The organism is Aquabacter sediminis (genome assembly GCF_028863665.1).
GTDB lineage: Bacteria > Pseudomonadota > Alphaproteobacteria > Rhizobiales > Xanthobacteraceae > L1I39.
Map to the genome: position 1 here is coordinate 57672 of NZ_JARBFX010000011.1, position 57671 is coordinate 115342.

The window sequence follows — 57671 nt, forward strand, 5'->3', positions numbered from 1 at the left end:
GGATCAACACGTCGGCACCGCAGGAGGGGGCGGCATCCAGCACCTCCCCGTTGGCGCCTTCCAGGAACATCCAGGTGCGGCACAGGCGCGCCGGGCGCACGGAGGGAGAGGGCGAGAAGGGGAGCATAGGGCGTTTCCTCGGGTGCTTCCGGCTCTCAACGCTTCGGCCGGAGTGGCGCTTCAACCGCCTTTGTGCGGCGGGGCCAGATCCGGGCGCAACCTCCTTTTACGTTGCACATCCACCGTTTAGCTCAAGGCCTACGTATATTTCCTGAAAGCGGAGTCAGCCCCGCGCAACCTTGGCGCCATAGTTTCCCACCTACCAAGCGGCCGCGCCATTCGCGCGGACTTCCATCACCTGCGGGAACGATCCCCCTCCGGAGGGGCGGGGCCCGTCCCCTTCGCACATGGTCAGGACCCATCGATGCCGGCCGTCGCTCTGAAGCGCTCTGACGCCTCCTCGCTTCGCATGCCCCTCCTCGAGACGCTGCCGGTGGCGGTGATGCTGGCGGACCCCCGCAGCTTCCGCATCACCTATGTGAACGCCAAGTCCAAGGCGCTGCTGCAATCCATCCAATCGGTGCTGCCGGTGCCGGCCGAGGCCGTGGTGGGCCAGTCCATGGACATTTTCCACACCGACGGGGCCCGCGTGCGCAAGCACCTGTCCGACCTGCGCAACCTGCCCCACACCGCGCGCATCCATGCCGGCAGCGAGATCCTGGACCTGCATGTGGACGCGGTGCGCGACGCCCGCGGCAATTGCGAGCATCTCCAGCTCACCTGGAACGTGATGACCGCCACGGTGAAGGCCGAGGCCCGCAATGCCCGCCTGCTCCAGATGCTGGAAGAATTGCCGGTCAACGTCATGACCTGCGACCGCGAGACCTTGCGGATCGACTATGCGAACAAGACCTCCATCGACACCTTGCGCCGCATCGAGGCCCATCTGCCCATCAAGGCGGACGCGCTGATCGGCACGTGCATTGATGTGTTCCACAAGAATCCTCATCACCAGCGCAAGATGCTGGCCGATGCCAGCTACCTCCCCCATGAGGCGCGCATCCGCGTCGGGCCGGAAACGCTGCATCTGCGCGTGACCGCCATCACGGGTCCGGACGGCTCCTATGATGGGCCCATGGTCACCTGGTCGCTGATCACGGATAGCATCACTTTGGCGGACCGCGTCACCGGGGTCGTCGCTGAGATGCGCCGCACCTCCGAGGCCGGCGAGGGCGCCAGCGCGCAGCTCCTGTCGCTCACCGAGCGCAGCGAGGAGATGGCGAACACCGTCTCCTCCTCGGCGACGGAGATGTCCGCCACCTTCGACGAGATCACCCATCAGATCCGCCGCGCCTCCAATATGTCGCGGGAGGTGACGGAACGAGCGACCGCCTCCAACGCGCTGGTGGGCGGGCTCACCACCAGCGTCGAGCGCATCTCCAATGTCACGGCGCTGATCGAGAAGATCGCCGCCCAGACCAACCTGCTCGCCCTCAACGCCACCATCGAGGCGGCGCGGGTCGGCGAGGCCGGCAAAGGCTTCGCGGTTGTGGCGCAGGAGGTCAAGGCCCTGGCGCTCCAGACCGCCAATGCCACCCAGGACATCCGCCACCAGGTGGAAGCCGTGCAGCAAAGCGCCGCCTCGGCGGCCGGTGCGGTGGGCGAGATCACGCACAGCGTCGGCGAACTGAGCAATGTGTTCACGGGCCTGTCGGCGGCGGTGGACGAGCAGGCGGCCATCAACCGCTCGGTCAGCGAGAGCATCCTCGGCGTCTCGACGGCGTCCTCGCAGATCCGCAATGCCGCCACCGGCGTGCGCACGGTCGCGGCCGAGGTGTCCGGCTTTGCCGAACGCCTCACCTCCGAGGTGGAAACGCTGCTGAAGCACTGACGCCCGGCGCGGGGCGCCCGGTCAGGCGCCCTGCAAGGTCTCCAGGAAGCGCACGGCCGCACCACCCGAAGGGCCGGTCAGTTCCCCTTCCCACATGACCTTGCGGCCGCGCACGAAGGTGCCCACGGGCCAACCCGTGACCTCGACGCCTTCATAGGGCGACCACTGGGACTTGGAGGCGATCCAGTCCCGCGTGATGGTGGCGCGGCGCTTCAGGTCCACCACCGTGAAGTCGGCGTCATAGCCTTCCACGATGCGGCCCTTGCAGGCGATGTTGAACAGGCGCGCCGGACCGGCGCTGGTCAAATCCACGAAGCGCTCCAGCGACAGGCGACCCGCCGCCACATGGTCGAGCATCATGGGCACCAGGGTCTGCACCCCGGTCATGCCCGAGGGCGTGTCGGGATAGGCCTTGGCCTTCTCCTCCAGGGTGTGGGGCGCGTGGTCGGAGCCGAGCACGTCCACCACGCCGGAGGCGATGCCCGCCCACAGGCCATCCTTGTGCCGCGCCTCGCGCACCGGCGGGTTCATCTGGGCGAGCGTGCCGAGCCGCTGGTAGCACTCCGGCGCCGTCATGGTCAGGTGATGGGGCGTCACCTCCACCGAGGCCACGTCCTTGTGGTCGGCGAGATAGGCCATTTCCTCGGCCGTGGTCACATGCAGCACATGCACCCGCGCGCCCACCTCCCGCGCCAGCGTCACCAGACGCCGCGTGGCGGTCAGCGCCGCCACCTCGTCGCGCCACACCGGATGGGAGGTCGGATCGCCCGGCACGCGCAGGCTCTTGCGCTCATTGAGGCGCGGCTCGTCCTCGCAATGGAAGGCGGCGCGGCGGCGGATCACCTTCAGGATCGCCTTCACGCCCGGATCGTCCGCCACCAGCAGCGAACCCGTGGACGAGCCGATGAAGACCTTCACGCCGGCCGCTCCCGGCAGGCGCTCCAGCTCGGGCAGGTCAGCCACATTCTCGTGGGTGCCGCCCACATAGAAGGCGAAGTCGCAATGCATGCGGCCATTGGCGCGCTTCAGCTTGTCCTCAAGCGCTGCGGCACTGGTGGTCTGGGGATTGGTGTTCGGCATCTCGAACACGGCGGTGACGCCGCCCATCACCGCCGCGCGCGAGCCGCTCTCCAAATCTTCCTTATGGTCGAGGCCGGGCTCGCGGAAATGCACCTGGGTGTCGATGACGCCCGGCAGGATGGTGAGCCCCGTGCAGTCCACCACCTCGCCCGCCGAAGCCCCGGACAGAGACCCAATGGCGCGGATGCGGCCGGCGGTGACGCCGATGTCGGCGGCACCGATGCCGGCGGGGGTGACGAGCGTGCCGCCCTTGAGGATGAGGTCGAAGCTATCAGCCATAGCGCGCTCGCTCTTGAGAGGGACCGGGCGGGGCTTTAAGTCTGAATTGAGCATCTGACAAGGACAGGGCCATGCCCAACGCCATTTCCCCGGCTTTCCCCTTCGCCCGCCTGGATGACCGCGCCTTGGTGCGCATCAGCGGACCCGAGGCGCGCCACTTTCTGCACAATGTGGTGACCTGCAACGTGGAGAGCCTGGAACCGGGCGGCGCCCGCTTCGGAGCGCTCCTCACGCCGCAGGGCAAGATCATCTCCGACTTCCTGATCTATGCCCCGAAGGATGCGCCCGACACCTTCCTCCTGGACGCGCCGAAGGCGCTGGTGGGCGACCTCGTCAAGCGCCTCGCCATGTATCGCCTGCGCGCCAAGGTGGAGATCACGCCGGACGAGGCCCATGCGGTCGCCGCCCGCTGGGGCGCCATCCAGTTGCCCGAGGGCGCGCAGGTCTTCCCCGATCCGCGCCTTCCCGCCTTGGGCGAACGGGTCGTGTTTCCCGCAGCTGACGCGCCGGCCGGCGATCCGGCCGGCTATGACGCCCACCGCATCGGCCTCGGCATTCCCAAGGGCGGTGCCGACTTCGCCTATGGAGATGCCTTCCCCCATGAGACCGACATGGATCAATTGGGCGGCGTCGACTTCAAGAAGGGCTGCTATGTGGGCCAGGAGGTGGTGAGCCGCATGCAGCATCGCGGCACCGCACGCACGCGGGCGGTCATCGCTGTGTTCGACGCCGCGCCCGAAGAGGGCTCGGAAATCCAGGCGGGCGAGAAGAGCGTGGGGCGCATCGGCTCGTCGGCGCGTGGCCAGGGCATTGCCTTGGTGCGGCTCGACCGGGCGGCGGATGCGCTGGCCGCCGGCTTGCCGCTGGTGTCGGCGGGGGTCGAAGTGAAGCTGAAGAAGCCCGCCTGGGCCGGCTTCCAGATGGTGGGGGCCGACGGCGAAGGCTGAGCCTTCGAGAGAGCCGCCGGGCGTCTTTCCCGGCGGCGACCGGTCTCATCCCCGCACAAAGAAGTGCTGCGGCACGCTTTCGCCCTTCAGAAGGGCAATCACATTGCCGCAGGTGATCAGGGACACCTCGCCCCGCGCCTCTTCCGTGACCCCGCCAATGTGCGGGGAGACCACCACATTTTCCAGCTGCCACAAGGGATTGTCGGCGGCCGGCGGTTCCGGCGCGAAGGTGTCGAGGCCGGCGCCGGCGATGCGACCCGCGCGCAGCGCCTCCACCAGCGCGCCCTCGTCCACCACCTCGCCGCGCGCGGTGTTGATGAGGAAAGCGGTGGGCTTCATTAAGCCGAGCGTGCGGGCATTGATGAGGTCGCGCGTCTCCGGGGTGAGCGGGCAATGCAGGCTCACCACGTCGGCGGCGGCCAGCATCGCGTCGAGGTCGGTGGCGCGGGTGGCGCCCTCCGCGAAGGCCGCATCGGGGGCGAACGGGTCATAGGCCTCAACGCGCATGCCGATGGCCCCGGCCATGCGGGCCAGATGCCGGGCGATCAGGCCGAAGCCCACGAGGCCCAGCGTGCGGCCGCGCAGTTCGTGGCCCTGATAGGCCTTGGCCGCCCAGCCGCCGCCGCGCACAAAGGCGTCCTGCCGGCGCATGTCCTTGATGAGGGCGAACATCATGGCCAGCGCATGCTCGGCCACCGAAGGAGCATTGGCACCCACCGCGGCCAGCACGGGAATGCCGAGCGCCGTGGCCGCCGCCACGTCGATGTCATTGGTGCCGGCGCCGTGCTTGTGCACCAGCTTGAGGCGGGGCGAGGCCTTCAGAATGTCCGCATCGATCCGCTCCACGAGGCGGACGATGATCGCATCCGCCTGCCGGCTGGCGAGGAGGTCGATCACCTCGCTCTTGGGGGGATAGGGGCCGGTGGATAGGGAAGTGATCCCCGCCGCGCGGAGCATCTCCTCCCCGGCGGCGGTCACGGGGCCGCCGAGGCTGACGACGGTGAAGCTCATGGCGCGCCCTCACGCCACGGCTTCGGCATAGCGCGCGGAGAGCGCCGCGATCTCAGCATCCGCCTCAGCGGAGATGAGCACCGGCGCGCGGCTGGCGCCCACCTCCGGGATGGCATGGCGCAAGGCGCGCTTGACCAAAGCGGGCGGGAAGCCGTGGGCGTAGAGCTCCTTGCGCAGCGTGCTGAAGCGGGTCTGCGCGGCTTCGGCGGCGGCCAGGTCGCCCTTGTCGAAGGCCGAGCTGATGGCGTTCAGCGTGACGGGGGCCACGTTGCCGAGCCCGGAAATGTTGCCGGCGGCGCCATTCTTCAGGCCGTGCAGGATCAGCGAATCCGGGCCCACCAGCACGTCGAAATCGTCCCGCTCACGGGCGATGGCCAGGAAGCCGTCCAGGCTCTCCTGCGAGCCGGCGCTGTCCTTGATGCCGATGATGTTGGGATGATCGGCCAGGACGCGCGCGGTCTCGGGGGCGATGGTGTTCCCGGTGCGGGCGGGGATGTTGTAGAGATAGACCGGCAAGGACAGGGCGTCCGCCACCTTGCGATAATGGTCCACCAGTTCGGCCTGCGAGCAGGCGATGAAGGACGGCGTGATGGCCGACACCGCCTTCACGCCCAGCTTCTGGACTTCTTTGCCCAGCGCGATGGTCTGGTGGGTGGAGATTTCCCCGATATGGGCGAGCACCGGCTGGCGCCCCGCCGCCGCATCCACGCAGATGCGGGCCACCTCGATCTTTTCCTCAAACGACAAGGCGTAGAATTCGCCATTGGTGCCGGCGCAGAAGATGCCGTTGCCGGCCCCGATCTGCCGGTCCACCTGCCGGCGCAGCGCCGCGCCATCGACCGTCTCCGTCGCGTCGAAGGGCGTGACGATGGCAACGAAGGTGCCCTTGATCTTGGTCATGTCCTCAGCCTTTCCAATCTTGCTGTCGGGCCCGCTCAGTAGGCGGCCTCGTAAAGGGCGAGAATTTCCTCGCGGCTGATGTCGCGCGGATTGTTGTCGAGCAGCCGCCGAATGGCATGGGCCTCTGTGGCCATCACGGGCAGGTCCTCCCGCGGCACGCCATAGGCGGACAGGCGCATCTGGCAGCCCAGCGCGGCGCACCAGCCATAAGTGGCCTCCAGCACCTCGGCCGGATCGGCGGAAGGCTTCAGGCCCAGCGCTTCAAGCACGAGGGCGGTCTTCTCCGGCACGGCGGGGGCGTTGAAGGCCAGCACATGGGGGAAGATGAGCGCATTGGCCGCGCCATGGGCGATGTGGTGGCGCGTGCCCAGCGGATAGGCCACCGCATGGCCCGCCGTGGTGTTCACCGGGCCGAGGCAGAAGCCGCCATAGAGCGAGGCGAGCGCCAGGCCCGCGCGGGCCTCGGTATTCGACCCATCGCGGATGGCGGCCGCCAGGTGCTTACCCACCAGCCGCGCGCCTTCCAGCGCATAAAGGTCGATGGTGGGATGGGCCTTGCGGCTGGTGAAGGCCTCGACGCAATGGGCCAAGGCATCGACGCCGGTGGCCGCCGTGACCGCCGGGGGCACGGATAAAGTAAGGTCGGGGTCCACAACCGCGAGGTCCGCCTGCATGTGCAGGCTTTGCACCGCGAGCTTGTTCTGGGTGATGGGGTCGGTGACGAGGGCGCGCGTGCCCGCCTCGCTGCCGGTGCCGGCGGTCGTGGGCACCTGGATGAGGGCGGCACCCTTGGCATTCACCTTTTCCGGTCCCACCACCTCGGCCAGCGACTGCCCGGAGCCGGGCAGCACGGCGGCGAGCTTGGCCAGATCCATGGCGCTGCCGCCGCCAAACCCGATCACCACCTCCGCCTGCGCCGCGCCGGCGCGGGCGAGGAGCGCCTCCAGGTTCGGCACGTCCGGCTCGGGCTTCACCTCGCCGAAGACGGTGACCTCGCCCTGAAGGCCGAGGAGATCGATGCGGGCGGCATTGAAGGCGTCGGCCACCACCAGGATGCGGGAAAAGCCCTTTTCCGCGATCCAGCGCGGCACGGACGCCACTGTCCCGGAGCCGAACAGGATGCGGGGCGGGCGCGCCAGTTCGATGGGCGCGGAGAGACCTGCGGTCATGATGTCGCCCTTCCTTCAGTGCGTTCCGGAAGCGGCGAGCTTCTCGGCATAATCGATGGCCTCGATGAGGCTCAGTTCGTTGGCGATGCCCTTGCCGGCAATGTCGAAGGCCGTGCCGTGATCCACCGAGGTGCGGATGATGGGCAGGCCCAGCGTGATGTTGACGCCGGACAGGGCGTCCCAGGTGCCGGTCTCGGGATTGACGTTGAAGCCCAGCAGCTTGACCGGGATGTGCCCCTGGTCGTGATACATGGCCACCACGGCATCGAACTGGCCGGCGCGCAGCTTCACGAACACGGTGTCGCCGGGCACGGGGCCGACCACGTCGAGCCCGTCGGCCACGCACTTGGCGATGGTGGGGGTGCTCACCTCCATGTCCTCGCGCCCGAACAGGCCGCCCTCGCCCGCATGGGGATTGAGCGCGGCCACCGCGATGCGGCGGCGGGAGAGGCCGAGGCCCTTCAGCGTCTGGTCGGTGAGGTCGATCACATAGCGCAGCCGCTCGGGCGTGAGCTTGGCGGGCACGTCCTTCAGGGCGATGTGTGTGGTCAGGTGGCTGACCCGCATATTGCCGTGGGCGAGCATCATCACCGAACCACGGGCGCCGGTGAGATCCGCCAACATGTCGGTATGGCCAGCATAATGATAGCCGGCCTTGTTCAGCGCCTCCTTGTTGAGAGGTGCCGTCACCAGCCCCTGCACGCGGCCGGCCTGGGCGAGGCGCACGGCGCGCTCGATGGCGAGGAAGGCAAAGCGGCCGCCATCAAGGCTCAGCACGCCCGGCCGGATGGGCTCTCCCTCCGGCCCCGCCTGGAGGCAGGCGAGCGCCGGCCATTCCGCGTCCGCCTCGCTCACCTCGGGGATGGGGAGCGTGGAGCCAAGCAGCGCCTGCGCCTCCTGCAGCGCTGGATTGGAGCCGATGATGAGGAGCCGCAAATCGCCGGCGGCGAGCCGGTCCTTCAGCCGCTCGCAGGCCTTGACGATGATCTCCGGTCCGACCCCGGCCGGGTCGCCCATGGTGACGGCCAAATGCGGCGTCATGCGCGCGCTCCTTGCATTGGAAAGATCAGCCGCCGCAGCAGCAGGGAATCACCGAAGGCACCGGACTTCGACACCACATGCACCCCGTCGAACCGCCCGCCCCGCAGGATGGACACGGGGATGCCGGTCTCGAAGGCGCCCAGAAGGTCGAGCCGCTCCGCGCCCAAGGAAAGACTGAGGGACCGCAGGGTCTCGCCCCCGGACACCACCAGAGTGCCCGGCGCCCGCAGCGTCTGCAGAAGGCGGGCGAATTCATCGGCAATGCGCCGCGCCGCTTCTGCACGGGGCGTACCCTCGGGCAGCGCCAGCGAGACAAGCGCAACGCCTTCGGCCTCAAGGCGCGCGGCGACGCGGGCCGCCTCGTCCCGCCCGCCGCCGGAGATCTGGAAGGCGGCCCCGCCACAGGCCTCCACCTGCGCCCGCGTCACCGGATGATCGGTGCCGAAGAGACCGAGCAGGGGGCGCGGCAGGGCGCGGGGATCGACCAGGACGGGCTCCGCCTCCCCCGCCAGTGCGAGAGCCAGCCCGCCACTGCCGCACCACAGGATGCGTCCGCCAGCAGAACGTCCATCGCGCGCGAGGGTGGCGAGGTCCGCCTGCGTCTCCACATCCCACAGACTGAGGCCGAGGGGTACCGGCTCGCCCGGGCGGCACAGATGGACGGAAAAGCCGAGGGCCCTGAGCCCGGCCGCGAGGTCTTCACCCACCGGCCGCACGCCATCGGCGCCCAGCAACATCTGGATGCCGCCCCGCGTGACCCGGCCGTGATGGGGAAAGGCGGGCGCGATGATGCAGCGTTGGAACGCCATGGCGTCCAGCCAGCCGGCGATCTCCGCCGCGCCCCGCCCCCGCAACAGGCTGTCGAGCTTGCAGAAGAAAAGCGGGACGCCCGGGCCCGCCCCGTCCGGCAGGCCGGCAGCGAGGGACGCAACCGTTCCTCGCGCGGTTGCCGGGTCGCTCTCGCGGGTATCGCTGTCGATGGCGAGTGCGCCCGTGCCCGGCGCCTGCGGCGCCGCGAGGTGAACCGGCAGCGCTTGGCCAGGTCGCACGAAGGCCATGGCGGAATCCAGCGCGCCGGTCAGGTCATCGGCAATGAGGCGCAGAGGCAGGGCGAGCGCGGCTGCGTCGGGCGCGACTGCGCCCGCAGCGGGACGATCCGCGGCCGGCGCGACGATGGGCGCCGTCATGGATGCCGCCACCATGCGCCCGACACGCGCGGGATGCGCTTGGTGCGGACGAGAATGGGGCTCACCGGTCTCTCCCTGGCATGGACGGCCTGGAGGGCGCGCCCGTGATGGGGTGATACGCCGGCCCCAGCGCGTGTGTCAACATGTTGTAATGTTGAAAATTCGCTCCAGACGCTGCCGAAGTCAGATCGCCCCTTGCCAACGACCGACGCGCGGGCAATGTGTTATAAGACGAGCCGGCGGAATTGCCCAGGTCGAGACCGTCACGGTCGCCGTCCGCCTGCTCCGTTCTGTTCTGGAAAGTTGTCATGGCCGATCGCGACACCCCGGAGGATGCTTCCGTGCCCGCCCCCGCTTTTGAGACGGGGCCCGAGGGTTTGGACGGCAGCACCGACCGCGCGCACCGCACGCCCCTGGTCCAGCGCGTCTACCAGTTGCTGCTCACCAAGATCAGCCGCGGCGACTTCCAGCCCGACGAGAAGCTGCCTGGCGAGCACGAGCTGGCCGGTCAGTTCCTGGTGTCCCGCCCCATCATCCGCGAAGCGTTGCGGCGCCTCAGGGACGAGGGCCTGATCTATTCCCGCCAGGGGGCGGGAAGCTTCGTGAAGGTGCGCGTCGAGGAGAGCCGCGCCATCGGCTACTCCCCCGTGGAGACCATCGCCGACATCCAGCGCTGCTACGAATTCCGCCTCACCATCGAGCCGGACCACGCTTATTACGCCGCTTTGCGCTGGAACGAGCCGGCGCTTGCCGCCATTGCCGCGGCGCTCGATCTGATGCGGGATGCCACCCAGGCGCACCGGCACAGGGAAGATGCGGACTATGCCTTCCACTGCGCCATCGCCCAGGCCTCGAACAACCATTATTACATCTCCTCCATGCAGGCCCTGAAGGACCACATCGCGGTGGGCATGAAGTTCCACGGCGTTTCGCTCATGGGTCCCCATTCCGGGCTGGCGGGCGTGTTCAAGGAGCACCAGGGCGTCTTCGATGCCATCCGCAGACGCGATGCGCAGACCGCCCGCACCCTTATGCGCCAGCATCTGGAGGGCTCCCGCGACCGCATTTTCGAGGGCCGGACACTCGACCTTTCGCTCTGACCTCCACGTTCCGCCGAAGCCGCCCCCGCGCCCAAGAGCGCCTGTCATCGACCGCCACTTGCCGCGTCGGCGGCGCATGCCGTGCGGCAACCCGGACCGCGCCGCGCGCCCTTGAACGCTGTGGCCACCCCACCCCATCCGTGACATCTTGACAAATAGTGGACAAGTCCGCAGGTTGCCTCCGGATGGTCGCCCAGCGCCGTCCCAGGCGGAGCCGCCCGGCTCCCGGCCACTGGCCGCATTGCCCCATGGCCGCACACAGAAAACTCGGAGGAAGCTGTGAAGCTCAGATCCCTCGCCGCTGCTTGCCTGTCGCTCGTCCTCGCCAGCCCGGTGATGGCACAGCCCGCCTATCCCTCCCGCCCGGTGACCATCGTGGTGCCCTTCTCCTCCGGCGGCACGGCGGACATCATCGCCCGCATGGTGGCGGAGAATCTCCAGAAGAAGCTGGGCCAGCCCTTCATCGTCGAGAATATCGGCGGCGGCGGCGGCGTGACCGGCGTGGACAAGGTGGTGCGCTCCGCGCCCGACGGCAACACGCTGGTGCTCGCCTCCACCTCGAACCTCGCCGTTCACCCGACCCTTTATGGCGAGAAGTTTCCCTATCGCACCCTGCGCGACCTCAAGCCCATCGCCCAGGTCTCGGTGGTGCCCAACGTGCTGGTGATCAACCCCGAGAAGATCCCGGCCCGCACCGTGCCCGACCTCATCGCCTATCTGAAGGCGAACCCGGACAAGGTGTCCTTCGGCTCCGCCGGCATCGGCACCACCCAGCACCTGGCTGGCGAGATGTTCATGCAGAAGACCGGCACCCAGATGGTGCACGTGCCCTATAAGGGCTCGTCCGCCATGCTGCCGGACCTGCTCTCCGGCAATGTGGAGCTGGCCTTCGACAATGTGCCGCTGCTGCTGCCTTATGTGAAGAATGGCAAGCTGGTGGCGCTCGCCGTGGCGACCCCCGAGCGCGAGGCCTTCGACAAGAATCTGCCCACCGTGGCCGAGTTCGTCCCCGGCTTCGAGGCCACCGCCTGGCATGGTTTCCTCGCCCCCGCCGGCACGCCCGACGAGATCACCAACAAGCTGGCGGCCGAGATCGACGCCTTCATGAAGCAGCCCGACACCATCGCCAAGATGGAGGCCATGGGCGTGACCCCGGTGTCCAATTCCTCCCCCGCCAAGTTCACCGATCTCATCAAGTCGCAGACGGCGCAGTGGAAGGAAGTCATCGAGAAGGGCAACATCAAGCCCCAGTGATAAGATTCGCACGCGGCGGGCCTCGGCCCGCCGCGGCATAAAGAACAGAACGGGAGAGACGCCATGCGGCCGAGCTATGTGAAGCTGGTCGAGAACACCCCGCTGCCCCGCATGGCCCTGGTCCGCCAGAATTTCTTCGCCGCCCCGGCGGTGGAGCCGGAAGCGGCGGTGCATGATGCCCTGGCCTCCGCCGGCTTCGTGCGGGAGGCCATCCGGCCGGGCATGTCGGTGGCCCTCACCGTGGGCAGCCGGGGCCTTGCCAGCCTGCCGGAGCTGGTGCGCGCCATCGTCAGCGAACTGAAGGCGCTGGGCGCCCATCCCTTCATCGTGCCCTCCATGGGCAGCCATGGCGGCGCCACCGCCGAGGGCCAGGCCAAGGTGCTGGCTCAGCTCGGCGTGACCGAGGACAGCGCCGGCTGCCCCATCCGCTCCTCCATGGAGACCGTGGAAGTGGGCGTGCTGGACAATGGCATGTCGGTGCGCATCGACCGCCTCGCCTTCGAGGCGGACGGCATCGTCCTCTTCAACCGCATCAAGCCGCACAGCGCCTTCCGGGCCCAGAATGAGAGCGGCCTCGTCAAGATGCTGGCCATCGGCCTCGGCAAGCAGTCCGGCGCCGACAATTGCCACGCCTGGGGCTTCAACCATGTGGGCCGCTTCATCATCGAGATGGCGCGGGTGAAGCTGGCCACCTGCAAGGTGCTGTTCGGCATCGGCACGGTGGAAAACGCCTATGACCGCCTGTGCAAGGTGGTGGTGCTGCCGCCCGAAGGGCTGATCGAGGCGGAGCGCGCTTTCCTCGCCGAGGCCATGCGCAACATGCCCCGCCTGCCGCTAGGCCCCCTCGACCAGCCCTTGGCGTCCGGCCCCTTGGACGTGCTGCTGGTGGATTATGTGGGCAAGGAATTTTCCGGCAGCGGCATGGACCCCAACATCACCGGCCGCCCCTCCACCACCGCCATCAAGGGCGGCCCGAGCGTCTCGCGCATCATCGTGCTGGATGTGACCGACAAGAGCCAGGGCAATGCCAATGGCGTCGCCCGCGCCGACGTCATCACCGACCGCCTGTTCAACCGCTTCGACCGGGAGGCGGTCTATACCAATTCGCTGACCTCCGGCGTCCTCATCGCCGCTTCGCTGCCCATGGCCATGCCGGATGACAAGACGGCCATCCAGGCAGCGGTGAAGACCTGCGAATCCCAGACGCCGGATGCCATCACCATGATCCGCATCCCCAACACGCTGCACCTGGAATATCTCTACGCCTCCGAGGCGCTGCTGCCGCAGATCGCCCACCGGCCGGGCATCGAGATCCTGACCGAGCCGCGCGCCATGGGCTTCGACGCGGACGGGCGCCTCTTGGACCCGTGGCCGGACCTGCCCCATTGAGCACCGGCCCGGGAGATCCGGCCGTGGCGCTTCACATCCATCTCGACCCCGTGGGCGGCATCGCCGGCGACATGTTCGTCGCCGCGCTGCTCGCCGCCCGTCCGGATTTGAAGCCGCGCGTGCTGGCCGACGTGGCCGCCGTCCTGCCGCCGGGGGTGGGGGAAGCGCGGATCGCCGAGGTGGTGAATGGCGGCATCGCAGCGCTGCATTTCTCCCTGGCGGGTCCTGGCGAGGACCCAGCCCACGGGATGCACCATGCCTCCCACAGCTCCCATTCCCATGCTCAGGCCTCGGCGGGCGGTGACGGCATGGGTGAGAGCCACTCTCGCTCTTTCTCTCATTGCCATTCTCACGCCCATTCCCATTCTCACGCCTATGCCCATGCCGAGGCTCACCAGCACGCGCACCCGCACGCGTCTCCCCGGCCTCACGCCCCCGCCCCGTCCGGCACCTTCGCGGACATGCGCGCCCGCATCCGCGATGCCCGGCTCAATCCCGGCACGGCAGACGCCGCCATCGCCATCCTGACCGTGCTGGCAGAGGCCGAGGCGCGCATGCATCGCATGCCTGTGGAGGCGGTGCATTTCCATGAGATCGGCGATTGGGATTCTCTCATGGACGTGGTGGCCGCCGGAAGCATTGCCGCAGCCCTCCCCGGCGCCACCTGGAGCCTTTCCCCCCTGCCCCTGGGCGGCGGGATGGTGAAGACCGCCCATGGCCTGCTCCCCGTGCCCGCGCCGGCCACGCTGGAGATCCTCACCGGCTTCCCCTGGCGGGATGACGGGGTCGAGGGCGAGCGGGTGACGCCCACCGGCGCGGCCATCCTGCGCCATCTCATGGGGGACGCACCGGCCGCGCGGCCGGCCCTCGCCAGCCTCAAGGCGGTCGGCTATGGCGCCGGCACGCGCAGCTTGCCGGGCCTGCCCAACGTGTTGCGGGCGAGCCTGTTCGAGACCTCCAGAGAGGCGGCGCGGCCTGACCTGCTGGTGGACATCGCCTTCGACATTGACGACATGACCGGCGAGGAAATGGCACACGCCGCCGACCTCTTGCGCGCCACGACCGGGGTGCGCGACCTGCGCCTCGTGCCGGGCCTCGGCAAGAAGGGCAGGCCGCTCACCACCTTCGCACTGCTGTGCGAGGAAGGCCGGGTCGATGCCATCAGCGAGGCCGTCTTCCTGCAAACCTCCACTCTCGGCCTGCGCTTCCATCGGGTGGAGCGGCGCGTGCTTGCCCGCACGCACGGCCACGCGGCGGATGGCCGCCCGGTAAAGCATGCCACCCGTCCCGACGGGCAGGTCACCGCCAAGGTGGAGGCCGATGCGCTCTCCGGCCTCAGCACCCTCGCCGCGCGGCGGGCGGCCGGACGGAGCGAGCCATGACCGCGCCCGACGATCTGCCCCGCCTGCTCGCCCTCCTCGATACCCTGCCACCTTTGGCGGTGGCGGTGAGCGGGGGCGTGGACAGCATGACCCTCGCCACGCTGGTCCACCGCCATGCGGCAACGCCGCCGCTGATGGTCCACGCCGTCTCGCCCGCCGTGCCTGGCGAGGCGCGGAGGCTGATCGAAGCCCATGCGGCGGCCGAGGGCTGGGACCTGCGCCTCCTCAATGCCGGGGAGCAGGACGATCCGCGCTATCGCGCCAATCCGTTCGACCGCTGCTATTTCTGCAAGGCCAACCTCTACGGCGCCATCGCCGCTGTCACAGACCGCACCATTGCCTCGGGCACCAATCTCGACGACCTCGGCGAGCACCGTCCGGGCCTCAACGCGGCGCGGGAGCGGGGCGTCGTCCATCCCTTCGTCACCGCCGGCATTGGCAAGGACGACATCCGCGCATTGGCGCGGCACTTGGGGCTGACCGCCTTTGCCGAGCTTCCCGCCCAGCCGTGCCTCGCCAGCCGGGTGGAGACGGGCATCGCCATCGACCCGCGCGACCTTGCCTTCATCGATCGCACGGAGGGAGCGGTGCGCGATCTCCTGGGACGGCACCGGACCGTGCGCGTGCGCCTGCGTCGCGACGGGGTGCATCTGGAATTGCGGCCGGCCCCTTCGCCGGATGAAATGACTGGCCTCCTCGCGCTCGTTAGGGCCGCTTGCCAGGAGGAGGGCCGCACGTTCGCTGGCATCGACGCCTATCGCGTCGGCAGCGCCTTCGTGCGGAGTGCGGCGGAATGAGCGACAGCCTGAGGCCCGACGCCCGCATGGATTGGGACCGTGACGCCCGGACCGGCTTGCCGGAAGCAGTCTATGCGAAGGGCAAGACCGACGCGCAGCTCGCGCAGATCCTCGAACAAGCCCGCACACTGGGGCGGCCGGTGCTCCTGACGCGGCTTGCGCCCGAGCAGGTGGAGCGCTTGCCGGACGGCCTGCGCGGTCTTCTCGACTTCGATCCGATCTCCCGCACCGGCCTGTTCGGCCCCATCCCCGTCTGCAGCGGGGAGCCGGACATTGCCGTCGTGGCCGCCGGGCTGGCCGACATGCCCGTGGTGGGGGAAGCGGTGAGGACCCTCGCTTTCTGTGGCGTCGGCGCGCAAGTGATCGCGGACGTGGGGGTGGCTGGCCTGTGGCGGCTCATGGAGCGACTGGAGGAGATCCGGCGCGCCCGCATCGTCATCGCGGTGGCGGGCATGGAAGGCGCGCTGTTTTCGGTGCTGGCAGGACTGATCCGAGCGCCAATCATCGCCGTACCCACCTCCGTGGGACAAGGTGTGTCGGAAGGAGGCACCGTCGCTTTGCATTCGGCCCTGGCGAGCTGCGCGCCGGGCCTTTTGGTGGTGAATATCGACAACGGCTTCGGGGCGGCCCAGGCGGCCCTGCGGATGCGGGCCCTGGGATCGGGGGTGGCGCAGGCCACCTGACGCGCCTTTGCGTTCACGGGTGCAAGCCTGAGGCAAGGCATGAAACACATGCTCCGCCCGTTATTCCCCGTGCCGTGAGGCGACCCGATGTTTGGAAAGAATTCTGAGGCCGCTCTCGCGCTCAAGGCGCTCGACCGCGCCATGGCGGTCATCGAGTTCACGCCTGCAGGCGAGATCCTGGCAGCCAACGAGAATTTCCTGAAAGTGGTGGGCTACACGCTTCCCGAGGTGAAGGGCCGCCACCACCGCATCTTCGTCACCCCGGCCTATGCCGAAAGCGCTGACTACCGCTCCTTCTGGACCAACCTCGCCCAGGGCCATTTCCATGCCGGCGAGTTCAAGCGCATCGCCAAGGGCGGCGCGGAGGTGTGGCTGGAGGCCAGCTACAATCCGGTCATCGACAATTCGGGCCGCGTCCTCAAGGTGGTGAAGTTCGCCGCCGACATCACCGCCCGCAAGCTGCGCAGCCTGGAGGACGAGTGCCAGCTCGCCGCCATCGGGCGCTCGCAGGCGGTCATCCATTTCCAGCTCGACGGCACGATCCTGACCGCCAACGAGAACTTCCTGAAGACGCTCGGCTATCGCCTGGACGAGATCAAGGGCCGCCACCATTCCATGTTCATGGCCAATGAGGAGCGCGGGACGCCGGCCTATGCGGAATTCTGGAAGGGGCTCCAGCGGGGCGAGTTCCAGCAGGGCGAGTTCCGCCGCCTCGGCAAGGGCGGACGGGACGTGTGGATCCAGGCCACCTATACGCCCATCGTCGACGAGACCGGCAAGCCCTTCAAGGTGGTCAAGTTCGCCACTGACATCACGGACGCCGTCCAGCGTCGCATGATGCGGGCCAAGGCGCAGTCGGAGATCGCCAGCGACCTCACCTTGATTTCCGAGGATGTCAGCCGCACCAACATGCAGGCCGCCTCCGCCTCCGCCGCTACGGAGCAGACCGCCAGCAACGTGCAATCGGTGGCCGCCGGGGCCGAGGAACTGGCCTCCTCCGTGGAGGAGATCCGCCGCCAGGTGCACCAGTCGAGCGAGCTGGCCAAGATCGCAGAGGTGGAAGGGTCTCGCACCAATTCCATCGTCCTGGGGCTCACCGGCGCGGCGCAGAAGATCGGCGACGTGGTGGCCCTCATCAATTCCATCGCCGACCAGACCAATCTGCTCGCCCTCAACGCCACCATCGAGGCTGCCCGCGCGGGAGACGCCGGCAAGGGCTTTTCGGTGGTCGCCTCCGAAGTGAAGACCCTGGCGGGCCAGACCTCCAAGGCCACCAGCGAGATCGCGGCCCAGATCGATGCCGTGCAGAAGGCCAGCGAGGACGCCGCCAAGGCCCTCTCCTCCATCACCCAGACCATCGCCGACCTGAATGCCGTGGGCGCGGTGATCGCGGCGGCGGTGGAAGAACAAACGGCCGTGACGCGCGAAGTCTCCAGCAACATGCATGTGGCTGCCCAGGGGGTTGAGACCGTGCGCCTCAACATGAAGGAAATCGCCGGCGCCACCGGCCGCGTCGAAGAGGCCACCCGCAAGGTGCGCACCGCATCGGCGGCCATCGCCTGACCATATTGGTCAGCATCGGGAGGCGAAGACGGGCGGGCTTAAGCCGGCGCGCCCTCACCTCTTCCCTCCCATCTCATTCCGGGCATCCCATCCCGCTTTCCCTGCCTACCGGAAGGGATGCAAGCCCAAGGCAAGGCCGGCGCGTCACGCTGGGCCGGTTTCACCCCTCCCGCGAGGCGCCACATGTTTGGAAAAAGTTCAGAGGCCGAATTGGCCCTCAAGGCCCTCAACCGGGCCATGGCCGTGATCGAGTTCACGGCCGAGGGTGATATTCTTTCGGCCAACGAGAACTTTCTGAAGACCATGGGCTACAGCCTCGGCGAGATCCGGGGCCGGCATCACCGCATCTTCGTGCCCGCAGGCTTTGCCGAAAGCCCCGCCTATCGGACCTTCTGGGCGACCCTCGCCAAGGGCCAGTTCCAGGCCGGCGAATTCAAGCGCCTCGCCAAGGATGGCTCGGCCGTCTGGCTCGAAGCCAATTACTACCCGGTGATCGACAGTTCCGGCCGCGTTCTCAAGGTGGTGAAGTTCGCCGCCGACATCACGGAACGCAAGCTGCGCAGCCTGGAGGACAGGTGCCAGGTGGAGGCCATCAGCCGCTCCCAGGCGGTGATCCATTTCGCGCTCGACGGCACCATCCTCGATGCGAACGATGCTTTCCTGAAGACGGTGGGATACGGCCTCGACGAGATCAAGGGCCGCCATCATTCCATGTTCGTCGCCCCGGACGAGCGCGGCACGCCGGCCTATGCGGACTTCTGGGCCTCCCTCCGGCGGGGCACCTTCCAGCAGGCCGAGTTTCGCCGGATTGGGAAGGGTGGGCGGGAAGTATGGATCCAGGCCACCTATACGCCCATCGTGGACGACACCGGCACCCCCTTCAAGGTGGTCAAGTTCGCCACCGACATCACCGAGGCCGTGCAGGGCCGCATGAGGCGCGCCAAGGCCCAGGCCGAGATCGCCAGCGACCTCACGCTCATTTCCAGCGACGTGGCCAAGACCAACATGCAGGCCACCTCAGCTTCCGCCGCCACGGAACAGGCCGCCAGCAATGTGCAGTCTGTCGCCGCCGGCGCCGAGGAACTGGCCTCGTCGGTGGAGGAAATCCGCCGGCAGGTGCATCAGTCCAGCGCGCTGGCCAAGCAGGCGGAAGCAGAGGGCACGCGCACCAACGCCATTGTGTCCGGCCTCACCGGCGCGGCGCAGAAGATCGGCGACGTGGTCGCCCTCATCAATTCCATCGCCGACCAGACCAATCTGCTCGCCCTCAACGCCACCATCGAGGCCGCGCGGGCGGGCGATGCCGGAAAGGGCTTTTCGGTTGTGGCCTCCGAGGTGAAGACGCTGGCCGGCCAGACCTCCAAGGCCACCAGTGAGATCGCGGCCCAGGTGGAAGCGGTCCAGCGGGCAAGCGAGGATGCCGCGCAGGCCCTGTCCTCCATCACCCAAACCATCGGCGACCTGAATGCGGTGAGCGCCCAGATCGCGGTGGCAGTGGAGGAACAGACGTCCGTCACCCGCGAGGTCTCCGGCAACATGCATGTGGCCGCCCAGGGGGTGGAGACAGTGCGCCTCAACATGCAGGAAATCGCCGGGGCCACGGGCCGCATGGAGGACGCCACCCGCAAGGTGCGCGCCGCGACCGCTGCCATCGCCTGAGCTATCGCGAGGCAAGACATCCCCGCCATCCCTTTGGAATGGCTCCATTCTTTGCGCCCAGCCTCGACTTGCCCGCCTCGGCTGCTACCTTGCCGGGGGATCAGGCGCCAAGGATTTCGGGGAGGGATGGGCGTGAAGTTGCCAACCATTGCCGCGCTGGGGCTCATCAGCATGTCGCTCGCGGCCTGCGTGACGGCGACCCAGGACAAGGAAAACATGCTGGCCGCCGCAGGCTTCCGCATGCGCCTTGCCGATACGCCTGAGAAGGTCGCCTCGCTGAAGCGCATGCCGCCGCACAAATTCGTGGTGCAGAACCAGAATGGCCAGCCGGTCTATCTGTACGCCGACCCCTCGGTGTGCGGGTGCCTCTATTATGGCAGCCAGGACAATTTCCAGGCCTACCAGCAGATGGTGTTCCAGCAGCGGCTGGCGAACCAGCAGGAAATGGCGGCCATGATGAACCAGCAGGCCGCCTTTGCCTTTGATTACGGCCCGTGGGGCCCGCCCTTCCTCTATTGAGGCTCGCCCTCAGAGCCCTGCCTTGGCCGCAGCGCGGCCGATGCGCAGGCCCGCCGCCTCGCGGTCGAAGGTGTCGGACGTGACGCCGGCGGCGCGCAGTTCGTGCTTCTGGATCTTGCCGCTGGAGGTCTTGGGCAGCGCCTCCAGCGTGCGCACATAGCGCGGCACCATATAGTGGGGCACGCTCTCCGCCAGGAAGCGGATGAGCCCCGCAGGATCAAGGGTTTCCCCCTCCACCGGCGTCACCACCACCAGCACCTCGTCCTCGGAAAACTCGCTCGGCACCGCCACCGCGGCGCATTCCTTCACCGCCGGATGGGTGCGCACCTCCGCCTCCAGGGCGAAAGAGGAGATGTTCTCGCCGCGCCGGCGGATGACATCCTTCAGGCGGTCCACGAAGAAATAGGTGCCGTCCGCCTCCCGCCGGAAGCCGTCGCCGGTGTGAAACCAGCCGTTGCGCATGGCCTCGGCGGTGGCAGCGGGATTGTTGTAATAGCCCTTCATCAGCGCCCAGGGGCGGCGGGAATGGATGACCAGTTCCCCCGTCTGCCCGTCCGGCACCTCCAGATCGTGGGCATCGACGATCTTCAGCTCAATCCAGGGGCGCGGCGTGCCGGCAATGCCCTTGGCGGTGATGCCCGGCCCGGCATGGAGCGGGCTCGAAATCTCCGTCATGTTGTAGATGGTCCAGGCCTCCACGCCGAAGCGCTCGGCAAAGGCCGGGCCGTCCTCGCCGAACGGGGTGATGAAGGCGCGGCGCAGCGGATGGTCGCGGTCTCCCGGCGCGGGCGGCGCCTTCAGGAGGAAGCTCGCCATCACCCCCAGCAGCAGCACATAAGTGGACCCCGTCTCCCGCACCGCAGGCCAGAAATCGGAGGTGCGGAATTCCCGCATCATGCCGATGGAGAGGCCGCGCGCGAGCTGGGCATAGACATAGAGCGTCGAGCCGCAATGGAAGATGGGGCCGCAGATCAGGCAGCGGTCATCGGGCGCGACCTCGAAGGCATCCGGCCCCATGGAATAAAGCTGGGTGTAGGAGGACATCACCCCCTTCGGATTCCCGGTGGTGCCCGAGGTGTACATGATGGCCTGCGTGTCCCACGGCTCCACAGGCGGTTCGGGGGCGGGCGGAAGGGGCGCGGCGGGGTCGTCCTCCAGGAGCTGGACGTCAAGGCCCGGCAAGGGGGCGGCGGTGCCGTCCACGGTGAGGACCGTCTTCAGCTTGCCAGGGGAGAGGCCCTCCAGGCGCTCCACCAGGGCGGCCTCGGCCACCATGAGCGGGGCGTCCGCATCGTTGAGGATGTGCTCCAGCGGCTTGCCCCGCGCCGCCGTATTGAGCGGCACATAGACCGCGCCGAGATAATTGATGGCGAACCAGGTGGCGAGCAGGTCCGGCCCGTTGCCCATGAAACACAGCACGTGCTGGCCGCGCACGACGCCGTGGCGGGCCAGCGTCGCAGCGCGCCGGCGCACCTGCCGGAGCGTGTCAGCGTAGCTCCAGGTGGAGGTGTCGGCCGGGCCAGGCCAGAACTGCACGAAAGGCGCATCCGGGCGCTCCGCCGCGTGCCGCTCCAGAAGGTCGCGCAGGACCGCATGCTCTCGTGACAAGGCCGCTTCCCGCTGGCTCATGGCGCTCCTCCGTCCTGATCCTGCCGGCGCTTCAGCGCCTTGTGCCGGCCGTTGCCAAGGCCGCTTCGCCATGCAACATACTCAGTAGTATGTAAAACACAACAGGTGCGGAGGACGGTCATGGCCATGGTGGAGATCGAACGCGAGGGCACCCTTGCCGTGGTGCGCTATGACCGGGGCGCCAAGGCCAATGCCCTCAATGCGGAGGCCATCGCCGAGCTCACGCGCGCGGCGCAGGCCCTGGAGGGCGAGCGGGACCTCTCCGCCATTCTGCTGACCGGCACACCCACCCGCTTCAGCGCCGGCGTGGACCTCGGCGATGCCAGCCTGTGGGCGGCGGATGCCTCGCTGCCCATGCGCCATCACATCCTGGGCGCCGGCGGGCGCATGGTGGAGGCATGGCGTCGCCTGCCGCAGATCGTCATCGCGGCGGTGGAAGGACCGGCCATTGGCGGCGGCGCCATCTTGGCGCTGGCGGCGGATTTCCGGGTGATGGCGGAGGGCGCCATGCTGCGTTTTCCCGAGGTGCGGCTCGGCATGACGCTGGGCTGGGGCGGCCTGTCGCTCCTGTGCGCGCTGGTGGGTCCGGCCCGCGCCAAGCGCATCCTGTTCCGCGACGAGACCATCGACCCTGCCGCCGCCCTGGCGATGGGCCTGGCCGATCAGGTCGCCCCGCGCGGGGAGGCCCTCGCCGCCGCCCGCGCCTTCGCCGCTGAAATGGCCGGCAGCGCGCCCCTGGCAGTCGCCATGACCAAGCGCGCCATCGATGCGGAGCTCAACGCCAACTGGGCCGCGCCTTATGAGGCCGACCAGTTCCTGCTCGCCCGCCTTGTGAACGAGACCGGACGCTGATCTCTTCGCTCCGCACGAACCGCAGGGAGCCGTCATGACGACGATCACCGAACCGCCGGGCCTGATCGGCCTTGCCATCCACGCGGTGCGGGTGCCCGTGGCCTGGGTGGATTATAACGGCCATATGGGCGACTACGCCTATGGCATCGTCTTCTCCGATGCGGTGACCGCCTATATGGACCGCATCGGCGTCGATGCCGCCTACCGGGGGGCGAGCGCGGCGACGATCTACACGCTGGAAAGCCGCATCGGCTATCTCAGGGAATGCCACGAGGGCGCGGCGCTCACCGTCGACCTGCTGGTGCTGGCCGCGGACCGCAAGCGCATCCACACCTTCATGCGCCTCCTGAATGCCGAGGGCGCGGAGCTGGCCCTGTGCGAGCAGGTGCTGATGCACGTGTCCCGCGCGTCTGGCACGCCACGCGCCGCGCTGTTCCCGCCGGAAATCCAGGCGCGCGTGGATGGGGACATGGCCGCCCATGCCGCCCTCCCCCGCCCCGCCTGGCTGTCGCGCCCCATGGGGCTCGCCAGGGGCGCGTAAGGCGGGGGTGAGAGGCGCGCCAGTTCAGAAGCGATAGGTGGCGCCGATCACCGGCCCCTGGAGTTCCACGTCATAGAGGAACTTGCCGGACGTGTAGTCCACCGACAGAAAGCGGTAGCCAGCGCGCAGCGCGAGCTGCTTGCTCCACTGGTAGTTCACCGTGCCGATGGCCTGGTAGGTCAGGTGCGAGCCCACATCGAAGCCGCCAATGTCGCCCACCACAGTCAAGCTCCAGGCCCCGCCCAGCGGGGCGGTGACGCGGCCGACGAGGAGCGGGTCCACCCAGCCCTCGGTCTCGCTATAGCTGAAGCCGGGCAAGGGCGAGGCATTGTCGAAGCTCAGGCGGTTGCCGAGCAGCCAGTAGCGCAGGCCCGCGCCCACGTCGACGCTGGCCCCTTCCGCCTCATAAAGCCGGTAGAGCACATTGCCCTGGAGCGTCAGGCTGCGGGAGCGGAGCTCCAAATTGCCGGCATAGGGGCCGGGCAAAGTGGCGGAGGGCGACACCTGGAGAAACATCACGTCCGCCAGGAAGCCCCAGCGCCCCACACGCATCTCGCCGGCGCCCATGATGCCGCCGTCGAACTGCTTGAGAATGTCCCCGAAGCTCATGTCCACATTCACCGGCGGCAAGGGCGGCAGCGTGCCGACCTGTCCGCTCATGGCGCTCGCCCACAGATAGCCGGTGAACAGGAAAGTCGGCGTGTCGGCCGTTGCCACCGGCATGGGGGGCGGGGCCACCACGGCCTTGGCGGCAAGGTCCGCCGCCGTCGCAGACGTGGCAGCGGCAGGCATTGCGGCGGCGAGCGCCAGGACGGCGGCGGAGAGCCGCGCCTTATGGGAGGGGGACGCGGGGCGCATCAATCGTCCTTCAGGCCGAGATCATAGAGCGCGTCCGTCGGGGTGGACGGCGCGTCGGAAAGGGTGGCGGAGAGGGCCGCCTGATAGAAGAGGGGCGGCGCCATGGTGCGCGCGAGGGCCACCACATGGTCCTGGAGAGCCGCCACCTTGTCGGGATGCTGGGCCGACAGGTCGGTCTTTTCGCCGGGGTCCTGGTCCAGGTTGAACAGCTCCACCTTGGGCGGCAGGACCGCGTGCCAATAGAGCTTCCAGGCGCCCTCGCGCACGGCGCCCTGGGTGGGCTCCACATTGTAGACGACGCCCGGGCGCGGCGAACCCTTGCCGCTGGCGAGCGAGGTCCACACATCCATGCCGTCCAGCGGCTTGGAACGGGCAAGATCGGCGCCGGCCAGCTTGGCGAGGGTGGGCAGCATGTCCACCACATGCATCACCCCGTCCAGGGTGCCGGGCGCGATACGGCCGGGCCAATTGGCCACCGCCGCCACCCGCGTGCCGCCCTCATAGAGCGAGCCCTTGCCATCCCGCAGGGGGGCATTGCTGGCGGGCAGTTCTCCGGCCACCGCCCCCTCGCCGACGAACATCTTGTTGCGCGTGCCGCCATTGTCGGAGTGGAATACGATGAGCGTGTTCTCGCGCATGCCGCGCTTCTCCAGCGCCTCCACCACCTTTCCGATCTGGTCGTCCATGGCGGTGATCATGGCCGCATAGACCCGCCGGGAGGGATCCTGGATGTGGGCGTAGCGGTCGATATAGGCCTGCGGCGCCTGGAAGGGCGTGTGGGGGGCGGTGAAGGCCAGATAGAGGAAGAGCGGTGTCTTGGGGTCCTGCGCTCCGATGAGGCGCACCGCATCGGCGCCGAACAGCTCGGTGTCGTAGCCCTCTTCATGGACAACGGTGTTGTCGCGATACCAGTCCTCCACCCCATGGGCGTCGTGCTTGAAGTGGTCGATCTCGCCCACCAGCGCACCGTAGAAATAATCGAAGCCCCGCTGGCGCGGCCAATACTCCCGCTTCCCGTGGCCCAGATGCCACTTGCCCACCAGGGCCGTGGAATAGCCGACGCTTTTGAGTGCCTGGGGCAGCAGGAACTCGTCGGTGGCCAAGCCGTAGGTAGCCCCGGAGGGGATGACGCCGGTCTGGAGCCCATAGCGCATGGGATAGCGCCCGGTGAGCAGCGCCGCGCGGGTGGGGGTGCACATGGGCTGGGTATAGAACTGGCCGAGCTTGGCGCCCGTGGCGGCCAGCTTGTCGATGTTGGGCGTCTTGATGTCCGAACCCTGGAAGCCCACGTCGGCAAAGCCGAGGTCGTCAGCCAGGATATAGACGATATGCGGGCGCGGGGCGCCCCCTGCTCCGGTCTGCGCGCGGGCCGGGGCGGAGAGGGCGGAGAGGCCCGCGACGGCCGCCATGAAGCCGGCCGAGCCGGCGAGCACGTCGCGGCGGGTGGGGCCGGAGGGGCGGGTATCTGTCGCGGGATGCGCGGTGTCGGTCATGGTCAGTCCTGGGTGGTGACGCGCCGGACGCAGCGAAAGCCGATATGTCCGGTCGCAGAATCAATGGTCTGGCCCTGCCGGGCGGCGGGGCGGTAGCGGGAGCAATAGTTCGGCGCGCACAGATGCGAGCCGCCCTTGATGACCTTTCGCGGCATGGGAAGGCCGGCATCGGCCGGGTCGCGGCTGCCCGCCTCGGTGCCGCCGCGCGGATTGCGGGGCAGGCAGCAGGAGGGCACATGGTGGTCCCGGTACCAGTCGCCGGTCCATTCCCACACATTGCCGATCATGTCGTGGAGGCCGAAGCCATTGGGCGGAAAGGCATCCACCGGCGCGGTGCCGGTGAAGCCGTCCAGAGCGAGATTCTCCACCGGAAACCGCCCCTGCCAGGTATTGGCGCGGTGGATGCCGCCCGGCGCCAGCGTCTCGCCCCAGGCATAAGAGGCGCCGTCGAGCCCGCCGCGGGCGGCATATTCCCATTCCGCTTCGGTCGGCAGGTCCTTGCCGGCCCAGCGGGCATAGGCCAAAGCATCGGCATGGGCCACATGGACCACAGGATGGTTCTCCAGCCCGTCCAGGTTGCTGCCGGGACCGGCGGGATGGCGCCAGTTCGCCCCTTCCACAAAACGCCACCACTGCGTCCAGTCGGAGAGCGTGTGGCAGGTCTCGGGCGGGGTGAAGACCAGCGAGCCCGGCACGAGAAGCGCCGGGTCCGCGTCGGGATAATGTCGCGCGTCGGGGATCTGCTCGGCCAGCGTGACGCGCCCGGTTGCAGCGACGAAGCGGGCGAAATCCGCATTGGTCACGGGAAAGCGGTCGATCCAGAAGCCGTCGACGGCGACCTCATGGACCGGCGCCTCCTCCGGATAATGGTCGTTCGATCCCATGCGGAACGTGCCGCCCGCCAGCCAAACCATGGCAGGTCCAGTGACCAGATGGTCTTGGGAGAAAGGCTCCTGGGAAAGACGATCCTTCTCGGGACGTTCTGTCTGCGCGTGCGTCTTGTGGTCGTGCATGCCTGTCTCGTGACGCACGCCAGCCAGCCTCCCCCGGGTGCGACAAAGCGTTCCTGTAGCCAAGGACAAAGGGGGTCACAATTGCCATTTGGCGCCACCGCCGCCGTGACGCAGCGGTCCGGCGGGTCAGGCAAAGGCGAGGATGGCGTTCCGCCGATAGGCAAGGGGCGTCGCGCGCTCCCAGCGCCGGAAGGCGCGGATGAAGTGGGCGGGGTGGGAATAGCCCAGCACATGGGCGATGCTGGCCACCGGCAGGCCGGTTTGCGCCAGATAGCGCCGCGCCTCCCTCCTGCGCCATTCATCCACCAGATGCTCGAAGGTCAGGCCGAGCGCACCGAGGCGCCGCTGGAGGCTGCGGGGTGAAAACCCCAGGGTCCGCGCCGCATCCGCCAGGGAGAGCGTGCCCGCCAGAGCCGCGCTCTCGAAGATAAGCGGCAGGCATTGAAGGAGGCGCTCATCCCCCAGCAGATCCTCCGGTGGCTCCAGCAGACGCCCAGGCGCCGGCGCCACATGCCTCAAGGGACCGGGAAGAGCGGACGGACGATCCAGCAGCGCGGCGTCGAAGGTGACGGAGAGCGTTCCGCCCGAGAAGGTCACCGGAGCCTGGAGCGCGTCCTCATAAAGGTGGGGCGCCACCTGAGGCCGGTGGGGCAGGCCAACTTCTAGCGCGGCGTCCGCGCCGAGCAGCGCGCGAAACACGCGCGTCATGAAACCGGCAACGCCGTCATTGAGCACCTGCGCGTGGCCCGGATCGGCGTCTTCCATCTGATGGCGCCAGATGGCCCGGTCGCCCACCCGCTCGACGCCCAGCTTCACCCCGCTTTGGATGGCGGGCATGGAGCGGGCATGGGCGGCAAGGCTCTCGCGCGGCGTGCGGCCCGAGAACAAGGCTTGACCCATCACGCCGAGGGCGTCGGGCCGCGCCGCACCGGCGAGCGCATAACCGATCAAGGGCGAGCCCGCTTGCCGAGCGGCGGCTTGCAACAGCGTGCACATCTGGGCCCGCGCCACCACGGTGCCCGAATGGATGTGCGACGCATCGGGGATGCCGGCACGGGAGAGAGCCGCCCCAAGGGCGAAGCCGTGCTGCGCGGCCAGATCCGGCAACATATGGACGATGGCCAGGCTGACCGGGTGCCGATCCCCCATCGCGGCGCTTCCTGTTCTCCCCCGCCTCCTTATGCCGCGTGCCGGTGGACCTGTCACGCTGCCGGGCGCCCCGCCTGGGGCGCCACACCTTGCGGGCACCAGCCGGGACGAAGGGTCATAACGGTATCAAAAAACCATTATTGATTACCTAAAGTTGATCCAATCCCGCTTTTCATGGAAATGAAACAGAAGAAACGTGAAAGAATAGGTAACTTTATCCATTTCTGTTTGTCATTGTAACACCAGGACTTGGTCTATATTCATTCAGCTTTGCGCTGGATGGTCATGGCGGCAGGCAGGGGCGAGCGCTCCGTCATGGTGGGCATCTGGGAGCGTCAAAGCGGGGATTGGCCATGATGGACGCAGTGACGAGCACGGTTCGACCCGGTGTCCTGATCGGGCACAAGGATGCTTCCCTCCTGCGGGACGAACTGCTGCCCGAAATCTTCGCCGATACGGTGGCGCGCCAGCCGGAACACACCGCCATCGTTTTCGGCGCCGAGCGCGTGACTTATGCGGAGCTGGATGCGCGGGCGAACCGGGTGGCCCATGCGCTGCGGGCGCGCGGCGCCGGACCGGGGCAGTTCGTGGGCATCTGGATGTCCCGCTCGCTGGACCTGCATGTGGCGCTCCTGGGCATCCTGAAAAGCGGCGCCGCCTATATCCCCTTCGACATGGACGCCCCGCCGGACCGCATCGGCGAGTGCCTGGAGGATTGTGCCGCCCGCATCGTCATCATCGACGCGGTGACCGCCGGCAAGCTCAACCGCGACCTGCCCGCCACCCCCGCACCGCTCCAGGACCTGCTGGCGGAGAGCACGGATGCAAGCCCCCTGGACCTGCGCGCCGATGGGGTGACGCGCAACGATCCGGCCTATGCCATCTACACCTCCGGCTCCACGGGCAAGCCCAAGGGCATCGTCATCGAGCACCGGAACATCTGCCATTATCTGCGCTCGGCGAACCTGGTCTATGGGATGACCGAGGCCGACGTATCCTTCCAGGGCGCCTCCATCGCCTTCGACCTGTCGCTGGAAGAGATCTTCATTCCCTATCTGGTGGGCGCAACGCTCTGGGTGGCCTCCTCCCGCGTGCTGGGCGAGGTGGAGAAGCTGCCCGCGCTCATGGCCGAGGCGAAGGTCTCCGTGCTGGACACGGTGCCCACCTTGCTCGCCATGATGCCCCAGGACGTGCCCTCGCTGCGCATCATCATCCTCGGCGGCGAGGCCTGCCCGCCCTCGGTGAAGCAGCGCTGGTGCAAGCCCGGCCGCAAGGTGTTCAATTCCTACGGCCCCACCGAGGCGACCGTGGTCGCCACCGTCGACGAGGTGACGGTGGACGGCCCGGTCACCATTGGCGGGCCCATCCCCAACTACACCTGCTATGTGGTCGACGAGCAGCTCCAACTGGTCGGGCCGGGCACCGAGGGCGAACTCCTCATCGGCGGTCCCGGCGTGGCGCGGGGCTATCTCAAGCGGCCGGAACTCTCCGCTGAGAAGTTCATCGCCAATCCCTTCGGCGGCGATGGCGCCGATCCCGTGCTTTACCGCTCGGGCGATGCGGTGAGCCTCACCGAAGATGGCCGCCTCCTGTTCCACGGTCGCATCGACGACCAGGTGAAGCTGCGCGGCTTCCGCCTGGAGCTGGGCGAGATCGAGGCCCGCATGTCCGGCTTGGCCGGCGTGGCGCAATCCACCGTCGTGCTGCGGCGGGATGATGGCATCGACCGGCTGGTGGCCTTCGTGGTGCCGCAGGCGGGCGTGCCGCTCGACCGGGCCGCGCTCCGCGCGGCGCTGAAGGAGACGCTGCCGCCTTACATGGTGCCGTCCCATTTCGAGGAAATGGCTGTCCTGCCGCGCTTGACCTCCGGCAAGGCGGACCGCAAGGCGTTGAAGGCCGCTCCCCTCTCCGCCCCGGCCGAGGCCGAGCAGCAGGAAGAGCCGGAGACCGAAACCGAGGCCGCCCTGCTCGCCGCAGCCAAGCCCCTGTTTCCGGGCCAAGCCATCGGCTTCGAGGCGGACTTCTTCGCCGATCTCGGCGGACACTCGCTGCTGGCGGCCACATTCCTCGCCGCCGTGCGCGACAATCCCGCCTTGCCCGCCATCACGCTGGAAGACCTCTACAGCCTGCGCACCTTGCGGGCGATCGCGGCGCGGCTCGACGAGCGGGCGCTGGCCAATCCCCGCCGCATCCTCGACCTCAGCTTCGAGCCGCCACCGCTGATGCGCCGCATCCTGTGCGGCATCGCCCAGGCCTGCTGCGTGCCGCTCCTCTTGTTCGCGCTCACCGGGCCGTGGCTCACCATCTTCGTGATGTATGCGCTCATCATGAGCGACGACGTCATCCACTGGTACGAAGTGCTGGAGCTGATGGGCGTCTACGCGCTGGTGACGCTGGGCATCTCGCTCGTGGGCGTGGTGGGCAAGCGCATCGTGCTGTGGCGGGCGACGCCCGGGCGCTATCCGCTCTGGGGCTTTTATTTCTTCCGCTGGTGGCTGTCCCGCCAATTGGTGGAATTCACCCATCTGGGGCTGATGCAGGGTTCCCCGCTCGCCGCCGCCACCATGCGCCTGCTGGGTGCCAAGGTAGGCAAGCGCGTCACCATTTCCGGCCTCCATGCGGGCGCCATCGACCTTCTGGAGATCGGCGATGACGTGACGTTGGGCGCCAAGATCTCCATCGGCAATGCGGAGGTGATCGGCAACGAGCTGGTGATCGGCAAGGTGGTGATCGGCAAGGATGCCTATATCGGCACCTCCTGCGCCCTGGCCCATGACACGGTGGTGGAGGAGGGGGCCGAGCTTGCCGACCTCACCGCCCTCCTGCCCGGCACCCATGTGGGCGCGTTCGAGCATTGGGACGGATCGCCCGGCCGCAAGATCGGCATGGTGGATCCTTCGACCTGGCCAGCGCCCGCCCCCGAGCCGACGCCGGGCATGCAGAAGGTCATGAACACCTATTACGGCCTGATGATCCTGTTCATGCCTGCCATCAGCCTCCTGCCCATCTTCCCGGCCTTCTATGTGTTCGAGCATTATGACGACCAGCTGAAAGCCATACTGGGCTTCGAATGGTACCTCCCGCTCATCACCTGGCCCACCGCCATGCTGCTGATGTTCGGCACCGTGGTTCTGGTGACGGCCATCCGCTGGATCGTCCTCCCCTCGGCGCCGGCGGGCACCTTCTCCATCCATTCGGGCTTCTATGTGCGCAAATGGACGGTGGCGCTGGCCGCCGAGGTGATGCTGGAAAGCCTCTCCTCCCTCTTCTCCACCATCTATATGCGCAGCTGGTACCGCCTGATGGGCGCCAAGATCGGCAAGGACACGGAGATCGCCACCAATTTCGCCGGCCGCTACGACACCATCGAGGTCGGCGAAAAGTGCTTCGTGGCTGACGAGGTGACGCTGGGCGACGAGGACGTGCGGCGCGGCTGGATGACGCTGAAAAACGTGCGCACCGGAGACCGGGTCTTCATCGGCAACGATTCCGTGCTGCCGCCGGGCGCCGACATTCCCGAGGGCGCGCTCATCGGCATCAAGTCCAAGCCCCCCACCGGCGAGCGGATGCTGCCGGGCGAGACGCGCTTCGGCAGCCCGCCCATCCGCCTGCCCGTGCGCCAGCGCTTCGACAATGCGGATGTCAGTCACACCTTCCGCCCGCCGCTCTGGCGGCGGGTGCTGCGGGCAGTGTTCGAGCTGTTCAGCGCCTCCATGCCCACCATGATGTTCATCACGCTGGGCACCCTGGCGGCGGACTATGTCCTGTTCCCGGTGCTGGAAGATGCGGAGGAATGGAGTGAGTTCCTGCCCACCTTCTTCGCCACCTGCATCGCCTGCTCCTTCATCCTGGCCGGCGTTGTGCTGGGCGTGAAATGGGCGGTCATGGGCACCTATCGGCCCGGCAATCACGGCCTGTGGTCCTGGTGGGCGCTGCGCACCGAGGCCATGACTACGCTCTACTGGGGTACAGCCGGCAAGATCCTGCTGGACGCCTTCCGCGGCACGCCCATGCTGCCCTGGGCGCTGCGCCTGTTCGGCGCGAAGATCGGCAAGGGGGTGTTCATGGACACCACCGACATCACCGAGTTCGACTGCGTCACCATCGGCGACTATGCCGCCATCAATGCCACCTCCAACATCCAGACCCATCTGTTCGAGGACCGGGTGATGAAGATCGGCAAGGTGGACATCGGCAAGGGTGCCTCCATCGGCGCCCTCACCACGGTGCTTTACGACACCCGCGTCGGCGACTATGCGGAACTGGGCGTGCTGACCATCGTCATGAAGGGCGAGGCCATCCCTGCCAATACCCGGTGGGCCGGCGCCCCGGCCCAGCCGTTGGCCTGACCGGCCAAGGCACCGTCCCACGCGCACGGGGAGCGCGGGGACGCCAACACACCTTGTGGCGCCCAGCGTGGGTGCCGCAGGATCGACGTGCCTGTCCCGGGCGGGCGCGGGTCTTCTCATCCTTCGCCTCTGCGTCCTCCCGCCCGCTCCTTTCTCCCCGCTCGGCCTCCCGCCTCGGAACCCCACGATGACGGTGCCCTCTTCCGCCCGCGATACCGCGACCGCCTCCAGCGCCGCCGATGCCGGCCGCGCACCGGCCGCAGGCCTGCGCCCGCCTGGCCTGTCGCTGGCGGCCCTGGCCTGCCTGGTGGTGGGCTCCATGGTGGGGGGCGGCATCTTCTCGCTGCCCGCCGCCTTTGGCTCGGCCACCGGAATTCTCGGCGCGCTGGTGGCCTGGTCCATCGCCGGCTTCGGCATGCTGATGCTGGCCTTCGTGTTCCAAAGCCTTGCGGATCGCCGCCCCGACATCGATGCCGGCATCTATGCCTATGCTTTGGAGGGCTTCGGCCCCTATGCGGGCTTCATCGCCGCTCTCTCCTATTGGGCGAGCGCCTTCCTGGGCAACGTGGCCTTTCTCGTATTGGTCATGTCCACGCTGGGGGCCTTCATCCCGATCTTCGGCGCAGGGGATACGCCGGCGGCGCTAGCGGGGGCCTCGGCGGTGCTGTGGGCCTTCCATCTCATGCTGCTGCGCGGGGTGAAGGAGGCCGCCTCCATCAACACCGTGGTGACGGTTGCCAAGCTCCTGCCGCTCGCCGCCTTCCTGGTGATCGTCGCCGCTTCCGTGCGGTGGGACATGTTCGAGGTCAACTTCATCGGCCTGAAGGACGTGACCCTGGACGGCGTGCTCGACCAGGTGCGCCAGACCATGCTCATCGTGGTGTTCGTGTTCCTGGGCATCGAGGGCGCCAGCGTCTATTCGCGCCTAGCCCGCAGGCGCGAGGATGTGGGCCGGGCCACGGTGATCGGCTTCCTGGGCGTGCTCGCCTTGTTCGTGCTCGTGACCATTCTGCCCTACGGCATCATGCCGAGGGCGCAGCTGGCGCAGCTTCACAATCCTTCGGTGGCCGGCGTGCTGGCGGACCTGATCGGTGACGCAGGGCTCGCGCTTGTGAGCCTCGGCGTCCTGGTCTCCGTGCTCGGGGCGTTCCTGGCCTGGTCTCTGCTGGCCGCCGAGGTGCTCTCGGCCGCTGCCAGGCGCGGGGTCATGCCGGCTTTCCTGGCTCGCGAGAATGCGCGCGGGGCGCCGGCGGCCGCCATCTGGCTCACCACGGGGGCGGCGCAGCTCTTCCTGTTCCTGACGCTGACGGCGGAATCGGCCTTCAACTTCTTCGTCGACCTAACCAGCGTCACGGCCCTCATTCCCTATGTCTTCGTGGGGGCCTTCGGCGTCCAATTGGCGCTTTCCCGGCGCTTCTATGGGGACGCGGACGCCGAGCGGAAGCGGGACCTGGTGCGTGGTGCCCTCGCCACCGTGTGCGCGCTCGGCATGCTGTGGGCGGGCGGCATGAAGATGCTGCTTCTGTCCTCCGTCATCTTCGCGCCGGGCACCTTGCTCTTCATGCAGGTGCGCAAGGAGCAGGGCGGGCGCATCTTCGGCGGTCCGGAACTGGTGGTCGCCATCCTCATCGTCCTTCTCGCGGTGGGGGTCGGGATCGGCCTGGGCGCCGGGTTTATCAGCCTGTGAGCGCGACGCTCACCCTCTATCTCGCCCCCACCGGCACGCTCGACGCCACCGAACTGGCCCCGCTCGCCGGGCTTCTGGATGCGGACGAGCAGGCCCGCGCTGATCGTCTGCCGGGAGGTCCGGCGCGGCGAGATTTCCTGGCCGCCCACGCATTGGTGCGCCTGGCCTTGTCCAACCACCGGCCCGGCACGAAGCCGTGCGCCTGGCGCTTCGTGACCGGCGCAGATGGCAAGCCCGAAGTCGCCGGAGGGGAAGCGCCCGCCTTCAATCTCAGCCATGCGGCGGGCTTGGTGGCGGTGGCGGTGGGCGAAGGCATGGCTGTGGGCGTCGATGTGGAGCCCCTGGCCGCGCAGGCGGATCTGGAGCGGGCCGCGCCGGTGTTCTGCTCCAAGGAGGAGCGAGTGGCCCTCGCTTTGATGGACGTGGCAGAACGGCGCGCCGCCCTGCTGGCGCTCTGGACGCTGAAGGAAAGCCTGCTGAAGGCCATGGGGCGCGGCTTCAGCCTCTCGCCCCAAGCCATTACGTGCGCGCTCGGCCCGCTGGAGTGGTCAGACGCCCCGGTGGAGCAGCCCCATGCCTGGATGGCGCGGCTGGACGCTGATGGTGCAGGCACCGTGCCGATGCGCGGTTTCCAGGTCGCGGCCTGTGCCCTCGGCCCGGAGCGCCCGGTGCTGAGGGTGCACGGCGTCCAGTGTTTGGCCGCGCCGCTCGTCGCTCCCCCCTGCCCGGCGCTTGACGCCGCCTTCGTGCCGGTCGGCCCGAGACAGGCGGGCGCCCGATAAGGCTCAGGGCCTGAAGCCGTCGCGGATCTGGCGCACCATGTCAGCCGCCAGCGCCCGCCGGTCGGCCTCTGTCTCGCCGGCGCGGGGGCGATACCAGATGGACATCCAGTTGATGGCGCCCAGCATGGCCTTCACCGCCACGGACGGCGTGCAGGGACGTGCACTGCCATCCGCGATGGCGGCTTCCAGCGTCTCCCGGAACAGGCCCTCGAACCGGCGGCGCATGTCCATGAGAGCATCGAGGGTGCGCCGCTGGCCTGGCGTCGTGGGCGCCATGCGATGCATATGCACCCCCTGCACCACCACCGCCATGAAGGCGTGGTTCTCCATCATGGCAACGGCATGAGCCTCCAGCATGGCGGCAAGCCGCGCGCCCGCCGGCCCCTCGGCAATGTCCGCCGCGTGGGCAACAGCCACGAACAGGCGCTCCATGCCTTCCCGGTGCACGTCGAAGAAGAGGTCGGTCTTGGAGGCATAATAGTGGTAGATGCGGCCCTTGGTGGCGTTGAGGCGGCGGGCCACGTCGTCGATCGAGGTCGCAGCAAAGCCCTGCTCCATGAAGCAGGCGGCGGCCGCGTCCAGCATGTCGAGCGGGCCGGCCCCCTCCCCTCGCACCTCACGCGCCTTGCCGTCCGCCATTTCCGCACCGCTCCTGCCGCCCGAAGCTAACCCGTTGCGGGGCTCTGGACAAAGGTTCCGCTCCTGCATACTACTGAGTATGTTGTCACCGCAAGCGGCCGGGCGCCCTGAGGGCGCGGGGGAGCGATGCGCCCTTCAAGAGCCTGCCGGAACGTCCCGAGACCCCCTCCATGCTTCCTCCCATTCCCGACGTCGGCGCCCCGCCTTTGGTCAGCCCCTGGATGGATGTCACCCAGCCGCTGGTGGACCTGTTCGCCGATACCATTTCCGACCACCAGTTCATCCATGTGGACCCGGAGCGCGCCGCCCGCGAAGGCCTGTTCGGCGGCACCATCGCCCATGGCTTCCTGGTGCTGTCGCTGCTCTCCAAGTTCGCGGCATCGGTCATGCAGCTGCCCGGCGAGGGAGAGGTCGGCATCAATTACGGCTTCGACAAAGTGCGTTTCCTTGCCCCCGTGCCCGTGGGCCGGCGCATTCGCGGCCGCTTCACGGTGGCCGAACGCACCCCCCGCAGTGGCGGCACCCTCGTGCGCTTCGACGCAGCGGTGGAGCTAGAGGGCATCGACCGCCCGGCGGTGTCGGCGGAATGGCTGGTCCTGATCTTCAAGGGAAAAACCCAATGAGCATGTCCTTCGACGGCCGCGTGGCCATTGTCACTGGCGCCGGCGGCGGGCTCGGCCGCGCCCATGCGCTGGAACTCGCCCGGCGCGGCGCCAAGGTGGTGGTGAACGACTTCGGCGGCGCCCGCGACGGCACGGGCGGCTCCAGCGCCGCCGCCAATGCGGTGGTGGAAGAAATCCGCGCGGCCGGCGGCACGGCGCTCGCCGATGGCGGCAACGTCACCGTTCTCGCGGACATGGAGGCCATGGCGGCCCGCGCCCTGGAGGCATTCGGGCGCATCGACATCCTCATCAACAATGCCGGAATCCTGCGCGACCGCACCTTCGCCAAGATGGACATGGCGGACTTCGCGGCGGTGATCGCAGTGCATCTGCAGGGCTCGGCCAACGCCACCAAGGCGGTGTGGGAGACCATGCGCCGGCAGGGCTATGGGCGCGTGCTGATGACCTCCTCGACCTCCGGCAGTTACGGCAATTTCGGCCAGGCCAATTATGCGGCCGCCAAGGCGGGCCTGTTGGGGCTCATGAACACGCTGCATTTCGAGGGCGAGAAATACGGCATCCACGTCAATGCCATCGTTCCCACCGCCGCCACCCGCATGACCGGCGACATGATGGACGCGGAGATGCTGGCGCTTCTGGCGCCGGAGCATGTCACCCCCGCCGCGCTCTATCTGGTGAGCGAGGCCGCCCCCAGCCGCACGGCCTTGCTGGCCGGTGCCGGCACGGTGGCGCGCATGGCCATTGTGGAGACCGAGGGCGTCTATCTCCCGGAGGGGGAGCGCACGCCCGAGGCGGTGGCCGCAGCCTTCGAGACCATCGCCCGGCTCGATGCGCCCATCGAGACCTCGGCGGGGCTTGCCCATGTGGATCGCATCATCGCCCGCGCCAAGGCCGCGAAGGCCTAACGGAAAAAGGCTCGCGGCGACAAGCCAGGCGCCGTTGCCATGACAATAGGAAAGGCCCGGAGGCATGCCCCCGGGCCTTTCATCGTTCGCGCCTCTGCCTGCGCCGGATCGCCCGACCGATGTGGCAGCCCGACTTCAGGCCTGCTTCAGCCCTATTTGGCCTTCGCCGCGTCGCGCTTGGCGATGACAGCGGGGCAGGCGCTCTGGGAGAGCGGGCGGAAAGCTTCATCGCCGGGCAGCGTCGCCACCAGGTCATAGAGGTCCCATTCGCCCTTGGAGGCGGCCGGCGACTTCACCTGGAACACGTAGAAATCGTGCACCATGCGGCCGTCCTCGCGCAGCTTGGCGTTGCGCACCACGTCGTCCTTGATGGGCAGTTCCTGCATCTTGGCCACCACCGTCTCGGCATCGTCGGTCTTGGCCGCCGCCACCGCCTTCAGATAGTGCAGGACGGAGGAATAGACGCCCGCATGGATGGCGGAGGGGATCTTGCCGTTCTGGGCCTTGAAGCGCTCGGAGAAGGCGCGGGTGCCGTCATCCAGGTCCCAATAGAAGCCTTCAGAGAGGAGCGTGCCCTGGGCGGTGGGCAGGCCGACGCTCTTCACGTCGAGGGCGGTGAGGAAGAAGGCCACCAGCTTCTGCTTGGAGCCCATGATGCCGAACTCGCGCGCGGTCTTAATGCCCGACACGGTGTCGTTGCCGGCATTGGCGAGCGCGATGATGTCGGCGCCCGAGCCCTGGGCGGTCAGCAGCGGCGAGGACAGGTCCACCGCCGGGAAGGGATGGCGCACGGAGCCGAGGAACTTGCCGCCCTTGGCGCTCACCACGGTCTTGGTGTCGGCCTCCAGCTGATGGCCGAGCGCATAGTCCGCCGTCACCAGATACCAGGAGGTGCCGGGCTGGGTGAGGCGGTTGGCGATGCCGGCCACCTGCACATAGGTGTCCCACATCCACTGCACCACATGGCCGGGCTGGCAGGCGTCACCCGTCAGGCGCGCCGTGCCGCCGGGAAACAGGGCGACCCGGTTTTTCTCCTTCACCAGCGGCGCGATGGCCAGCTGGATGGAGGCGTTGGACATGTCGGCGAGCACGTCGACATTTTCCTCGTCGATCCATTTGCGCGCCGTGGCGGAGGCGATGTCGGCCTTGTTCTGGTGGTCGGCCGAGATCATCTCGATCTTCATGCCCTTGCACTCGGCCTTCAGGCAGTCGTCGATGGCCATCTGGGCGGCGATCAGCGAGCCCTTGCCGGTGATGTCGGAATAGACACCCGACATGTCGGTCAGCACGCCGATCTTCACCGTGCCATTGGAATTTTCAGCCGCCGCCGGAGCCGCCGCCAGGGCGACCAGGGCCAGGGCGCAGCCGGACAGGGCCGCGGCGCGGAACGTCTTCAACATGGTCATCCTCCCAGAGGTCTCTTTGTCTTGAACATGCTCACCAGTGAGCCATGGGCAGGCCCGCCACCGGCGAACGAAATGCGGGAATGCGGGTGCCCCGGAGGCTGCCCACATAGACGGTGCGCAGGTCCGGCCCGCCGAAGGTGACGCTGGCGAACCAGGGGGCGATGGTGCCGCCGCAGGCCAGCATCAATTCGGGCGTCGCCTGGTCCGCCGCGAAGGCGTCCATGAGCGTGCGGCCGGCGGCGCTGTCCTGGTCGTCGTCCAGCAGGATGCGCAGGTCGCCCTCGGGGGTGAGCGCGAAGATGCGGTCCGTCATCACATGGGTGCCCCACAGATTGCCGTGGGCATCGAAGGCGATGCCGTCGATGAAGGCGCCATGATCGGAGGGGCCGAACACCTCGCGGTCGGTGAGACTCCCATCGGGCTGGACGCGCAGGCGCGTGATGTGGCGCCCGCAGGTCTCGGCCACATAGAGCCATTCCTCCCTGGTATCGAGGCGGATCTCGTTGGTGAAGCGAAACCCGTCGGCGACGATGCGCAGCCGGCCCTCATCGTAGAGGGCGATATAGCCGTCCGCCACATTGGGGCTCATGGCCCGCATCCAGTTCTTGATGCGGGTGGAAATGGTCAGCCAGATGCGGTCGCGGCTGTCGCGCAGCACGAAGTTCACCTTGCCGATGGGCGCGCCATCGATGCTGTCGGCCAGCACCCGGCTCGCCCCGTCCCGGGTCATGATTTCCAGCCGGTCGGTGCCGAAATTGGAAATCAGGATGTCGCCGGTGCGGGCAAATGCGAGGCCGTTGGGCAAGGTGCCGGAGACAAAGCGCGTCTCCTCGTCGGTGGCGGCGGAAAAATCCGTCGCCTCGGTCTGGGTGACCAGACGCTGGGTCCCGTCAGGGCGGATATGGACCACCCCGCCACGCGCATCCGCGCTCCAGAGCGAGCCGTCGCGCTCGGCCAGGATGCATTCCGGCCGCTGGAGGCCCTCCCCCACATAGGAGAGGCCCGCCGTATCAACCGTGAAGCCGTCAATGGGGTTGGGCGCGGCCACGGGTCAGAAGCTCACGCGGTCGGCGCCCTTGAGGCCGAGCGTGGCGCGGGCCTCGTCGGGGGTGGCGATCTCGTGGCCGAGTTCTTCGAGGATCCGGCGGATCTTGGCCACCTGCTCGGCATTGGAGGAGGCAAGCTTGCCGCGGCCGATGAACAGGCTGTCCTCCAGCCCCACACGCACGTTTCCGCCCATCATGGCGGCCTGGGTGGCGAACGGCATCTGGTGGCGGCCCGCCGCCAGCACGGACCATTGATAGTCCTTGCCGAACAGCTTGTCGGCGGTGCGCTTCATGAACATGAGGTTGTCCATGTCGGCGCCGATGCCGCCCAAGATGCCGAAGATGAGTTGCAGGAAGACCGGCGGGCGGAACCAGCCCTGGTCCAGGCAATGGGCGAGGTTATAGAGGTGGCCCACGTCGTAGCATTCATGCTCGAACTTGGTGCCGTGCTCCTCACCCAGCATCTTGTAGATCCGCTCGATGTCGCCGAACGTGTTGCGGAAGATGAAGTCCTTGGTGCCGAGGAGGTAGGGCTCCTCCCACTCATGCTTCCAGTTGGAATAGCGCTTGGCCAGCGGGTGCAGCGCGAAGTTCATGGAGCCCATGTTCAGCGAGCACATTTCCGGCGCCGCCTGGAGCGGGGCGGCGAGGCGCTGCTCCACGGTCATGTTGAGGCCGCCGCCGGTGGTAATGTTGATCACCGCGTCGGTGGCCTGCTTGATGCGCGGCAGGAATTCCATGAACACCGCCGGGTCGGGCGTCGGGCGGCCGTCCTTGGGGTCGCGGGCATGCAGATGGAGGATGGCCGCGCCGGCTTCCGCTGCTGCGATGGCCTGCTCGGCGATCTCGCCGGGCGTGATGGGCAATGCGTCGGACATGGTGGGCGTATGGATGCCGCCCGTCACCGCGCAGGTAATGATGACCTTGCTCAAGGTTGCGTCTCCCGAGGCGTGTTCGATGTCAGGGGGCCGCGCGGGGATCCCGCGCCGGCAATCAGTCGGGCAGGATGGCGACCGCCCGGGTCCAGCCGGCGGAGGCCGCGCGGATCTTCACCGGAAAACAGGAGACCGTGAAGCCGGTGGCGGGCAGCGCCTCCAGATTGTGCAGCTTCTCGATCTGGCAATAGCCCTTCTCGCGGCCGGCCTTGTGGCCTTCCCAGATGAGAGAGGCATCGCCCGTCTCGGCAAAGCGCCGGGCGGTGAATGAGAAGGGCGCATCCCAGCTCCATCCGTCCGTGCCCACCACGCGAATGCCCTGGTTCACCAGATGGAGGGTGGCGTCGCGGCCGAAGCCGCAGCCTTTGTCCACATAGTCCGCCTGGCCATAGCGGGCGCCAGCGGCGGTGTTGGCAATGACGATGTCGAAGGGCTGGAGACGGTGGCCGATGCGATCCAGCTCGGCGTCGATCTCGCCGGGGGTCACCACATGGCCGTCGGGCAGGTGGCGGAAGTCCAGCTTCACGCCGGGGCGGAAGCACCAGTCGAGGGGGATTTCGTCAATGGTGCTGGCCCGCGCGCCGCCATCCATGGTGGGGTGATAGTGCCAGGGGGCATCCACATGGGTGCCATTATGGGTGGAGATGTGGGCCGTCTCCACCGCCCAGCCCATCCCGTCCGGCAATTGCTCGGGCTTGAGGCCCGGAAAGGCCCCGGCCAGCACGCCCGCCGTCTCCGCATGGGCGGAATAGTCGATGCGCACCCGCTGGAAGGGCGGGTCGGCGGGGACGTCATTCTCCAGGGGGATGGAGATATCGATGAAACGTGGCAAGGGCGCTTCCGTCTTGTTTCGCGAGGCGCGCTTTCGGCGCCTTCTTTTATACATCCGTATATTTTTTTGTACGGGTGTTCAACATACAATCCAACCCGGCAGAATGGCTCCGGCCACGATGCAGTTTTGCACCCGGCGGCGTGGCCCGCCATAGTGCGAGCGTTGCGACAGGATCAGGCCAAAAAGATCAGTATGGACCCGAAAGAGACCATGGCCCCGCCGCCCGAGGACAACGCCTCTCCCGCCAAGACGGCACGCAAGCGGGCAGCCCCCCTCGCGCCCGTTCTCCCCAAGGGCACAACGAAACAGGCGCGCGCGCGTCCGCGCTCCGCCGTTCCGGCCGGCGAGGCGCAGCGGCCCGACCGGCGGGCGGACATTCTGGAGAGCGCGGAAATTCTGTTCGCGGAACGCGGCTATGCCGCGGTCTCGGTGCGCGACATCGCGGCGCGCGCGGGCGTGCCCTTGGCGCTGGTGGGCTATTATTTCGGCCGCAAGCCCGAACTGTTCGCCACCGTCTTCGAGCACCGCAAGATCAATCTGGACGAACGCATCGCGCGCATCCTGGAGGTGGGCGCCAAGGGGCCGGGGCCGGGCCGGGTGGAGGAGATCGTGCGCGCCTGGGCGGAACCGGTGGTGCGCCTGCACGGCACGGCGAGCGGGGATTCCTTCTCGCTCCTCGTCGCCCGCACCGCCTGGGATCCGGGCCCGGAGGCCACCGCCATCATCGAGCGCTTCTACGACCCCTTGGTGGAGGCATTCGTCACGGCGATGGGGGCGGCCCTGCCCGGCACGACGCGAGGTCTCCGGCTCTGGGCCTATGAATATGCGGTGGGCGCGCTGCTCATGTACGTGGCCGACAAGCGCATCGAGCGCCTGTCCGGCGGCACGGCGACCGCCGGCGACCCAGCCGTGTTCGAGCCCTTCGTGCGCTTCGTGAGCGCCGGCTTCCTCGCGGCCGTGGAGGCGGGTGAGCCGGATGGCGGCGCGCCCGCTTAAGTTCACGTCATCTCCCGGGCCTACTAATCCCTGTACCTGCTCCATCTCCATTTGGGTGAAGTCCACACGCCAGCTCTGCTGGCTGAGCCGTGAAGTTCATTTTCGGCCGAACACCTCGGCGCGATCCATATCGTGACAGGTCCTTCGGGCAGGGCGGCGATGCCAGCTGACATCGCCGGGGTGCGCCTGTTCCCGGGAGCGAGATGGGTCCAGGAGCACGTGGGGGCTGGGCGTCACAGCTGGCGCTGATGAAGAAGACAAAACAGACAAACATTTTTTGTCACTTTTTGTCTTGACCATTACCCACTCACGCCCCACACCTTTGGCAGGATCAACGTCCCCCGGGCTGACCGAAGGAGCGACAGCCATGATTCCCGCAGACCGGCACCTTCACATCGGCTCCATCCTGTTCGACGGGCTGGACCAGATCGACTTCACGGGGCCCTTCGAGGTGCTCTCCCGCATCCCCAATTCCACCTTGCACGTGGCCGGAAAGACCACGGCGCCGGTGAAGGACACACGCGGCCTCACCCTGGTGCCCGACAAGACCTTCGCCGAGGTGCCGAAGCTCGATGTGCTGCACGTGCCCGGCGGCCCGGGACAGGAAGCATTGATGGAGGACGAGGAGACGCTGGCCTTCATCCGCAAGCAGGCGGAAGGCGCGCTGTTCGTGCTGTCGGTTTGCACCGGGGCGCTGGTATGCGGGGCGGCCGGCCTGCTGAAGGGGCGGAGAGCCACCACCCACTGGGCGGCCATGGACGTGCTGCCCTTGCTCGGTGCCATCCCCGTGCATGATCGCGTGGTGATCGACGGCAACGCCGTCTTCGCCGGCGGCGTCACCTCGGGCATCGACGGCGCCCTGCAGCTCGCCGCCCTTCTGCGGGGCGAGGCAGCGGCCCAGCAAATCCAGCTCTATATGCAGTATCAGCCCGAACCGCCCTTCGATGCCGGCACGCCGGAGCGCGCGCCCGCTGAAGTGGTGGCCTCGGCACGGGAGATGTTCGCTCCCCTCACCGCGCGCCGGATGGAAACCGCGCGGCGGGTCGGCGGCCGGCTGGGCCTTTCCTGATCCTGAGGGCCCGTCCTTGTGCCCGCCGGAACGGAGCCTTCCGGCCCGCTCCGGCCCGTCTTCATGGACGGGAATGCGCGGCCTCGGCGATGCCGCCCCTCAAGGGGCGGCAGGGTGAGGTTCAGCGGCGGCCTGTGCGCGAGTCCTGCGGGCTGCAAGGCTGTCCGGCGTCAGTGCCCCTTGGTCAGGCGCGCCAGTTCGCGGTCTGCCAGATAGAGCGAGTTCGGCCCATCACCGATGAGCGCGATCTTGTCGAGGATCTGCCGGCACAGCTTCTCCTCCTCATGCTGCTCGCCAGCGAACCACTGCAGGAACTGATCGGTCTCGTAGCTGTGCTCGGCGCGAGCGATGTCGATCACCTCGAAGATGTTGCGGCTGACCTTACGCTCCTCTTCCTGAATGCGCTTGAACAGGCCGGTGATGTCGTTGGCGAGGATTTCCGGCTTCGGCAGCGCCTTCAGGGAAATGGGGGCGCCGAGATCATCGAGGAAGGCGAAGAACTTCAGCATGTGCGTCAGCTCTTCGGCCGCGTGCTTCAAGAGAAAGTCCTTGGTGCCTTCCAGATTATTGGCCGACGCCCAGGCTGCCGCCTGCAGATAGATGTGATGGGCCTCAAGCTCGCCGTTGAGCAGGTCGTTCAACTTGGCTTCGAGCTTCTCGCTAACCATTTTACGCTCCAGGTTGAAGCCCTCGCGCAATCTTGAGGGCGGGTAAAGGCAGGAAGACGAAGGGCCGCGTCAGCCGCCCGGGATCCAGCCGATGGTCTGGCCGAGCACGATGACGTTAAGGACCAGCAGGATGATTGTGGCTGGCCACATCACCAGGCGGATCCAGCCTCGGTTCACCATGGTCCCCATCAGGGTGCGATCGTCGGTGAGCATCACCAGGGGAAGCATGGCGAAGGGCAGCTGGATGGAGAGGATCACCTGGCTCCACATCAGGATATCCACGGGCTGGGCATGCATCAGGATGGCGATGAGCGCCGGGGCCATGGTCGCGAGGCGCGTGCCGACGCGGATCAGGAACGGGCTTACATGCTCCGTCTTCAGGAAGCCCTCGAACACCACCTGCCCCGCCAGCGTCGCCGACGTGGAGGACGCAACGCCCGACACCAGCAGGGCAACGGCGAAGATGAGGCCGGCGCCCTGGCTGAGGATGGGCACCAGGGTCTTATAGGCATCGCCGAACGACTGGATGACGGTTCCATCTTTCAGGAAGATGGGATGGAAGACGGCGGCGGCCACCACCAGGATCGCGGCATTGATGAACCAGGCCACGAACAGGGAGACATTGGTGTCCCACTGCGACCAGCCGTAGAGCACGCGCGGCGGGGCGAGATTCTCCTTCAGCCGCGAGATGGCCAGATGCGAGTGAAGGTAAAGATTGTGGGGCATGATGGTCGCCCCGATGATGCCCACCGCCACGAACAAGGCATCGGCGCTCAGGATGTCCGCCGAGGGGAGGATGCTGTCGATGGCCACCGCCTCGTAGTCCGGGTGGCTCATGAACATCTCGATCACGTACATGATCGAGACCGAGGACAGGAAGGCGAGGAAGACCATCTCCACCGCGCGAAATCCCCACCTGTTCAGGAGCAGGATGAGAAAGACGTCCACGATGGTGATGAGCGCGCCTTCCCACAGAGGGATCTTGAACAGGAGCTGCAGCGCCACGGCCACGCCGATAATTTCGGCCAGGTCGGTGGCCATCATGGACACCACCGCCGACACGAAGAACACCTTCGCCATCCAGGGCGGGTAGCGCTCGGCGCAATGCTGGGCGAGGTCCTTGCCGGTGGCGATACCCAGCTTGGCGCACAGATTCTGCACCAGCGCGCCAATCAGACAGCTTAAGGAGAGGACCCACAACAGCGTATAGCCGAACTGGCTTCCTGCTTGCAGGTCGGTCGCCCAATTGCCCGGATCGAAATAGCCGATCGAAATGATGAAAGCGGGGCCGAAGAATTTCCACCAGACCGGCCGCCGGATCGGCGCCGAGCCCGGAATCTGGTAGGCCTCTCCACGTGGCAACGGGATTTCCGGCTTCTGCAGCCGCGACTGTTCAGATTTCGCCATGCCCGCTCTCGTCCCATGCTGGAAACAGGGCGTGACGCGGCGGCGCCGGTCCGGTCACGGACGAGAACCTACAGCCTGGCAGATGCGGATCAATCGCCGGACGCCGGTACGTGACTACATATTCATTATTCTAATTCAATGACATGGGTGAAAATCCAGCAGCCGCGCACCGGCGCGCGACTTCCTGGAACGGTTCCGACCTTCCACAGCGTCAGGAAAGGGCCGAGGCCCACCTCAACTGACGCGGGTGAACCATTCGTCTTCTGTGATGACCTCAACCCCGAGGCTGCGTGCCTTCTCCAGCTTGGAACCTGCGCCGGGGCCGGCCACCACCAGGTCGGTCTTGGCCGACACCGAGCCCGCCACCTTGGCGCCGAGCCGCTCGGCCATGTCCTTGGCCTCGTCGCGGGTCATGCGCTCCAGCGAGCCGGTGAAGACCACCGTCTTGCCGGCGACGGGCGAGGAGGCCGGCGGCCGGGCCACCTCCGCATCGGCCACCTGCACCTCGGCAAGCAAGGCGGTGAGCAAAGTGCGGTTATGCGCCTCGGCAAAGAATTCACACAGGGAGGTCGCCGCCACCGTGCCCACGTCCGGCACTGACGCCAGATCCAGGAAGTCCGCCCCCGGCAGGGCCTGGCGCGCTTCAATGATGGCGGCGAGGAGCGCCGCGTCCTCGCCATAGGCGGTGCGCAGGGCGACCCGCTGGCGGGCATTGATGCCCGCGCGGCTGAACAGCTCGCGCACCATCGCTTCCGCGTCGGCGCCCACGCTGTCCATCCCCTCGCTCGCCAGCGCCAACGCTTCCGCCCGCTTGGCGCCCACGCTGGGCACGCCGAGGAGCCGCTGCCACGCCTCGCCCGGCCGGGCCGGCACGGCCTTTTCCAGCGCCGAAACGAAGGCGTCCATGGAGCGGAAGGCCTTGGCCAGCGCCTTGGCCGTCACCTCGCCCACATGGCGGATGCCCAGCCCGTAGAGGAAGCGGGCGAGCGGCACGGCGCGGCGATCCTCGATGGCGGCGAACAGCTTGTCGACGCCCAGGAACTGGCGGTCCTCCTCGCTCAGCACCTTCTTGCGGGTGCGACCCGTCTCCGCCTCGCGCTTCTGCGCGCGCTCCTCCCGGGCCTCCAGGAAGGCCCGACGCACGGCCTCGCCATGAGTGTGCAGGCGGAAGATGTCGGCGGGCGTGCGCAGGAGGCCGGCATCGTACAGAAGCTGCACGTTCTCGTCGCCCAGGCCTTCAATGTCCAAGGCGTTGCGGGACACGAAATGGCGGATGCGCTCCACGGCCTGGGCAGGGCAGATGAGGCCGCCGGTGCAGCGGCGCACCGAACCGTCCTCCTCGCGCACCGCATGGGAGCCGCAGGCCGGGCAGGTATGGGGGAAACTGTAGGGGCGGGCATCGGCAGGACGTTTGTCCAGCACCACATCCACCACCTGCGGGATCACGTCGCCGGCCCGCTGGATGATGACGAAATCGCCGACCCGGATGTCGCGCCCCTCGCGGATGGGCGCGCCATCATTGCCGATGCCGTGGATATAGTCCTCGTTGTGCAAGGTGGCATTGGCCACCACCACGCCGCCTACCGTGATGGGCTTCAGCCGCGCGACGGGGGTCAACGCGCCCGTGCGGCCCACCTGGATCTCGATGTCCAGAAGCTCGGTCACGGCCTGCTGGGCCGGGAACTTATGGGCCAGCGCCCAGCGGGGCGAGCGGGAGATGAAGCCGAGCCGTCGCTGGAGGTCCAGCCGGTTCACCTTGTAGACGACGCCGTCAATGTCATAGCCGAGCTCGGCGCGCTGCGCGCCGATGCTGCGATAATGATCCAGAAGGCCCTTGGTGTCGGTGGCGAGGATGGTCAGCGGATTGGTGGGCAGTCCCCAGCGGGCGAAGGCGTCCACCACGCCCATCTGGGTGTCCGCCGGCAGGCTGGAGGCCTCGCCCCAGGCATAGGCGAAGAAGCGCAGCGGCCGGCTGGCGGTCACCGCCGGGTCCAGCTGGCGCAGCGAGCCGGCGGCGGCGTTGCGGGGATTGGCGAAAACCGGCTTGCCTGCCTCTTCCTGGCGCGCGTTCAGCGCCTGGAAGTCGGCGGCATCCATATAGACCTCACCGCGAATGTCGATGATCTCAGGCACGTCGGCGGCATCGAGCCGGTGCGGGATCTCGCCGATGGTGCGCACATTGGCGGTCACGTCCTCGCCCACCGCGCCGTCGCCCCGCGTCGCCGCGCTCTTCAGCTCGCCCCGCTCATAGCGCAGGGAGCAGGACAAGCCGTCAATCTTCGGCTCGGCGGTGAAGGCCACTTCGTCGCCCTCGGCGAGGTCGAGGAAGCGACGCACGCGGGCGACAAACTCCTCCACCTCCTCGTCGGAAAAGGCGTTGGCCAGCGACAGCATGGGCACGGTGTGCGTGATCTTGGAGAACCGGCCGGAGGGCGCCGCGCCAACCCGCTCGGAGAGGCTCTCCTGCGTGCGCAGGTCGGGAAAACGGGCCTCGATGTCCTCGTAGCGGCGGCGCAGCGCGTCATAATCCGCATCGGACACCTGCGGCGCATCGTCCTGGTAGTAGCGCCGGTCGTGGCCCGCAATCTCGTCCGCCAGCGCGGCATGTTCATTGGCGGCGGCAACGCGGTCGAGCTGGTCGACCGGCATGTCGCGGAGGGGGGCGGCGGGGCGCGGAGCGTTTGTCATCGCGTGACTTTTTGACCGAATGCGCGCGACCCGGCAACAGGCCGCAGGCAAAGCGTGTGAACAGGGGATGCCAAGGCGTCGCCTTTTTGTAAGATGTCCAGACTAAGTCTTGAAGAAATGCCGAGGGGGTAGCTCATGGGCCTGCGCGAATTGATGATGGCGGCGGCTTCCGTTGCGACACTCGTTGCGGCAGGTCCGTCCCTTGCCCAGCAGGCGGCGACGCCCGCTGCGCCCACCGCATCCACCGCGTCCGCCCCTGCGGCGGCCGGCGATGATTCGGCCCTGGTGGAGCGGGGCGCCTACCTCGCCCGCGCCGCCGATTGCATGCCCTGCCACACGGGCGATCCCAAGACGCCTTACGCGGGCAACCTGCCGTTCAAGACGCCGTTCGGCACCATGTTTTCGGTCAACATCACGTCCGATCCCACCTATGGCATCGGCAAGTGGACGTTCGACCAGTTCAAGAACGCCCTCCATAACGGCATCCGCGCGGATGGTGCCTATCTCTACCCGGCCATGCCGTTCGATTCCTATACGGGCATCGGCGAGGACGACCTGAAGGCGCTGTGGGCCTTCGTGCGGCGCATTCCCGCTCAGCCGGTGGCGCGCAAGGACAACGAGCTCAACTTCCCCTTCAACATCCGCCTGGGCATGCTGGCCTGGCGCGAGCTGTTCTTCGAGCCGGCCTATTTCAAGCCCACCCCCGGAAAGAGCGACCAGTGGAATCGGGGCGCCTACCTCGCCGAAGTGCTTGGCCATTGCGCCGACTGCCACACGCCCCGCAACGTGATGGGCGCCGTGAAGGGCAAGGAGCAGTTCCTCGGCTCGGAGGTGGACGGCTTCTGGGCCCCGAGCATCGATGCGGCGCAGCTGAAGAAGGACGGCTGGACGAAGGACACGCTGACCAAGTTCTTCACCGACGGTTCGGCCCCCGGCAAGACCTCGGTGTTCGGGCCCATGGCCGAAGTGGTCCGCGAGAGCCTTGCCTATCTCACGCCCGCCGATCGCGAGGCCCTCGTCACCTATCTCCTGGACAGCCCGCCGCCCAAGGACCAGCCCGCCCCGCAGGCGGCTTCTCGCCTTTCGCCGGCGGAATTCCAGCGCGGCGCCAAGCTCTATGTGGACAATTGCGCGCCCTGCCACCAGTCGAAGGGGTCCGGCTCCACGGACATCATCCCGCCCTTGGCGGGCAATCCGGCGGTCAACGCGGCCGAGCCCTATAATGTCATCATGGCCATCCTGGGCGGCCTGCCGGCGGGCGGCACCTATGGCCCCATGCCGTCCTTCGCCGGCCGTCTGTCCGACCAGCAGGTGGCAAGCCTCGCCAATTATGTGCGCACCTCCTGGGGCAACACCGCCGATCCCAATGTGAGCGCCGGCATGGTGGCTGCCTGGCGCGCCACCGCCAACGTGCCCGACTACGGCACCCAGCAGGCCTCCGCTTTCGACTGCCCGAAGGTGGGCGGCGCGCCCGGCGCCAGCGGGCCGGATGTGCAGGCGGTGGCCGCGCTCACCAAGATGATGCAAGGCGGCGAGCGGGGCACCCAGATGCTGGCCGACGCCTACAAGGCGGCCGACAGCGATGCCTCCCCCGGCACCGTGGTGGACGCGCTGACCGCCGCCTATTGCCCGGTGGTGGCGGCCTCCAACCTCCCGGACTGGCAGAAGGCCCAGGAATTGCGCCGCTTCACCCTCCAGGTGGCGGCCACCGTCTCGCCGGGCGTGGCGGCCATTCCCATGCCGGCCGTGTCCACCATCTGGGCGACGCCCACCGGCACCTCTCTGGTGGCCCGCCAGCCCACCTCCATCGCCGCCAAGCTCACTTGCCCGGATGCCGACGGCAAGCTGGTGCCCAAGGCGCTGGTGGATGCGGCAACCGCAATCGTGGGCAAGGTCAACCCGCCGGTCACCGGAGACGCGGCCACCCAGTTCGCCAATACCCTGGCCCAGCAGAATCCCAAGGCCCGGAAGGCGGATGTGGCGAACGCCCTTATCACCGCCTATTGCCCGCAAGTGGTGGCGCAGCCGAACAATTCGGTGGCCAACCAATATGCCTTGCTGACCAGCTTCGGCCAGCAGGTCATCCAGACGCTCCAGCTCCAGGCGCCGCAATACAACGCGGGCAAGTGAGCAAAATCCAGGCTTTCGTCTCGATTTGGACCGCCCTCGCCGGGTAATGCCGGCAGGGGCGGCCCTTTGGGCCGTCCACCTTGGGGAGCGCCCAAAGCCTCCCGCGAACCCGTGCCGGCCATGGCTCGGGCGTCGGTATCGCATGCCGGCTTTTCAATCGCGTGCCGTTTGGTCATGCTCGGTCCCGGCCGCCCCATCCTGTCCCGGCGGCGAGGATGGTCTCCATGCGCCTGAAAGCCTTCGCCATCACCCTTCTGCCAGCGCTGGCGGCGGCGCCTGCCTTTTCCGCGGACCAGGGGCTTTTGCCGGCCGCGGCGACGCGCGCGGCCGAGGCTTCGGTCGCCAATGGCCAGCCGCCGAGATCGTCAACCGCGAAGACGCACCCCAAGGCCACGCCGAAGGGCGCGCTCAAGACGCAGGAAGCCGCGCCCTTCAACCCGCGTTGGGTGGCCCCCAAGGTTCAGATGAAGGGTCTGGTGGTGTGGGTCTTCACGCCCGGGCATTTCCAGCGGGATTGAAACCCTATCGTCCCGGCTCCCAGCCCGGCGGGGCAAGTTCAAACCCCTCAAATTGGAAGGCGGGCGCCACCGTGCAGCCCACCAGGGTCCAGGCGCCCAGGCTCTCGGCCGCCTGCCAGGCCAATGGCGGCACGACGCCTTGCGGCCGCTCGCCGGCGCGGAGATCGGACCCGAGAATGAGATGGCGGGCCACTTCGCCCGCCTCGGAAATGGAAAGCCTCAAGGGCGCGCCCGCATAAAAGTGCCAGGTCTCGCTGGCATCCACCCGGTGCCAATGGGAACGCTCACCCGCCGCCAGCAGGAAATAGATGGCGGTGGACGCGCCGCGCGTGCCGCCCTCCCCTTCCTCACGGAACGTCTCGCGAAAATGCCCGCCCTCTGGATGGGGCTGGAGATCGAGCAGGGCGATGATCTCGGTTGCGGTCATCTCATCCATGATCAGGCCTTGAACACGTTCTTGCGGGCCCGCAGCTCGGTGAAAACCGCCGCCGGATCGGATTCCCCCAGCCCCAGCCGCTCCGCCATGCCCGGGTCGTCCGCCCGCAGGAAGGGATTGGTGAGCCGCTCGTCTCCGAGCAAGGCTGGAATTGTGGGCTTGCCCTCCCGCCGTGCCCGCTCCACCTCGGCGAAGCGCCCGCGAAGGGCCCCGTTCTCCGGGTCCACCGAGAGGGCAAAGAGAGCGTTGGCCAACGTATATTCGTGGCCGCAATAGACCTGGAGATCGTCCGGCAGGGCGCGCAGACGCAGCAGCGAGCGCCACAGCACCGGAGCGTCGCACTCGATCGGCCGGCCGCACCCCATGACGAACAGGGTGTCGCCAGCGAACAGCAGATGCTCGCGCTCGAACAGATAGACCACATGGCCGGCCGTATGCCCGGGCGTCTCCATCACGCGGCCCACAAAGGCGCCCACGGCCACCGGGTCGCCGTCCACCACCTCCACGTCGATGCCGGGAATGCCGGCCGCCTCGGCCTTCGGCCCCACCACCGTGGCGCCGAACTGGGCCTTCAGCGTCTCCACCCCCGCCACATGGTCGGAATGATGGTGGGTCACCAGGATATGGGTGAGATCCCAGCCTTCCCGGCCAAGGGCGGCGAGCACGGGGGCGGTCTCCGGGACATCGATCACCGCCGTGGCCTCTGTCGTCGGGTCATGAAGCAACACGGCGTAATTGTCGTTGAGGCAGGGGACGATCCGGATCTCGGCAGACATGGTCGCATTTCCCATAGGTCGTCTTTCAGTGGGGACGCCGCCTGTGGCCCTCTCCCCGCGAAGACCGCCATAGCCATCTCCCGCGGCGGCGGTATGGCAAAGACCGGCCACTCCCCATGTTATAAGCAGTGCGCGGAGAGGAGAGAGCATGTTTCTCGACGTGGTGGATTTGCGCAGCTTCTATGCCCAGCCCCTGGGCACGGTGACGCGCCGCCTTCTGGGACGCGCCATCAGGGCCCGCTTTTCCGACGTGCATGGCCTTTCCGTGCTCGGGCTGGGCTATGCCACGCCTTATCTCGGCGCCTTCCGGGAGGAGGCGGAGCGGTGCATCGCGGTCATGCCTGCTGCCCAAGGCGTGGTGCGCTGGCCTTCCGCCGCGCCGACCCTGGCGGCGCTGGCAGACGAGACGGCCCTGCCGCTTCCCAACGCGTCCATCGACCGGGTGGTGGCCGTTCATCTGCTGGAGATGACGCCGGATGCGGCAGAGATGCTGCGGGAGGTCTGGCGCATCCTGACGCCGGGCGGACGCCTGCTGGCGGTGGTGCCGAACCGCCGCGGCGTGTGGGCGCGGCTGGACACGACCCCGTTCGGCAATGGCCGACCTTTCTCGCGCGGACAGGTGGTGCGGCTCTTGCGGGAGACGTTGTTCACGCCCGTGGGCTGGAGCGAGGCGCTTTATGTTCCTCCCGTCTCCAGCCGCTGGTTGCTGCGCACCGCCCATGCCTGGGAGCGGGTTGGCGGAGGGCTCTCGCTTCCCTTCTCCGGCGTGCTCCTTGTGGAGGCCACCAAGCAGCTCCACCGCCCGGCCCTGGTGCGCCGACCGGCCTTCTCCCAGGTGCTCGAGCCGGTGTTCGGCCAGGGCATTCCCGCAAGCTGAGGCGGCCAATCACAGTTTTTTCGCCGGCTATTCATATTGCGCCACTCTACGGCCGCGCCGGCGTGCGCACTCCAGAACAAAGCCGGACCTCGGATTTCAGAGCGATTCGAGCGCCTTTTGGTCCGCTTCCGTTCCCCCGGCACTCCGCAGGGCGTCCCGGGGCGGGACAGGCGGAACGAATCGCTGACGTGCCGCTGCAACCGATTCGCACCCGCTTCGTTCTCTTCTCGTTCTCCTCGGCGGGGTGGCATTCTGGCATTGCCGCCCCGATATGATACAGATCCACTCTTCTCGCAGCGGGCAGTTCTGGCGCTCATGGATGATGTCACGAAGCTCGCCGTTCTCCCCCGCTCCATCCGCGCGCGGGGCGTGACAGCGGTCTTGGGTCCCACCAATACCGGCAAGACGCATCTGGCCATCGAGCGCATGCTCGGACACGAAAGCGGGATGATCGGCCTGCCGCTGCGCCTGCTTGCCCGCGAGGTCTATCAGCGCATCGTCGAGCGGGTGGGCCCTGAGAAGGTGGCCCTCGTCACCGGCGAGGAAAAGATCAAGCCGCCGAACGCCCGCTATTGGGTGGCGACCGTGGAGGCCATGCCGCGCGACCTGGACGTGGCCTTCGTCGCCATCGACGAGATCCAGCTCGCCACCGATCTTGATCGCGGCCATGTCTTCACGAACCGCCTGCTCAACCGGCGGGGGCGCTTCGAAACGCTGATTCTCGGTGCCGCCACCATGCGCCCGCTCCTGGAGCGGCTGATGCCCGGCATCAACGTGCAGGTCCGGCCGCGCCTGTCCACCTTGTCCTTCATGGGCGAGCGCAAGATCACGCGCCTGCCACCCCGCTCGGCCATCGTCGCCTTCTCGGCGGAGGAGGTCTATGCCATCGCCGAATTGATCCGCCGCCAGAGGGGCGGGGCGGCGGTGGTGATGGGCGCGCTCTCGCCCCGCACCCGCAACGCCCAGGTGGAGCTCTACCAGTCCGGCGACGTGGACTATCTGGTGGCCACGGATGCCATCGGCATGGGCCTCAATCTGGACGTGGACCATGTGGCCTTCGCCTCGGACCGCAAGTTCGACGGCTGGCAGTTCCGCCGCCTCAACCCCTCCGAAATGGCCCAGATCGCCGGCCGCGCCGGCCGCGCGCAGCGCGACGGCACGTTCGGCACCACCGGCCGCTGCCCGCCGTTTGAGCCCGAATTGGTGGAGAGGCTGGAAGCCCATGTGTTCGACACGGCCAAGGTGTTGCAATGGCGCAACGCCGTGCCCGACTACTCCTCCCTGGCGGCGCTGAAGGACAGCCTCGGCCTTCCCCCACGGGAGGACGGACTGACCCGCGCGCCCACCGCCGACGACGTGCAAGTGCTCGAAATCATGAGCGCTGATGCGGATGTCGCGGCCATCGCCACCTCCCCCGCCGTCATCGAGCGGCTGTGGGAGACCTGCCAGGTGCCGGACTATCGCAAGATCTCCCCGGGCGCCCATGCGGACCTGGTGCGGGGGCTCTTTCACCATGTGGGAACGGGTGGATTTATCCCCGATACGTGGTTCGCACGTCAAATCGCCTTGACCGATCGCCCAGAAGGCGACATCGACACGCTGTCGAGACGGATTGCGCAGGTGAGGACCCTCACCTTCGTTGCCAACCGTCCCGATTGGTTGAAGGATCCGGGGCACTGGCAAGGCGTCACGAGAGGGGTCGAGGACAAGCTGTCCGACGCGCTGCACGAACGGCTGGCTCAGCGGTTCGTGGACCGCAGAACCAGCGTGCTCATGCGGCGCCTGCGAGAGAAAACGATGCTCGAAACTGAGATCAGCAAGACCGGCGATGTCACCGTGGAAGGCCATGTGATCGGCCATCTGCAGGGCTTCCAGTTCGCACCCGATCCGACGGCGGGTGGCGAGGAGGCAAAGGCCCTGCGCGCCGCCGCACAAAAGGCCCTCGCGGGCGAGATCGAGGCGCGCGCAACCCGGGTGGGCATGGCGGTGGACGAGGCGTTCGTCCTCACCGCCGACGGCACCATCCGCTGGACCGGCGAGCCGGTGGCCAAGCTCATTCCCGGCGACGAGGTCCTGAAGCCGCGCTTCAAGATCATCGCCGACGAGCACCTCACGGGCGCCTCCCGCGACCAGGTGGAGGCGCGCCTCACCCTGTGGCTGAAGGCCCATGTGGAAAAGCTGCTGGGCCCGCTCCAGAAGCTCGCCGAGGCCGAGGACATCACCGGCATCGGCCGGGGAATCGCCTTCCAGATCGTCGAGGCCCTCGGCGTGCTGGAGCGCGCCCGCGTCGCCGAGGAGATGAAGACGCTCGACCAGGCCGCGCGCGCCACGCTGCGCGGCTATGGCGTACGCTTCGGCGCCCATCACATCTATCTGCCCGGCCTGCTGAAGCCCGCGCCCCGTGCCCTCGCGGCCGAGCTCTACGCGCTCAAGCATGGCGGCCTGGCCCAGAAGGGGCTCGACGAACTGCCGCATCTGGCGGCGAGCGGGCGCACCTCCATTCCGGTGGACCCGGAGATCCACAAGGGCCTCTACCGGGCCGTGGGCTTCCGCGTGTGCGGCGAGCGGGCGGTGCGCGTGGACATTCTGGAGCGCCTCGCCGATCTCATCCGCCCGGCGCTCGCCTGGCGTCCCCAGTCGCCCGGGCCCAAGCCCGCCGGCGCCGTGGATGGCCGCGGCTTCACCGTCACGGTCGGCATGACCTCCCTCGCCGGCTGCTCCGGCGAGGATTTCGCCTCCATCCTGCGTTCGCTGGGCTACCGCATGGAACGCCGCGCGGCGCCTCCGCCGGAGGTCGCGCCTGCGGAAGCGGCGACCCCCGAGCTGGCGCCGGCGCCCGAAGGCGCCATTGAGGCGGACCTGCTGTTCGACCTTGCCGAGGCCCCATCCGCCCCCGCGGAGGCTGATGCCTCGCCGGTGGCGGATGCGCCTGAGGCCCATGACGCCGCCGAGCCGCCTGCGGATGGCTCCGAGGCCGAGACGCAAGACACCGGCGCGGAAGACGACACCACCGAGGTGGATGCCAGCCCCGAACAGACCGCCGAAGCTGTGCAAGACGGTGAGGCTGCCGAGGCCGAAGCGGAAGCCGACGTCTCTGCCGAGGCCGCCTCTGGCGAGACTGTGGCCGCCGAGGGCACCGAGGCGACCGGCGAGGCCGCTTCTCTTGAGCCCGCCTTGATCGAGGTGTGGCGTCCCGGCCGTCCGCCGGGCGCGCCGCGCCGCGAACGCTCCGGCCGCGAAGGCCAGCGCCACGGGCAGGGACAGGGGCACGGGCAGGGCGAAGGTGGCCGCGAGCGCGGTGGCGAGCGCAAGGGCGGTGAGCGCAAGGAGGGCGGCCGGTTCCAGAACCGCCGGTCCGATGGCCCGCAGGAGCGCGCCGCGACCTCCGGCTCGAGCCAAGCGCCTGCCGAACGCAATGACCGTCAGGGCCAGCGCCCGCCCCGACAGGATCGCCCGCCCTTCCGCGGCCCCCGCGAGAACGAAGGCCAGCGCGGCCCCCGTCCCGAGCGGGTGCAGGTCCACCAGGATCGGCGCCGCGACAAGCCCATGGACCCGGACAGCCCCTTCGCCGCCCTCGCCGCGCTCAAGGCGCGCCTGGAGGCGGAGAAGAAGGGGAGCTGAGTGTTCGTCGCCGAACGGGAGGATCGCCAGCGCCTCGATCTGTGGCTCTGGCATGCCCGCGTCGTGCGATCGCGCAGCGCCGCGACCGCCTTGGTGCGGTCCGGCCATGTGCGGGTGGACGGAGCCCGCATCGTGAGCGCCGGGCACGCGGTGCGCGTCGGCCAGGTGGTCACGGTGTCCTTGGATGCCGGCGTGCGCGTGCTGCGCATTCGCGACTTTTCGCCCCGCCGCGGAAATGCTACAGCAGCAGCCGAGATATTCGAAGATTTGACATCGGAACAGAGTGAAAAGTAGCGCCCCGCATGCCTCCCCCGCCCTCCGCGCCCTTGCGTGGAAAGGGGGCCTGCGCTAGTCCGGCGCGCGAAAGGGAACCGCCATGACCTACGTCGTCACCGAGAACTGCATCCGGTGCAAATATACGGACTGCGTTTCGGTCTGCCCGGTGGATTGTTTCTACGAGGGCGAAAACTTCCTCGTCATCCATCCCGACGAATGCATCGATTGCGGGGTGTGCGAGCCGGAATGCCCGGCCGAGGCCATCAAGCCGGACACCGAGCCGGGCCTCGAGAAGTGGCTGGCGCTCAACGCCCAATATGCGCAGGCCTGGCCGAACATCACGCTGAAGCGCGATCCCCTGCCCGATGCCAAGGAATGGGACGGCAAGCCCGGCAAGGAAGAGCTGCTCTCCCCCGAGCCCGGCCAGGGCGACTGACGTCCGGCACGCAGCTGGGCGACGGGAAAGGCCCGTCCGCCCTTAAGGCAAGGCGTCCAGCATCTCATATTGCGACAGGGCCAGGCCGCCCGCCGCGTCCAGATAGGCGCGCCCATAGGGCGCGGCCTTCAGACGCGCCGTCTCCTGGTAGATGGTGCCGCCCAAGGGTGGCCGCGCGTCCGGCGCCGCGCAGGGCACGGCGATCCGTGCCGCTTGCCCCACCGCGAACGCGCTGCCCCGCTCCACCCGCCGCACCGTGCCGGTCACTTGGCACAGACCGTAGGCCTCCTCCGGCAGTGTCACGGCGTTGACCTCCAATACGATCACGCTCGCCGCCTCGCGCCGCGCCTGCTCGTAATATTGGGGCGCCAGCAGCGCATGGGCGTCGGGCGCGAGGGCCGGCAGGGCGAAGCACAGGACGGCCGCCGCCAGCCTCGCGCGCATGCCCGCCGCTCGGACGGCTCCCACTGGCTTTTTCATCCGCCATTTTCCTTCTGCATTCGCGCCTGAGTTCGGCACGCTTCGCCGTTCCGTGCGGCGGCGTTTTTGACTATAAGGCGCCCATGCTCGAACAGACAGAAACCGGCGCGGCGCCGACCGCCGCCCTCCCCGACTATGCGCACCGGCGGACCTTCGCGATCATCTCGCACCCCGACGCGGGCAAGACCACGCTCACGGAGAAGCTGCTGCTGGCCTCCGGCGCCATCCGCATGGCCGGCCATGTGAAGGCGCGCGGCGAGCGCCGGCGCACCCGCTCGGACTGGATGGAGATCGAGCAGCAGCGCGGCATCTCGGTCACCTCCTCGGTGATGACGTTCGAGCGCGACGGTATCGTCTTCAACCTTTTGGACACGCCCGGCCACTCCGACTTCTCGGAAGACACCTACCGCACTCTCTCGGCGGTGGACGCCGCGGTGATGGTGATCGACGCCGCCAAGGGCATCGAGAGCCAGACCCGCAAGCTGTTCGAGGTCTGCCGCCTGCGGGACATTCCCTTCTTCACCTTCATCAACAAGGTGGACCGCGAGGGCATCGACCCCCTGGCCCTGATGGACGACATCTCGGCCACCCTCGCCCTCGATTTGACCCCCTTCACCTGGCCCATCGGCATGGGCACGGACTTCCGCGGCCTCATCGATGTGAAGGGCAAGCGCGCCCTGCTGGCGGAAGAGCGCGGCGGGCC

At 68.0% G+C, this 57671-nt stretch carries 50 protein-coding genes (2 of these 50 cut by a window edge); 27 read left to right on the forward strand and 23 right to left on the reverse strand.

All coding sequences use genetic code 11. The features are described 5' to 3' along the window. Positions 1-127, reverse strand: the 5' end (the start) of a protein-coding gene (locus PV781_RS19765; RefSeq protein WP_274777345.1) for an HpcH/HpaI aldolase/citrate lyase family protein. 791 nt of this gene lie to the left of the window's left edge; 127 of the gene's 918 nt are visible here — the first part of the coding sequence; its start codon is at positions 125-127; the stop codon falls past the left edge of the window. 297 nt (positions 128-424) lie between these two features. Between PV781_RS19765 and PV781_RS19770 the strand changes: the two genes are divergently transcribed. Next, positions 425-1891 (forward strand): methyl-accepting chemotaxis protein, encoded by a 1467-nt coding sequence (locus PV781_RS19770; RefSeq protein WP_274777346.1) that lies wholly within the window; start codon positions 425-427, stop codon positions 1889-1891. 21 nt (positions 1892-1912) lie between these two features. Here PV781_RS19770 and PV781_RS19775 read toward each other — a convergent pair whose 3' ends face one another. Beyond that, positions 1913-3250: a dihydroorotase gene (locus PV781_RS19775; RefSeq protein WP_274777347.1), complete on the reverse strand. Its 1338-nt coding sequence runs from the start codon at positions 3248-3250 to the stop codon at positions 1913-1915. A gap of 71 nt (positions 3251-3321) precedes the next feature. On the opposite strand from PV781_RS19775, the gene ygfZ reads away from it, so the two are divergent. Then, positions 3322-4197 (forward strand): CAF17-like 4Fe-4S cluster assembly/insertion protein YgfZ, encoded by an 876-nt coding sequence (gene ygfZ / locus PV781_RS19780; RefSeq protein ID WP_274777348.1) that lies wholly within the window; start codon positions 3322-3324, stop codon positions 4195-4197. A 45-nt stretch (positions 4198-4242) separates the two neighbouring features. On the opposite strand, the gene PV781_RS19785 is transcribed toward ygfZ, so the two are convergent. Genes PV781_RS19785 through PV781_RS19805 form a run of 5 tightly spaced genes read right to left on the reverse strand, consistent with a single transcriptional unit; the run spans position 4243 to position 9505 of the window. After that, positions 4243-5208 (reverse strand): hydroxyacid dehydrogenase, encoded by a 966-nt coding sequence (locus tag PV781_RS19785; protein ID WP_274777349.1) that lies wholly within the window; start codon positions 5206-5208, stop codon positions 4243-4245. Between the two features lie 9 nt (positions 5209-5217). Then, the gene (locus PV781_RS19790; RefSeq protein WP_274777350.1) at positions 5218-6108 is read right to left on the reverse strand and encodes a dihydrodipicolinate synthase family protein; all 891 of its coding nucleotides are present in this window, start codon (positions 6106-6108) and stop codon (positions 5218-5220) included. A 35-nt stretch (positions 6109-6143) separates the two neighbouring features. Beyond that, positions 6144-7277, reverse strand: a complete 1134-nt coding sequence (locus PV781_RS19795; RefSeq protein WP_274777351.1) for an iron-containing alcohol dehydrogenase — start codon at positions 7275-7277, stop codon at positions 6144-6146. A 15-nt stretch (positions 7278-7292) separates the two neighbouring features. Beyond that, complete coding sequence (gene pdxA / locus PV781_RS19800) at positions 7293-8318, reverse strand: 4-hydroxythreonine-4-phosphate dehydrogenase PdxA (protein ID WP_274777352.1); 1026 nt, start codon at positions 8316-8318, stop codon at positions 7293-7295. Further along, the gene (locus tag PV781_RS19805; protein ID WP_274777353.1) at positions 8315-9505 is read right to left on the reverse strand and encodes a four-carbon acid sugar kinase family protein; all 1191 of its coding nucleotides are present in this window, start codon (positions 9503-9505) and stop codon (positions 8315-8317) included. The genes pdxA and PV781_RS19805 overlap by 4 nt, the downstream gene beginning before the upstream one ends. A gap of 308 nt (positions 9506-9813) precedes the next feature. Here PV781_RS19805 and PV781_RS19810 point away from each other — a divergent pair, with 308 nt between their 5' ends. From PV781_RS19810 to PV781_RS19850, 9 genes are all read left to right on the forward strand, one after another. Further along, on the forward strand, positions 9814-10605 hold the full coding sequence (locus PV781_RS19810; RefSeq protein WP_274777354.1) for a FadR/GntR family transcriptional regulator: 792 nt from the start codon (positions 9814-9816) through the stop codon (positions 10603-10605). Between the two features lie 279 nt (positions 10606-10884). Further along, positions 10885-11859: a Bug family tripartite tricarboxylate transporter substrate binding protein gene (locus tag PV781_RS19815; protein ID WP_274777355.1), complete on the forward strand. Its 975-nt coding sequence runs from the start codon at positions 10885-10887 to the stop codon at positions 11857-11859. 63 nt (positions 11860-11922) lie between these two features. Further along, entirely contained in the window at positions 11923-13248 is a 1326-nt protein-coding gene (locus PV781_RS19820) for a nickel pincer cofactor-dependent isomerase, group 22 (protein WP_274777356.1), read from the forward strand. Positions 13249-13271: 23 nt separating this feature from the next. Then, complete coding sequence (gene larC / locus PV781_RS19825; protein ID WP_274777357.1) at positions 13272-14630, forward strand: nickel pincer cofactor biosynthesis protein LarC; 1359 nt, start codon at positions 13272-13274, stop codon at positions 14628-14630. After that, entirely contained in the window at positions 14627-15427 is an 801-nt protein-coding gene (gene larE, locus PV781_RS19830; protein WP_274777358.1) for an ATP-dependent sacrificial sulfur transferase LarE, read from the forward strand. The genes larC and larE overlap by 4 nt, the downstream gene beginning before the upstream one ends. Further along, positions 15424-16110: a nickel pincer cofactor biosynthesis protein LarB gene (gene larB / locus PV781_RS19835; RefSeq protein WP_274777359.1), complete on the forward strand. Its 687-nt coding sequence runs from the start codon at positions 15424-15426 to the stop codon at positions 16108-16110. Before larE ends, larB begins: the two co-directional genes overlap by 4 nt. Positions 16111-16197: 87 nt before the next feature. Further along, positions 16198-17673: a methyl-accepting chemotaxis protein gene (locus tag PV781_RS19840; protein WP_274777360.1), complete on the forward strand. Its 1476-nt coding sequence runs from the start codon at positions 16198-16200 to the stop codon at positions 17671-17673. Positions 17674-17856: 183 nt separating this feature from the next. Beyond that, positions 17857-19332, forward strand: a complete 1476-nt coding sequence (locus PV781_RS19845) for a methyl-accepting chemotaxis protein (protein WP_274777361.1) — start codon at positions 17857-17859, stop codon at positions 19330-19332. A gap of 132 nt (positions 19333-19464) precedes the next feature. Then, a complete protein-coding gene (locus PV781_RS19850) occupies positions 19465-19851 on the forward strand; it encodes a hypothetical protein (protein WP_425532431.1) in 387 nt (128 codons plus the stop codon). 9 nt (positions 19852-19860) lie between these two features. Here PV781_RS19850 and PV781_RS19855 read toward each other — a convergent pair whose 3' ends face one another. After that, positions 19861-21480, reverse strand: coding sequence for an AMP-binding protein (locus tag PV781_RS19855; protein ID WP_274777363.1), 1620 nt, complete (start codon positions 21478-21480; stop codon positions 19861-19863). 120 nt (positions 21481-21600) lie between these two features. Between PV781_RS19855 and PV781_RS19860 the strand changes: the two genes are divergently transcribed. Both PV781_RS19860 and PV781_RS19865 read left to right on the forward strand, forming a co-directional pair. Further along, a complete protein-coding gene (locus PV781_RS19860; RefSeq protein ID WP_274777364.1) occupies positions 21601-22332 on the forward strand; it encodes an enoyl-CoA hydratase/isomerase family protein in 732 nt (243 codons plus the stop codon). A 34-nt stretch (positions 22333-22366) separates the two neighbouring features. Next, positions 22367-22873, forward strand: a complete 507-nt coding sequence (locus PV781_RS19865; RefSeq protein ID WP_274777365.1) for a thioesterase family protein — start codon at positions 22367-22369, stop codon at positions 22871-22873. Positions 22874-22897: 24 nt separating this feature from the next. Here PV781_RS19865 and PV781_RS19870 read toward each other — a convergent pair whose 3' ends face one another. The 4 genes from PV781_RS19870 to PV781_RS19885 all read right to left on the reverse strand — a co-directional run bounded on the left by PV781_RS19870 (position 22898) and on the right by PV781_RS19885 (position 27386). Then, positions 22898-23731, reverse strand: coding sequence for a porin family protein (locus tag PV781_RS19870; RefSeq protein ID WP_274777366.1), 834 nt, complete (start codon positions 23729-23731; stop codon positions 22898-22900). Then, a complete protein-coding gene (locus PV781_RS19875; RefSeq protein WP_274777367.1) occupies positions 23731-25224 on the reverse strand; it encodes an arylsulfatase B in 1494 nt (497 codons plus the stop codon). The genes PV781_RS19870 and PV781_RS19875 overlap by 1 nt, the downstream gene beginning before the upstream one ends. 2 nt (positions 25225-25226) lie before the next feature. Next, positions 25227-26237 (reverse strand): formylglycine-generating enzyme family protein, encoded by a 1011-nt coding sequence (locus tag PV781_RS19880; protein WP_425532432.1) that lies wholly within the window; start codon positions 26235-26237, stop codon positions 25227-25229. 126 nt (positions 26238-26363) lie between these two features. Further along, entirely contained in the window at positions 26364-27386 is a 1023-nt protein-coding gene (locus PV781_RS19885) for a helix-turn-helix transcriptional regulator (RefSeq protein WP_274777368.1), read from the reverse strand. A 353-nt stretch (positions 27387-27739) separates the two neighbouring features. On the opposite strand from PV781_RS19885, the gene PV781_RS19890 reads away from it, so the two are divergent. From PV781_RS19890 to PV781_RS19900, 3 genes are all read left to right on the forward strand, one after another. Then, the gene (locus tag PV781_RS19890; protein WP_274777369.1) at positions 27740-31735 is read left to right on the forward strand and encodes a Pls/PosA family non-ribosomal peptide synthetase; all 3996 of its coding nucleotides are present in this window, start codon (positions 27740-27742) and stop codon (positions 31733-31735) included. A 187-nt stretch (positions 31736-31922) separates the two neighbouring features. Beyond that, positions 31923-33422, forward strand: coding sequence for a basic amino acid/polyamine antiporter (locus PV781_RS19895; RefSeq protein WP_274777370.1), 1500 nt, complete (start codon positions 31923-31925; stop codon positions 33420-33422). After that, a complete protein-coding gene (locus tag PV781_RS19900; protein ID WP_274777371.1) occupies positions 33419-34204 on the forward strand; it encodes a 4'-phosphopantetheinyl transferase family protein in 786 nt (261 codons plus the stop codon). The genes PV781_RS19895 and PV781_RS19900 overlap by 4 nt, the downstream gene beginning before the upstream one ends. Positions 34205-34207: 3 nt before the next feature. On the opposite strand, the gene PV781_RS19905 is transcribed toward PV781_RS19900, so the two are convergent. Continuing rightward, positions 34208-34843 (reverse strand): TetR/AcrR family transcriptional regulator, encoded by a 636-nt coding sequence (locus tag PV781_RS19905; RefSeq protein WP_274777372.1) that lies wholly within the window; start codon positions 34841-34843, stop codon positions 34208-34210. Positions 34844-35013: 170 nt separating this feature from the next. Here PV781_RS19905 and PV781_RS19910 point away from each other — a divergent pair, with 170 nt between their 5' ends. Further along, positions 35014-35466, forward strand: coding sequence for a MaoC family dehydratase (locus PV781_RS19910; protein ID WP_274777373.1), 453 nt, complete (start codon positions 35014-35016; stop codon positions 35464-35466). After that, complete coding sequence (locus tag PV781_RS19915) at positions 35463-36371, forward strand: SDR family NAD(P)-dependent oxidoreductase (RefSeq protein ID WP_274777374.1); 909 nt, start codon at positions 35463-35465, stop codon at positions 36369-36371. The genes PV781_RS19910 and PV781_RS19915 overlap by 4 nt, the downstream gene beginning before the upstream one ends. Before the next feature lie 152 nt (positions 36372-36523). Here the strand turns inward: PV781_RS19915 and PV781_RS19920 are convergent, their stop codons facing one another. The 4 genes from PV781_RS19920 to PV781_RS19935 all read right to left on the reverse strand — a co-directional run bounded on the left by PV781_RS19920 (position 36524) and on the right by PV781_RS19935 (position 40644). Continuing rightward, the gene (locus PV781_RS19920) at positions 36524-37771 is read right to left on the reverse strand and encodes an ABC transporter substrate-binding protein (RefSeq protein WP_274777375.1); all 1248 of its coding nucleotides are present in this window, start codon (positions 37769-37771) and stop codon (positions 36524-36526) included. A gap of 37 nt (positions 37772-37808) precedes the next feature. Continuing rightward, positions 37809-38825, reverse strand: a complete 1017-nt coding sequence (locus PV781_RS19925; RefSeq protein ID WP_274777376.1) for an SMP-30/gluconolactonase/LRE family protein — start codon at positions 38823-38825, stop codon at positions 37809-37811. Positions 38826-38828: 3 nt separating this feature from the next. After that, positions 38829-39755 carry a 3,5-dioxohexanoate:acetyl-CoA acetone transferase gene (gene kce / locus PV781_RS19930; protein ID WP_274777377.1) on the reverse strand — a complete coding sequence of 309 codons (927 nt, stop codon included), beginning with the start codon at positions 39753-39755 and terminating at the stop codon, positions 38829-38831. Positions 39756-39816: 61 nt separating this feature from the next. After that, positions 39817-40644, reverse strand: a complete 828-nt coding sequence (locus tag PV781_RS19935; protein ID WP_425532433.1) for a cyclase family protein — start codon at positions 40642-40644, stop codon at positions 39817-39819. Between the two features lie 156 nt (positions 40645-40800). Here PV781_RS19935 and PV781_RS19940 point away from each other — a divergent pair, with 156 nt between their 5' ends. Then, positions 40801-41586, forward strand: a complete 786-nt coding sequence (locus tag PV781_RS19940; protein WP_274777379.1) for a TetR/AcrR family transcriptional regulator — start codon at positions 40801-40803, stop codon at positions 41584-41586. Positions 41587-41953: 367 nt separating this feature from the next. Further along, positions 41954-42655 carry a DJ-1/PfpI family protein gene (locus tag PV781_RS19945; protein WP_274777380.1) on the forward strand — a complete coding sequence of 234 codons (702 nt, stop codon included), beginning with the start codon at positions 41954-41956 and terminating at the stop codon, positions 42653-42655. Positions 42656-42825: 170 nt separating this feature from the next. On the opposite strand, the gene PV781_RS19950 is transcribed toward PV781_RS19945, so the two are convergent. The 3 genes from PV781_RS19950 to ligA all read right to left on the reverse strand — a co-directional run bounded on the left by PV781_RS19950 (position 42826) and on the right by ligA (position 47418). Next, positions 42826-43323 carry a ferritin gene (locus PV781_RS19950; RefSeq protein WP_274777381.1) on the reverse strand — a complete coding sequence of 166 codons (498 nt, stop codon included), beginning with the start codon at positions 43321-43323 and terminating at the stop codon, positions 42826-42828. Positions 43324-43392: 69 nt separating this feature from the next. Next, entirely contained in the window at positions 43393-44730 is a 1338-nt protein-coding gene (locus PV781_RS19955; protein WP_274777382.1) for an Nramp family divalent metal transporter, read from the reverse strand. 234 nt (positions 44731-44964) lie between these two features. Further along, positions 44965-47418: an NAD-dependent DNA ligase LigA gene (ligA, locus tag PV781_RS19960; protein ID WP_425532434.1), complete on the reverse strand. Its 2454-nt coding sequence runs from the start codon at positions 47416-47418 to the stop codon at positions 44965-44967. Between the two features lie 135 nt (positions 47419-47553). Between ligA and PV781_RS19965 the strand changes: the two genes are divergently transcribed. Next, positions 47554-49548: a c-type cytochrome gene (locus PV781_RS19965; RefSeq protein ID WP_274777383.1), complete on the forward strand. Its 1995-nt coding sequence runs from the start codon at positions 47554-47556 to the stop codon at positions 49546-49548. Positions 49549-49772: 224 nt separating this feature from the next. Next, positions 49773-50066 (forward strand): hypothetical protein, encoded by a 294-nt coding sequence (locus PV781_RS19970; RefSeq protein WP_274777384.1) that lies wholly within the window; start codon positions 49773-49775, stop codon positions 50064-50066. A 4-nt stretch (positions 50067-50070) separates the two neighbouring features. Here PV781_RS19970 and PV781_RS19975 read toward each other — a convergent pair whose 3' ends face one another. Continuing rightward, on the reverse strand, positions 50071-50502 hold the full coding sequence (locus PV781_RS19975; RefSeq protein WP_274777385.1) for a cupin domain-containing protein: 432 nt from the start codon (positions 50500-50502) through the stop codon (positions 50071-50073). 2 nt (positions 50503-50504) lie between these two features. Further along, on the reverse strand, positions 50505-51278 hold the full coding sequence (gloB, locus tag PV781_RS19980) for a hydroxyacylglutathione hydrolase (RefSeq protein ID WP_274777386.1): 774 nt from the start codon (positions 51276-51278) through the stop codon (positions 50505-50507). A 148-nt stretch (positions 51279-51426) separates the two neighbouring features. Here gloB and PV781_RS19985 point away from each other — a divergent pair, with 148 nt between their 5' ends. The 4 genes from PV781_RS19985 to fdxA all read left to right on the forward strand — a co-directional run bounded on the left by PV781_RS19985 (position 51427) and on the right by fdxA (position 56488). Next, a complete protein-coding gene (locus PV781_RS19985; protein WP_274777387.1) occupies positions 51427-52155 on the forward strand; it encodes a class I SAM-dependent methyltransferase in 729 nt (242 codons plus the stop codon). 315 nt (positions 52156-52470) lie between these two features. Next, positions 52471-55776: a helicase-related protein gene (locus tag PV781_RS19990; RefSeq protein WP_274777388.1), complete on the forward strand. Its 3306-nt coding sequence runs from the start codon at positions 52471-52473 to the stop codon at positions 55774-55776. Next, entirely contained in the window at positions 55777-56070 is a 294-nt protein-coding gene (locus PV781_RS19995; RefSeq protein ID WP_209105064.1) for an RNA-binding S4 domain-containing protein, read from the forward strand. 82 nt (positions 56071-56152) lie between these two features. Next, entirely contained in the window at positions 56153-56488 is a 336-nt protein-coding gene (gene fdxA, locus PV781_RS20000) for a ferredoxin FdxA (protein WP_209105063.1), read from the forward strand. Between the two features lie 42 nt (positions 56489-56530). On the opposite strand, the gene PV781_RS20005 is transcribed toward fdxA, so the two are convergent. Further along, complete coding sequence (locus PV781_RS20005) at positions 56531-56932, reverse strand: hypothetical protein (protein ID WP_274777389.1); 402 nt, start codon at positions 56930-56932, stop codon at positions 56531-56533. A gap of 119 nt (positions 56933-57051) precedes the next feature. Here PV781_RS20005 and PV781_RS20010 point away from each other — a divergent pair, with 119 nt between their 5' ends. Beyond that, positions 57052-57671, forward strand: partial view of a peptide chain release factor 3 gene (locus PV781_RS20010; protein ID WP_274777390.1) — the start only. 1000 nt of this gene lie beyond the right edge of the window; 620 of the gene's 1620 nt are visible here — the first part of the coding sequence; the start codon lies at positions 57052-57054; the stop codon falls past the right edge of the window.

Bases quoted from the DNA above. Each gene is read 5' to 3' on its own strand.
- PV781_RS19770 (WP_274777346.1), top strand. From the start codon at position 425: ATGCCGGCCGTCGCTCTGAAGCGCTCTGACGCCTCCTCGCTTCGCATG.
- PV781_RS19775 (WP_274777347.1), bottom strand. From the start codon at position 3,250: ATGGCTGATAGCTTCGACCTCATCCTCAAGGGCGGCACGCTCGTCACC.
- ygfZ (WP_274777348.1), top strand. From the start codon at position 3,322: ATGCCCAACGCCATTTCCCCGGCTTTCCCCTTCGCCCGCCTGGATGAC.
- PV781_RS19785 (WP_274777349.1), bottom strand. From the start codon at position 5,208: ATGAGCTTCACCGTCGTCAGCCTCGGCGGCCCCGTGACCGCCGCCGGG.
- PV781_RS19790 (WP_274777350.1), bottom strand. From the start codon at position 6,108: ATGACCAAGATCAAGGGCACCTTCGTTGCCATCGTCACGCCCTTCGAC.
- PV781_RS19795 (WP_274777351.1), bottom strand. From the start codon at position 7,277: ATGACCGCAGGTCTCTCCGCGCCCATCGAACTGGCGCGCCCGCCCCGC.
- pdxA (WP_274777352.1), bottom strand. From the start codon at position 8,318: ATGACGCCGCATTTGGCCGTCACCATGGGCGACCCGGCCGGGGTCGGA.
- PV781_RS19805 (WP_274777353.1), bottom strand. From the start codon at position 9,505: ATGACGGCGCCCATCGTCGCGCCGGCCGCGGATCGTCCCGCTGCGGGC.
- PV781_RS19810 (WP_274777354.1), top strand. From the start codon at position 9,814: ATGGCCGATCGCGACACCCCGGAGGATGCTTCCGTGCCCGCCCCCGCT.
- PV781_RS19820 (WP_274777356.1), top strand. From the start codon at position 11,923: ATGCGGCCGAGCTATGTGAAGCTGGTCGAGAACACCCCGCTGCCCCGC.
- larE (WP_274777358.1), top strand. From the start codon at position 14,627: ATGACCGCGCCCGACGATCTGCCCCGCCTGCTCGCCCTCCTCGATACC.
- larB (WP_274777359.1), top strand. From the start codon at position 15,424: ATGAGCGACAGCCTGAGGCCCGACGCCCGCATGGATTGGGACCGTGAC.
- PV781_RS19840 (WP_274777360.1), top strand. From the start codon at position 16,198: ATGTTTGGAAAGAATTCTGAGGCCGCTCTCGCGCTCAAGGCGCTCGAC.
- PV781_RS19845 (WP_274777361.1), top strand. From the start codon at position 17,857: ATGTTTGGAAAAAGTTCAGAGGCCGAATTGGCCCTCAAGGCCCTCAAC.
- PV781_RS19855 (WP_274777363.1), bottom strand. From the start codon at position 21,480: ATGAGCCAGCGGGAAGCGGCCTTGTCACGAGAGCATGCGGTCCTGCGC.
- PV781_RS19860 (WP_274777364.1), top strand. From the start codon at position 21,601: ATGGCCATGGTGGAGATCGAACGCGAGGGCACCCTTGCCGTGGTGCGC.
- PV781_RS19865 (WP_274777365.1), top strand. From the start codon at position 22,367: ATGACGACGATCACCGAACCGCCGGGCCTGATCGGCCTTGCCATCCAC.
- PV781_RS19870 (WP_274777366.1), bottom strand. From the start codon at position 23,731: ATGCGCCCCGCGTCCCCCTCCCATAAGGCGCGGCTCTCCGCCGCCGTC.
- PV781_RS19875 (WP_274777367.1), bottom strand. From the start codon at position 25,224: ATGACCGACACCGCGCATCCCGCGACAGATACCCGCCCCTCCGGCCCC.
- PV781_RS19880 (WP_425532432.1), bottom strand. From the start codon at position 26,237: ATGCACGACCACAAGACGCACGCGCAGACAGAACGTCCCGAGAAGGAT.
- PV781_RS19885 (WP_274777368.1), bottom strand. From the start codon at position 27,386: ATGGGGGATCGGCACCCGGTCAGCCTGGCCATCGTCCATATGTTGCCG.
- PV781_RS19890 (WP_274777369.1), top strand. From the start codon at position 27,740: ATGATGGACGCAGTGACGAGCACGGTTCGACCCGGTGTCCTGATCGGG.
- PV781_RS19895 (WP_274777370.1), top strand. From the start codon at position 31,923: ATGACGGTGCCCTCTTCCGCCCGCGATACCGCGACCGCCTCCAGCGCC.
- PV781_RS19905 (WP_274777372.1), bottom strand. From the start codon at position 34,843: ATGGCGGACGGCAAGGCGCGTGAGGTGCGAGGGGAGGGGGCCGGCCCG.
- PV781_RS19910 (WP_274777373.1), top strand. From the start codon at position 35,014: ATGCTTCCTCCCATTCCCGACGTCGGCGCCCCGCCTTTGGTCAGCCCC.
- PV781_RS19915 (WP_274777374.1), top strand. From the start codon at position 35,463: ATGAGCATGTCCTTCGACGGCCGCGTGGCCATTGTCACTGGCGCCGGC.
- PV781_RS19920 (WP_274777375.1), bottom strand. From the start codon at position 37,771: ATGTTGAAGACGTTCCGCGCCGCGGCCCTGTCCGGCTGCGCCCTGGCC.
- PV781_RS19935 (WP_425532433.1), bottom strand. From the start codon at position 40,644: ATGTATAAAAGAAGGCGCCGAAAGCGCGCCTCGCGAAACAAGACGGAA.
- PV781_RS19940 (WP_274777379.1), top strand. From the start codon at position 40,801: ATGGCCCCGCCGCCCGAGGACAACGCCTCTCCCGCCAAGACGGCACGC.
- PV781_RS19945 (WP_274777380.1), top strand. From the start codon at position 41,954: ATGATTCCCGCAGACCGGCACCTTCACATCGGCTCCATCCTGTTCGAC.
- PV781_RS19950 (WP_274777381.1), bottom strand. From the start codon at position 43,323: ATGGTTAGCGAGAAGCTCGAAGCCAAGTTGAACGACCTGCTCAACGGC.
- PV781_RS19955 (WP_274777382.1), bottom strand. From the start codon at position 44,730: ATGGCGAAATCTGAACAGTCGCGGCTGCAGAAGCCGGAAATCCCGTTG.
- ligA (WP_425532434.1), bottom strand. From the start codon at position 47,418: ATGACAAACGCTCCGCGCCCCGCCGCCCCCCTCCGCGACATGCCGGTC.
- PV781_RS19965 (WP_274777383.1), top strand. From the start codon at position 47,554: ATGGGCCTGCGCGAATTGATGATGGCGGCGGCTTCCGTTGCGACACTC.
- PV781_RS19970 (WP_274777384.1), top strand. From the start codon at position 49,773: ATGCGCCTGAAAGCCTTCGCCATCACCCTTCTGCCAGCGCTGGCGGCG.
- PV781_RS19975 (WP_274777385.1), bottom strand. From the start codon at position 50,502: ATGGATGAGATGACCGCAACCGAGATCATCGCCCTGCTCGATCTCCAG.
- gloB (WP_274777386.1), bottom strand. From the start codon at position 51,278: ATGTCTGCCGAGATCCGGATCGTCCCCTGCCTCAACGACAATTACGCC.
- PV781_RS19985 (WP_274777387.1), top strand. From the start codon at position 51,427: ATGTTTCTCGACGTGGTGGATTTGCGCAGCTTCTATGCCCAGCCCCTG.
- PV781_RS19990 (WP_274777388.1), top strand. From the start codon at position 52,471: ATGGATGATGTCACGAAGCTCGCCGTTCTCCCCCGCTCCATCCGCGCG.
- fdxA (WP_209105063.1), top strand. From the start codon at position 56,153: ATGACCTACGTCGTCACCGAGAACTGCATCCGGTGCAAATATACGGAC.
- PV781_RS20005 (WP_274777389.1), bottom strand. From the start codon at position 56,932: ATGCGCGCGAGGCTGGCGGCGGCCGTCCTGTGCTTCGCCCTGCCGGCC.